Origin of the sequence: Bartonella sp. WD16.2 (assembly GCF_002022505.1) — a bacterium.
In the GTDB taxonomy this organism is placed as follows: Bacteria; Pseudomonadota; Alphaproteobacteria; order Rhizobiales; family Rhizobiaceae; genus Bartonella.
In genome coordinates this window covers 288,356-346,026 of record NZ_CP019781.1, presented here as the reverse complement: position 1 = coordinate 346,026, position 57,671 = coordinate 288,356, and the positions used below count along the sequence as shown (strand labels likewise).

The 57,671-nt window shown below is 36.1% G+C and carries 48 protein-coding genes and 1 pseudogene (1 of these 49 cut by a window edge); 16 read left to right on the top strand and 33 right to left on the bottom strand.

What is annotated here, in order from left to right; translation table 11 throughout:
- Positions 1-283 precede the first annotated feature (283 nt).
- Together BWD162_RS01200 and tldD are read left to right on the top strand one after the other, a co-directional pair.
- Positions 284-820 (top strand): invasion associated locus B family protein, encoded by a 537-nt coding sequence (locus tag BWD162_RS01200; protein WP_078706105.1) that lies wholly within the window; start codon positions 284-286, stop codon positions 818-820.
- Between the two features lie 130 nt (positions 821-950).
- Entirely contained in the window at positions 951-2,369 is a 1,419-nt protein-coding gene (gene tldD / locus BWD162_RS01195) for a metalloprotease TldD (RefSeq protein ID WP_078705093.1), read from the top strand.
- A 71-nt stretch (positions 2,370-2,440) separates the two neighbouring features.
- On the opposite strand, the gene BWD162_RS01190 is transcribed toward tldD, so the two are convergent.
- The 7 genes from BWD162_RS01190 to BWD162_RS01160 form a co-directional block, all read right to left on the bottom strand.
- A complete protein-coding gene (locus BWD162_RS01190; RefSeq protein ID WP_078705092.1) occupies positions 2,441-3,685 on the bottom strand; it encodes a class I SAM-dependent RNA methyltransferase in 1,245 nt (414 codons plus the stop codon).
- Between the two features lie 715 nt (positions 3,686-4,400).
- A complete protein-coding gene (gene dxs / locus BWD162_RS01185) occupies positions 4,401-6,323 on the bottom strand; it encodes a 1-deoxy-D-xylulose-5-phosphate synthase (protein ID WP_078705091.1) in 1,923 nt (640 codons plus the stop codon).
- A gap of 222 nt (positions 6,324-6,545) precedes the next feature.
- Positions 6,546-6,800: an exodeoxyribonuclease VII small subunit gene (locus BWD162_RS01180; protein WP_078706104.1), complete on the bottom strand. Its 255-nt coding sequence runs from the start codon at positions 6,798-6,800 to the stop codon at positions 6,546-6,548.
- Between the two features lie 7 nt (positions 6,801-6,807).
- The gene (gene ribB, locus BWD162_RS01175) at positions 6,808-7,920 is read right to left on the bottom strand and encodes a 3,4-dihydroxy-2-butanone-4-phosphate synthase (protein ID WP_078705090.1); all 1,113 of its coding nucleotides are present in this window, start codon (positions 7,918-7,920) and stop codon (positions 6,808-6,810) included.
- A gap of 10 nt (positions 7,921-7,930) precedes the next feature.
- The gene (aroC, locus tag BWD162_RS01170) at positions 7,931-9,025 is read right to left on the bottom strand and encodes a chorismate synthase (RefSeq protein ID WP_078705089.1); all 1,095 of its coding nucleotides are present in this window, start codon (positions 9,023-9,025) and stop codon (positions 7,931-7,933) included.
- A gap of 143 nt (positions 9,026-9,168) precedes the next feature.
- Positions 9,169-9,987 (bottom strand): enoyl-ACP reductase FabI, encoded by an 819-nt coding sequence (gene fabI, locus BWD162_RS01165; protein ID WP_078706103.1) that lies wholly within the window; start codon positions 9,985-9,987, stop codon positions 9,169-9,171.
- Positions 9,988-10,112: 125 nt separating this feature from the next.
- Complete coding sequence (locus tag BWD162_RS01160; RefSeq protein WP_078705088.1) at positions 10,113-11,015, bottom strand: DnaJ C-terminal domain-containing protein; 903 nt, start codon at positions 11,013-11,015, stop codon at positions 10,113-10,115.
- 325 nt (positions 11,016-11,340) lie between these two features.
- On the opposite strand from BWD162_RS01160, the gene pdxH reads away from it, so the two are divergent.
- The gene (pdxH, locus tag BWD162_RS01155) at positions 11,341-11,964 is read left to right on the top strand and encodes a pyridoxamine 5'-phosphate oxidase (RefSeq protein WP_078705087.1); all 624 of its coding nucleotides are present in this window, start codon (positions 11,341-11,343) and stop codon (positions 11,962-11,964) included.
- A 94-nt stretch (positions 11,965-12,058) separates the two neighbouring features.
- Here the strand turns inward: pdxH and ubiA are convergent, their stop codons facing one another.
- Complete coding sequence (gene ubiA / locus BWD162_RS01150) at positions 12,059-13,063, bottom strand: 4-hydroxybenzoate octaprenyltransferase (RefSeq protein WP_078705086.1); 1,005 nt, start codon at positions 13,061-13,063, stop codon at positions 12,059-12,061.
- A gap of 91 nt (positions 13,064-13,154) precedes the next feature.
- Between ubiA and purD the strand changes: the two genes are divergently transcribed.
- Positions 13,155-14,429 (top strand): phosphoribosylamine--glycine ligase, encoded by a 1,275-nt coding sequence (purD, locus tag BWD162_RS01145; RefSeq protein ID WP_078705085.1) that lies wholly within the window; start codon positions 13,155-13,157, stop codon positions 14,427-14,429.
- A gap of 398 nt (positions 14,430-14,827) precedes the next feature.
- Here purD and BWD162_RS01140 read toward each other — a convergent pair whose 3' ends face one another.
- From BWD162_RS01140 to BWD162_RS01105, 8 genes and pseudogenes are all read right to left on the bottom strand, one after another.
- Positions 14,828-15,358, bottom strand: coding sequence for a DUF6101 family protein (locus tag BWD162_RS01140; RefSeq protein ID WP_078705084.1), 531 nt, complete (start codon positions 15,356-15,358; stop codon positions 14,828-14,830).
- Positions 15,359-15,504: 146 nt separating this feature from the next.
- A pseudogene (locus BWD162_RS01135) lies at positions 15,505-16,912 on the bottom strand (FAD-binding oxidoreductase).
- Between the two features lie 2 nt (positions 16,913-16,914).
- A complete protein-coding gene (locus BWD162_RS01130) occupies positions 16,915-17,877 on the bottom strand; it encodes an L-threonylcarbamoyladenylate synthase (protein ID WP_078705083.1) in 963 nt (320 codons plus the stop codon).
- Complete coding sequence (locus BWD162_RS01125; RefSeq protein ID WP_078705082.1) at positions 17,874-18,545, bottom strand: ribonuclease HII; 672 nt, start codon at positions 18,543-18,545, stop codon at positions 17,874-17,876. Before BWD162_RS01125 ends, BWD162_RS01130 begins: the two co-directional genes overlap by 4 nt.
- 613 nt (positions 18,546-19,158) lie before the next feature.
- The gene (locus tag BWD162_RS01120; RefSeq protein WP_078705081.1) at positions 19,159-20,067 is read right to left on the bottom strand and encodes a 4-(cytidine 5'-diphospho)-2-C-methyl-D-erythritol kinase; all 909 of its coding nucleotides are present in this window, start codon (positions 20,065-20,067) and stop codon (positions 19,159-19,161) included.
- Positions 20,064-20,243: a hypothetical protein gene (locus tag BWD162_RS01115; protein ID WP_078705080.1), complete on the bottom strand. Its 180-nt coding sequence runs from the start codon at positions 20,241-20,243 to the stop codon at positions 20,064-20,066. Before BWD162_RS01115 ends, BWD162_RS01120 begins: the two co-directional genes overlap by 4 nt.
- 80 nt (positions 20,244-20,323) lie before the next feature.
- Positions 20,324-21,175, bottom strand: a complete 852-nt coding sequence (locus BWD162_RS01110) for a S49 family peptidase (protein WP_078705079.1) — start codon at positions 21,173-21,175, stop codon at positions 20,324-20,326.
- Positions 21,176-21,274: 99 nt separating this feature from the next.
- The gene (locus tag BWD162_RS01105; protein WP_078705078.1) at positions 21,275-22,063 is read right to left on the bottom strand and encodes a tRNA1(Val) (adenine(37)-N6)-methyltransferase; all 789 of its coding nucleotides are present in this window, start codon (positions 22,061-22,063) and stop codon (positions 21,275-21,277) included.
- 246 nt (positions 22,064-22,309) lie between these two features.
- Between BWD162_RS01105 and BWD162_RS01100 the strand changes: the two genes are divergently transcribed.
- From BWD162_RS01100 to glyS, 4 genes are all read left to right on the top strand, one after another.
- Positions 22,310-23,326 carry a polyprenyl synthetase family protein gene (locus BWD162_RS01100; RefSeq protein ID WP_078705077.1) on the top strand — a complete coding sequence of 339 codons (1,017 nt, stop codon included), beginning with the start codon at positions 22,310-22,312 and terminating at the stop codon, positions 23,324-23,326.
- 93 nt (positions 23,327-23,419) lie between these two features.
- A complete protein-coding gene (locus BWD162_RS01095) occupies positions 23,420-25,144 on the top strand; it encodes a tetratricopeptide repeat protein (RefSeq protein WP_078705076.1) in 1,725 nt (574 codons plus the stop codon).
- Positions 25,145-25,205: 61 nt separating this feature from the next.
- Positions 25,206-26,150: a glycine--tRNA ligase subunit alpha gene (locus BWD162_RS01090; RefSeq protein ID WP_078705075.1), complete on the top strand. Its 945-nt coding sequence runs from the start codon at positions 25,206-25,208 to the stop codon at positions 26,148-26,150.
- On the top strand, positions 26,150-28,372 hold the full coding sequence (gene glyS, locus BWD162_RS01085) for a glycine--tRNA ligase subunit beta (RefSeq protein WP_078705074.1): 2,223 nt from the start codon (positions 26,150-26,152) through the stop codon (positions 28,370-28,372). Before BWD162_RS01090 ends, glyS begins: the two co-directional genes overlap by 1 nt.
- 353 nt (positions 28,373-28,725) lie before the next feature.
- On the opposite strand, the gene BWD162_RS01080 is transcribed toward glyS, so the two are convergent.
- The 8 genes from BWD162_RS01080 to BWD162_RS01045 form a co-directional block, all read right to left on the bottom strand.
- Positions 28,726-29,220 (bottom strand): F0F1 ATP synthase subunit B, encoded by a 495-nt coding sequence (locus BWD162_RS01080; RefSeq protein WP_078705073.1) that lies wholly within the window; start codon positions 29,218-29,220, stop codon positions 28,726-28,728.
- 2 nt (positions 29,221-29,222) lie between these two features.
- Positions 29,223-29,798 (bottom strand): F0F1 ATP synthase subunit B, encoded by a 576-nt coding sequence (locus BWD162_RS01075; RefSeq protein ID WP_078705072.1) that lies wholly within the window; start codon positions 29,796-29,798, stop codon positions 29,223-29,225.
- 137 nt (positions 29,799-29,935) lie between these two features.
- Positions 29,936-30,166, bottom strand: coding sequence for a F0F1 ATP synthase subunit C (locus tag BWD162_RS01070; RefSeq protein ID WP_007477984.1), 231 nt, complete (start codon positions 30,164-30,166; stop codon positions 29,936-29,938).
- 53 nt (positions 30,167-30,219) lie between these two features.
- Positions 30,220-30,978 carry a F0F1 ATP synthase subunit A gene (locus BWD162_RS01065; protein WP_078705071.1) on the bottom strand — a complete coding sequence of 253 codons (759 nt, stop codon included), beginning with the start codon at positions 30,976-30,978 and terminating at the stop codon, positions 30,220-30,222.
- A 7-nt stretch (positions 30,979-30,985) separates the two neighbouring features.
- The gene (locus BWD162_RS01060) at positions 30,986-31,408 is read right to left on the bottom strand and encodes an AtpZ/AtpI family protein (protein WP_078705070.1); all 423 of its coding nucleotides are present in this window, start codon (positions 31,406-31,408) and stop codon (positions 30,986-30,988) included.
- A 1,011-nt stretch (positions 31,409-32,419) separates the two neighbouring features.
- The gene (der, locus tag BWD162_RS01055; RefSeq protein ID WP_078705069.1) at positions 32,420-33,829 is read right to left on the bottom strand and encodes a ribosome biogenesis GTPase Der; all 1,410 of its coding nucleotides are present in this window, start codon (positions 33,827-33,829) and stop codon (positions 32,420-32,422) included.
- Between the two features lie 4 nt (positions 33,830-33,833).
- Entirely contained in the window at positions 33,834-34,505 is a 672-nt protein-coding gene (locus BWD162_RS01050; protein ID WP_078705068.1) for a DUF2659 family protein, read from the bottom strand.
- Positions 34,506-35,514: 1,009 nt separating this feature from the next.
- Positions 35,515-37,287 (bottom strand): SLC13 family permease, encoded by a 1,773-nt coding sequence (locus BWD162_RS01045; protein ID WP_078705067.1) that lies wholly within the window; start codon positions 37,285-37,287, stop codon positions 35,515-35,517.
- Positions 37,288-37,641: 354 nt separating this feature from the next.
- On the opposite strand from BWD162_RS01045, the gene BWD162_RS01040 reads away from it, so the two are divergent.
- Together BWD162_RS01040 and nhaA are read left to right on the top strand one after the other, a co-directional pair.
- Positions 37,642-39,351, top strand: coding sequence for a hypothetical protein (locus BWD162_RS01040; RefSeq protein ID WP_078705066.1), 1,710 nt, complete (start codon positions 37,642-37,644; stop codon positions 39,349-39,351).
- A gap of 129 nt (positions 39,352-39,480) precedes the next feature.
- The gene (gene nhaA / locus BWD162_RS01035) at positions 39,481-40,842 is read left to right on the top strand and encodes a Na+/H+ antiporter NhaA (protein ID WP_078705065.1); all 1,362 of its coding nucleotides are present in this window, start codon (positions 39,481-39,483) and stop codon (positions 40,840-40,842) included.
- A gap of 385 nt (positions 40,843-41,227) precedes the next feature.
- Here nhaA and BWD162_RS01030 read toward each other — a convergent pair whose 3' ends face one another.
- A complete protein-coding gene (locus BWD162_RS01030; protein ID WP_078705064.1) occupies positions 41,228-42,481 on the bottom strand; it encodes an aspartate kinase in 1,254 nt (417 codons plus the stop codon).
- Positions 42,482-42,667: 186 nt separating this feature from the next.
- Between BWD162_RS01030 and ubiG the strand changes: the two genes are divergently transcribed.
- Positions 42,668-43,414: a bifunctional 2-polyprenyl-6-hydroxyphenol methylase/3-demethylubiquinol 3-O-methyltransferase UbiG gene (gene ubiG, locus BWD162_RS01025; RefSeq protein ID WP_078705063.1), complete on the top strand. Its 747-nt coding sequence runs from the start codon at positions 42,668-42,670 to the stop codon at positions 43,412-43,414.
- A gap of 21 nt (positions 43,415-43,435) precedes the next feature.
- Here ubiG and grxC read toward each other — a convergent pair whose 3' ends face one another.
- Together grxC and BWD162_RS01015 are read right to left on the bottom strand one after the other, a co-directional pair.
- Positions 43,436-43,690: a glutaredoxin 3 gene (grxC, locus tag BWD162_RS01020; RefSeq protein WP_010703447.1), complete on the bottom strand. Its 255-nt coding sequence runs from the start codon at positions 43,688-43,690 to the stop codon at positions 43,436-43,438.
- Between the two features lie 47 nt (positions 43,691-43,737).
- Complete coding sequence (locus BWD162_RS01015) at positions 43,738-44,484, bottom strand: ComF family protein (RefSeq protein ID WP_078705062.1); 747 nt, start codon at positions 44,482-44,484, stop codon at positions 43,738-43,740.
- A 224-nt stretch (positions 44,485-44,708) separates the two neighbouring features.
- On the opposite strand from BWD162_RS01015, the gene BWD162_RS01010 reads away from it, so the two are divergent.
- The gene (locus BWD162_RS01010; RefSeq protein WP_078705061.1) at positions 44,709-45,593 is read left to right on the top strand and encodes a methyltransferase domain-containing protein; all 885 of its coding nucleotides are present in this window, start codon (positions 44,709-44,711) and stop codon (positions 45,591-45,593) included.
- A 25-nt stretch (positions 45,594-45,618) separates the two neighbouring features.
- Here BWD162_RS01010 and BWD162_RS01005 read toward each other — a convergent pair whose 3' ends face one another.
- The 4 genes from BWD162_RS01005 to BWD162_RS00990 form a co-directional block, all read right to left on the bottom strand.
- Positions 45,619-46,974 (bottom strand): L-cystine transporter, encoded by a 1,356-nt coding sequence (locus BWD162_RS01005; protein ID WP_078705060.1) that lies wholly within the window; start codon positions 46,972-46,974, stop codon positions 45,619-45,621.
- Between the two features lie 461 nt (positions 46,975-47,435).
- Positions 47,436-47,849, bottom strand: coding sequence for an 8-oxo-dGTP diphosphatase MutT (gene mutT, locus BWD162_RS01000; protein ID WP_078705059.1), 414 nt, complete (start codon positions 47,847-47,849; stop codon positions 47,436-47,438).
- Between the two features lie 124 nt (positions 47,850-47,973).
- Positions 47,974-49,218 carry a bifunctional glutamate N-acetyltransferase/amino-acid acetyltransferase ArgJ gene (argJ, locus tag BWD162_RS00995; protein ID WP_078705058.1) on the bottom strand — a complete coding sequence of 415 codons (1,245 nt, stop codon included), beginning with the start codon at positions 49,216-49,218 and terminating at the stop codon, positions 47,974-47,976.
- Positions 49,219-49,313: 95 nt separating this feature from the next.
- Positions 49,314-50,264, bottom strand: coding sequence for a peptidylprolyl isomerase (locus tag BWD162_RS00990; protein ID WP_078705057.1), 951 nt, complete (start codon positions 50,262-50,264; stop codon positions 49,314-49,316).
- Between the two features lie 416 nt (positions 50,265-50,680).
- Between BWD162_RS00990 and secA the strand changes: the two genes are divergently transcribed.
- The 4 genes from secA (at position 50,681) to prmC (ending at position 55,950) form a co-directional block, all read left to right on the top strand.
- Complete coding sequence (gene secA / locus BWD162_RS00985; protein ID WP_078705056.1) at positions 50,681-53,398, top strand: preprotein translocase subunit SecA; 2,718 nt, start codon at positions 50,681-50,683, stop codon at positions 53,396-53,398.
- A 15-nt stretch (positions 53,399-53,413) separates the two neighbouring features.
- The gene (locus BWD162_RS00980; protein ID WP_078705055.1) at positions 53,414-53,830 is read left to right on the top strand and encodes a Fur family transcriptional regulator; all 417 of its coding nucleotides are present in this window, start codon (positions 53,414-53,416) and stop codon (positions 53,828-53,830) included.
- A gap of 177 nt (positions 53,831-54,007) precedes the next feature.
- Positions 54,008-55,087 (top strand): peptide chain release factor 1, encoded by a 1,080-nt coding sequence (gene prfA, locus BWD162_RS00975; RefSeq protein WP_078705054.1) that lies wholly within the window; start codon positions 54,008-54,010, stop codon positions 55,085-55,087.
- A complete protein-coding gene (prmC, locus tag BWD162_RS00970) occupies positions 55,084-55,950 on the top strand; it encodes a peptide chain release factor N(5)-glutamine methyltransferase (RefSeq protein ID WP_078705053.1) in 867 nt (288 codons plus the stop codon). The genes prfA and prmC overlap by 4 nt, the downstream gene beginning before the upstream one ends.
- Here prmC and nrdF read toward each other — a convergent pair.
- Both nrdF and nrdE read right to left on the bottom strand, forming a co-directional pair.
- Positions 55,947-56,921: a class 1b ribonucleoside-diphosphate reductase subunit beta gene (nrdF, locus tag BWD162_RS00965; RefSeq protein ID WP_078705052.1), complete on the bottom strand. Its 975-nt coding sequence runs from the start codon at positions 56,919-56,921 to the stop codon at positions 55,947-55,949. The genes prmC and nrdF overlap by 4 nt on opposite strands.
- A gap of 14 nt (positions 56,922-56,935) precedes the next feature.
- A protein-coding gene (gene nrdE / locus BWD162_RS00960; protein ID WP_078705051.1) for a class 1b ribonucleoside-diphosphate reductase subunit alpha crosses the window boundary here: on the bottom strand, positions 56,936-57,671 show its final stretch. It continues 1,415 nt past the right edge of the window; 736 of the gene's 2,151 nt are visible here — the last part of the coding sequence; the start codon falls outside the window, past its right edge; its stop codon occupies positions 56,936-56,938.

Below are 57,671 nucleotides of genomic sequence, written 5' to 3'. Positions count from 1 at the left end.
CAAAACAGATAGAAATACTTACAATAATTACAATCAATATTATCCCTTATATAAAAAGGAATTACAAAAATAAATAGACCTTACTAAATGCCTCAAAATAGCACTAGAATATTTTACTCCCGTAAAATATTATTCTTATTTTGTACCTCTGTTCCATTTATATGAAACATGCATAAATATGTTTAAAACAGAATTGGTTTTGTATTACACTTTTAAGACAAGGATTTACTTTTCATGAAAACCTATGCACAATAATATAATAACAATTTGGGTAGGACTTTCTATGATATTTTATCAATTTCTTAAAAAAAGCTTCTTTAGTGTTATTATTTATATATTTTGCGTTACTTTTACTAATTATGCTATTGCACAAGTATCCAGTGCACAAAATGTCCCTGCCCCACAAACCTATGGTGCATGGACAAAAGTTTGCTTACTACCACCAGGTACACCTAATATGCAATGTGAAATTATACAAGATGTGCGCACACAAGACCGTCGCGATATTACCTTTCGAGTCACATTTCATAAATTGCCTAAAAAACAAGAAACTTTAATGCGTGTTTTTGTTCCCATTCGTGTAGAATTACGTTCTGGTGTTGGTGTTAAAATCGATGATAAAAATATAGGGAAAATGGAATATCGGCGTTGTTTTGGTGATAATTGTGTTGCTGAAGCTCTCCTTAAAAAAGATGTGCTAAAACTCTTTTTAAATGGCAAAACAGCCACTTATTTTGTCTTTACAACCCCCGAGCAAGGAGTAGGTGGTCTCATTGACTTGCATGGCTTTAATGAAGCTTATGCAAACTTACCAGAATAACAAAAAATATTTCAAAATATTAAATGATCAGTGCATCCAATAACTCTTTGGGAAATCCTCTTAAATTTGGGAGTCTTTCTAAATAAAGAAAATGAACATTACCGATACCAATGAAAATAGGATAATCACTATGAAATCACTGATTGACCGTTTTGATATTGCTTCGTCCAAAGTACAGTCTTTTGTTCAAGAAGCTCTTCATAATGCTGATGATGGTGAACTTTATCTTGAATATACAGAAAGTGAGGTACTTTTATTTGATAATAACCAGCTTAAAAATGGGTCATTTCAGCAAGATATAGGATTTGGCTTACGCGTTGTTTCTGGAGAAGCTACAGGATACGCTCACTCCGGTGAATTATCAGCTGATGCACTCAAACGCGCCATTGAAGCCGCTAAAACTGTAACCTATAATAGTCATACAGGGTCTTATAGTACAGCCCCCTCACAACCAAAGCAAAGATTATACCAACCAAACAATCCTCTTGATGCTCCATCGTTTAAGGAAAAAAGTGCACTTTTACAAAAAATTGATGCATATTTACGTGAAAAAAATAACAAATTGCATCAAGTTACCGTCGCTCTTTCCGGTTCACTCCAACATGTTGAAATTTTACGTGGTGATGGATATTTCGTTCATGACATTCGTCCCCTCGTAAAACTTACTATATCTGTAGTAGTTTCTGATAATAATCGACGTGAAAATGGATTCTATGGATGCGGTGGAAGACAAACATTTAATCAATTTATTAGTGAAGAAAATTGGAAAATGGCTGCCGATGAAGCTTTACGTATGGCTTTAGTCAACTTAGAGGCAGAAGCAGCACCAGCAGGAACATTTGATGTTGTTTTAGCTAATGGATGGCCTGGTGTTATGCTACATGAAGCTGTTGGACACGGTTTGGAAGGTGATTTCAATCGCAAAAAAACATCTGCTTTTTCTGGGCTTTTAGGGCAACAAGTTGCCGCACAAGGTGTGACTATTGTTGATGATGGCACAATTCCTCAATGCCGTGGATCACTTACCATCGATGATGAAGGAACACCATCAAGACATAACGTTTTGATTGAAAACGGCAAACTTGTAGGCTTCATGCAAGACAGGTTAAATGCTCGACTCATGGGTGTTAATCCAACTGGAAATGGGCGACGTGAGTCTTACGCACATACACCAATACCACGGATGACAAATACAATTATGCTAGGGGGAGATAAAACACCTCAAGAAATTCTATCTTCATTAAAAAGTGGTATTTACGCAGTTTCATTTGGTGGAGGACAAGTTGATATTACTTCTGGAAAATTTGTATTTGAATGTACCGAAGCTTATCGAGTAGAGAATGGCAAAATTTTAGCTCCAATCAAAGGCGCGACCCTCATTGGTAATGGACCAGATGCCATGAAACGCATCACAATGATTGGAAATGACAGCAAACTGGATAATGGTGTAGGTATGTGTGGAAAAGCAGGACAAAATGTTCCTGTTGGCGTCGGACAACCTCATTTACGAATCAATAATATGACGATCGGTGGGACAACGCTTTCATAACATCAATCAACTAAGCTTAATAAAAAATTTTTGATACATTTAAAATAACTTTTTCATTTTAGCTAAATTTCTTAGCGCATTTTTGTTTTGTGTTTGTTTAAAATTGCAACAATTTCAACATGAGGCGACCATAAAAATTGATCAATCGGTATAACCTTTTCTATTGTATAACCGCCTGCAACAAGAATAGATAAATCACGAGCAAATGTAACAGGATTGCACGAAACAGCTACTACACGTGGTATTGTCGTTTTTGCTAACTCATACACTTGTTCTTTTGCACCAGCGCACGGCGGATCAAAAACAACACTATCAAAACGCTCAAGTTCTTTTGCAGAAAGTGGACGACGAAATAAATCACGCTTTTCACAAGTAACTGTTTTTAAACCAGAAGCAAAACGTGCTGCACGCTCTAAATTTGCCAACGCTGTTCCATCATTCTCTACTGCATGAACATTCATTGTCTTAGCCATACGTAAAGCAAAAGTTCCCACCCCTGAAAATAAATCAACAGCACTTTTTGCTTTTTTAAAATGAGTTAAAATAATATGAGTTATGATATTCTCTGCCTCAGAAGTTGCCTGAAGAAAACCTCCAGAAGGAAGTTCAACACAGACATCACCAAAGTAAATTAATGGTTTTTCTTGCTCAACCAAAATTTCACCTTCAATAGATAGGCGCGTAATTCCACATACAAGAGCTGCGTGTATCATGTTTTGACGAATAAGCTTATCGCGTACGACGCAACCACTTAAAGCTACATCAAAACCATTATCAACAGATGTTACTGTTACATGAAATCGCTTAGCATGATTGCTTAAAAGAGCACATATCGCTCTAATATCACTTAATTTCGATATAATCTGTGACCGAGTAACCGGACATTCTTCAATAGCCACAATATCATGTGAAAAATGACGATTAAAACCAACAATATGACCTTGCTTTGTCATAGACGCCGTTAAAATGATTCGCCGGCGGCTATAATGTTTACACTCTACTAAAGGAGAAACAGCTACATTAAACCGATGCTTTTTAAGTGTATCAACAACCAATTGTCGTTTCCAAGAATGATATGCATCAACATACCAATGCTGAAGCATACACCCTCCACATTCTTTAAAATGTTTACAAATAGCATCAATGCGTTCTAATGATTTTTTTATTAATGCAATGGGTGTACCGTATTTTCCATGGAGAGCAGCTTTAATAACCTCTCCCGGTAAAGTAAAAGGTATATAAACCGAGCCACGCGGTGTTTTTGCCACACCATGACCATTAGCTCCAATATGATCAATTATAACGTTGTTACTCACTCTTGTTTTTCTCCGAATAATCAATATTATAAACGCTTATCACCGTTTATAATTGAGTGAAGAAAGAAAACTTTTTTATTTATCCCTTTTAAGATTCAGTTTATCAAAAAAAGTACTTCTAAAGTTTCTTGCAACTGATGAATTTTTTAATACCCCTCCCCTATCATCAATTTCAAATTGAGATTTTACTAGCAAAATATCTTGGCTCTCTTCTTGAGAGAAGCTAAAATAAAGAAGCAATACAAAGTTAAGAGAAGTGAATTGACATTTGATATAGTGAAATTAATTCCACAACTATTACTGCCTTTAATCTCTACAGTTAAACCTTTTCATAATATTATCCATGCTAGTACTAGATTAAACGTGCATTAAACTTATTATGATCAACATTAAAAGAAATAATTATAGACTCATCCTCATATTTTAAGAAAACTTGCTTAAAATTACTACGGACGCACCAATATTATAGTCATCAGTTGATTCACTATAATCAGAAATACACTCTAAATTCATTCACCAATTGTAATTCCAGCACATACAACATAACTCTGCATAGAATAACAAACTATAAGTTTCGTATTATTAGAACTCATCTTCTTAATTTTAAAAGTATTTTTCCGTCAATCCTAACCGTTTGTCACATAATTGCATTATATGTTCGTAAACACATTGTAAAAGTAACTAAGGTATCAATCTTTTTATAACTACCTTATTGTCACACTTGAATTTGCGGCACTATCCGCATTTCACGCCCCAAAGCATTAAAAACAGTATTAATAATACCCGCCGCATTAAGCCCAATACTTGAAAGCACTTTATTTGGTGAACCATGATCTAAATATTCATCAGGAAATTGTAATGTGCGAACCTTTAAACCGTGTTCTAGTAGACCCTCCTGTGCTAAAAACTGTAGTACATGCGCCCCAAATCCCCCTATTGCCCCTTCTTCAATTGTGAGTAACACTTCGTGCTCACGTACCAAACGACGTATTAAATCCTTATCCAAAGGCTTTGCAAAGCGCGCATCTGCAACAGTTGTTGATAACCCCTCTGTTGCTAACTCATCAGCTGCCACCAACACTTCAGATAACCGCGTTCCAAAACAAACCAAAGCTATTTTGCTGCCTTCACATAAAATTCGCCCTTTACCAATCTCCAGAACCTCACCTCGTTGTGGTAAATCTATGCCACTACTTTCACCACGCGGATAACGAAAAGAAATAGGTCCTTGATCGTAAGCTGCTGCTGTGCGCACCATATGCATAAGCTCAACTTCATCAGAAGGAGCCATCACAATAAACTCAGGAAGAGTCGCTAAAAAAACAATATCAAAACTCCCAGCATGTGTTGCGCCATCCGCGCCAACAAAACCAGCACGGTCAATTGCAAAACGCACAGGTAACTTTTGAATCGATACATCATGAATAATCTGATCATAAGCACGCTGTAAGAAGGTAGAATAAATTGCAACAAAAGGTTTATACCCTTCACAGGCGATACCTGCAGCAAAAGTTACAGCGTGTTGCTCAGCAATACCGACATCAAACATTCTTTCGGAAAATTTTTCAGCAAAAGAATCTAGGCCAGTTCCTGTTGGCATTGCAGCCGTTATAGCAACAATCTTATCATCATGGCTGGCTTCCTCTATTAAAGCTTTAGAAAACACTTTAGTATAAGGAAGAAATTTACTTTGTGTTTTAACCTGTTTACCCGTAACAACATCAAAACGATTAACACCGTGATATTTATCAGACGACACCTCAGCAGGTGCATACCCTTTCCCTTTATGTGTTACAACATGCACTAAAACAGGACCACTGGGATATTCACGAATATTTTTTAGAATAGGCAACAAATGATTCATATTATGGCCATCTACAGGCCCGACATAATAAAAGCCAAGTTCCTCAAATAAACTTCCCCCAACTAAAAAACCACGCGCAAACTCTTCCGAAAGCCGTGCTTTATCTGAAAAAAACTTCGGTAATTTCTTGCTTAATATCTTTACTTGTTCACGCAAACTACGATAAGAAGGACGAGAAACTAATCTTGCAAGATAAGCACTCATAGCACCTGTAGGAGGCGCAATAGACATATCGTTATCATTAAGGATAACAATTAAACGTGCATCCAAAGCACCAGCATTATTCATTGCCTCATAAGCCATACCAGCAGACATAGCGCCATCACCAATCACACAAATGATGTTACGTCTTTCTTCTGCTTTCAACATGCTCGCCACTGCCATTCCAAGGCCAGCTGAAATAGAAGTAGAAGAATGACCTGCTCCAAATGAGTCATACACACTTTCTGAACGTTTTGTGAAACCTGATAAGCCACCATCTTGGCGCAGAGTGCGAATTTTATCCCTACGACCAGTCAAAATTTTATGGGGATAAGTTTGATGACCAACATCCCAGATAATCTTATCGTCAGGCGTATTAAAAACATAGTGCAGCGCAATAGTGAGCTCAACAACACCAAGTCCTGCGCCAAGATGACCACCTGTTACAGAAACTACATCAATTGTTTCAGCTCGTAATTCATTAGCTAACTGTACTAAATCAGACTCAGGAAATGCCCGTAAATCTTTTGGAAAACAAATACGATCAAGTAATGGCGTTAATGACCGAGACAAAAAAAACTCCTTACATTACCAATAATAATTATATAGGCACACATTTTTTATTATTTTGTGTAGAATGTGATGTATTATTCATTGAAACACTTTACTTATTTAAGATTATCTACAGATTTTCTTCTTTTTCATTCATTTCATAAGTAATAAGATTGATAAGTTATTCTAATTAAATCAAGATTCTTGTTTTTACAGTCAATAACAATAAACGATTATTAAATATCATTCAGAATCAAGTGGCTCTAAACCTTCTGGATGACCAGTATCTGAAAGCCGAATTTTTTCAACTTTAGCTTCAGCTACTTTCAACAGTTTATCACAATAATTCTTAAGAGCTTCACCACGCTCATAAATATCAATTGATTGTTCTAAAGGAACATCTCCACGTTCCAAGTTTTCAACAATCACTTCAAGTTGCTTCAGTGCTTCCTCAAAACTTAACGCAGCAATATCTCCCTTTTTCATTCCTTTTTTCATATAACCCTCACAAAATATCTGTTCTAGATATGCGAATTCCAAAACCTTCCAAACCGACATAATGACGCTCTTTAGAAGAGTAAACAATAACAGAACTAATCCCTAAATGTTTCAAAATTTGCGCTCCTAGACCAATTTGATGCCATTCTTCTGCACGTTCAATTGCTTGTGCATGGTTTTCTACATCTACCATTGCCATTTTCTGATCACAAACAGCTAATTGAGAACCAACACCAACAGATCCTTCACGCAAATAAACAAATACACCACGCTTTTCTTTTTCTACCATGCGCCGCATGATAACTTCAACATCTGGTGATTGACCAAAAACATCCTTTAGAATGTTTTCACGATGCAGGCGTACCGGAATATCTTCCCCATCACGAATATCGCCAAAAACAATTGCCACATGCTGAACTGTTTCCCAAGGAAGTTGATAACTTTTGACTATAGCTGGACCTACAAATGTTTCAATATGCATTTCTCCAACATATTTTATGAGCGTCTCTTTACGCTGACGATAAGCAATAAGATCAGCAACAGTTATGATGTGCAACTGATTATCTTGTGCAAACTTTGTAACTTCATCTCCATGTTTAACACTACCATCATCATTGACTAATTCACCAATAACACCAACCGGTGGCAAACCAGCTAATTTACACAAATCAACAGCTGCCTCAGTATGGCCTGAGCGCATGAGAACACCACCTTCATGTGCAATTAAAGGGAAAATATGTCCCGGACGGACAAAATCGTTAGCACTTGCATTGGGATTAGCTAAATTACGAACAGCCAATGTACGATCATACGCTGAAATACCCGTTGTTATTCCATGTTTAAAATCCACGGTAACAGTAAATTTGGTACGATGCGCCGAATCATTATCCGATACCATAAGAGCAAGATTAAATCGTTGTGCTTCTTCTTTTGGCATTGGTGTACAAATAATACCCGACGTATGGCGAATGATAAATGCCATTTTTTCTTCTGTACAATGAACAGCAGCAACAATTAAATCACCTTCATTTTCACGGTCATCATCATCTGTAACTACAACAATTTCACCGCGTTCAAAAGCCTGAATAGCAGCAACAACTTTTTTCTGATTATAAGCCATCGTTTACCTTTCAACTACAACTGATCTGACCGCGGTGTCGTAAATAATGATCAGCAATAGCACAAGCAACCATCGCTTCACCAACAGGAACAGCACGAATTCCAACACATGGATCATGACGCCCCTTTGTAACCACATCTACATTGTTACCATTAACATCAATTGAACGGCAAGGGACCACAATTGATGAAGTGGGCTTAACAGCAAAACGTGCAATAATCGGCTGCCCATTTGATATTCCACCCAAAATACCCCCAGCATGATTAGATAGAAAAAGTGGTTTACCGTCACTTCCCATTCGCATTTCATCTGTATTTTGTTCACCAGTCAAGCGAGCTGCGGCAAAACCATCGCCAATTTCAACACCCTTAACCGCATTAATTGACATTAAAAATGATGCAATATCTTGATCAAGTTTTGCGTAAATAGGTGCCCCTAGGCCCACTGGAACATTTTCTGCAACAATCTCAACAATAGCACCAGTTGATGAACCGCTTTCTTGTAACTGAGTCATATAATCAGCAAAAATACGTGCTGCTTCTGCATCAGGTGTAAAAAAAGGATTGTTATCGACCTCTGACCAATCCCAACTGTCACGATTAATACTATAAGGGCCAATCGCCGTCACAGCTCCTCGCACAATTAAACCAGGAACAATTTTACGGGCAAGAGCACCTGCGGCGACACGCGCTGCCGTCTCTCGTGCTGAAGCACGACCACCACCACGATAATCACGAATGCCATACTTAATATCATAGGTGTAATCTGCATGACCTGGGCGATATTGATAAATAATTTCACCATAATCTTTAGAACATTGATCTATGTTTCGGATAAATAGTGAAATTGGTGTACCTGTTGTTACCAATGTCGTGCCGTCATCTTGAGTCACAACTCCTGAAAGCACTTCTATTTGATCTAACTCTTGACGTTGCGTTGTATATTTTGATTGCCCGGGTCTACGTTTATTAAGATATGCCTGAATTTCTGTAAGAGTGAAAGCAATTCCTGGAGGACAACCGTCAATAACACAACCAAGAGCAGGGCCATGACTTTCACCCCATGTTGTTACACGAAACAAATGACCAAATGTATTATGCGACATGGAGAAAGATCCATTTCTTCTTCAAATACACGCAACTATAGTGTGGATTGAACCGCGCAATACGATTTCATCCAAAGATGTCATTGACTGTCTGAACTTTAAATCAAATTGTCGCTAACATATAAAACTTTATGAACCAAGTCTTATTCTTTAACAACAGAAATATCAGGTGCATCAACAGCCTTCATACCGATAACATGGTACCCAGAATCAACATGATGAATCTCACCTGTAACAGAACGCGATAAATCTGAAAGAAAGTAAAGGGCAGAGTCACCGACTTCCTCTATTGTCACTGTACGGCGCAAAGGAGCATTATATTCGTTCCATTTTAGAATATAACGAAAATCACCAATACCAGAAGCAGCTAATGTTTTAATTGGCCCTGCAGACACAGCATTAACACGAATGTTTTTTGGCCCTAAATCAACAGCTAAATACTTCACACTAGCCTCAAGAGCAGCTTTAGCAACCCCCATTACATTATAATTAGGAACAACCTTTTCTGCACCATAATAAGTCAGAGTTAAAATTGAACCGCCATCTGGCATCAATTTTTCTGCACGCTGTGTAAGAGCCGTTAACGAATAAACAGAAATATTCATCGTCATCATAAAGTTTGATTCACTAATATCAACGTAACGACCACTTAATTCATCTTTATCGGAAAAACCAATAGCGTGAACTAAAAAATCAAGTTTGCCCCACTTTTTTTCTATTGCGTTAAAAACTGCATCAATAGATGCACTATTGGAAACATCACAATGACCGCAAACAAAACTGTTCAACTCTTGAGCCAAAGGCTCAACACGTCTCTTCATTGCTTCACCTTGATAGGTAAAAGCAAGCTCGGCTCCTGCTGCATTGGCTGCCTTTGCTATTCCCCAAGCGATAGAGCGATTATTTGCCAATCCTAAAATTAAGCCACGCTTTCCATACAATAAACCATTACTCTTCGTCATTAGCATCGCCTCATTGCTATTTGGCATCAACATTATCTGTATGCCTATGACACAGGTTATCTTTTTCTTCAAGCAATTGGTTTAAAATCAAACTTAAGTTATGCTTTTGTATAAGAAAAAAGATGTTAATTATTTTGCATTTGCAAAAATTGTTCTAATGCAGCATCTCCACCTTCTGGCAACATGATACGAACATGCACATAAAGGTCATCTCTTTCTCCATTTTTTAAACGAAGCCCCTTTCCTTTCAACCGTAAAACACGATCAGAACTCGACCATGGAGGGATTTTCAAAACCACACGTCCCTCCAAAGTGTCAACTTCTTCTTTAGCTCCTAAAACAGCATGCTTAAGAGAAACCGGCAGATCAAGATGAAGTGCGCGCCCTTCAACTCGCAAACGAGGATGTTTCTGAATACGAATAGTTACTAAAGCATCCCCTGCTTGCCCATACGCCACCTCTTCTCCCTGACCTTTTAAACGAATGGTTTGCCCATCTTCAACATAGTCTGGTAATTTAATTTTTAATTTTTTTCCAGTAGGAAAAGTTACTTCTACTTTGCTTGCACCTATCATCTGCTCTAATGTAATTGAAAGACTGGTGCGAACATGAGCTCCTTGTTGAGGTTGATTATATTGTGTTGAATTTGAAAAATTCCTTCCTCTTCCAAATAAATCACGAAAAATATCGCTTGTATCAAAACTTGCAGTACCTGATGATCCAAAATCAAACCCTCTTGTACCACCTGCAAAAGGATTTTGTCTGCTTCTAAAATTTTCTCCAGCGCCATAAGCTTGGTAAAGTGGTTTTCCTTCTGCATCAATTTCACCACGATCAAATTGTGCTTTTTTATCTTTATCACCTATAATTTCATAAGCTTGATTAATTTCAGAAAACCTTTCTTTAGCTTTTGCATCACCCATATTATGATCTGGATGATACTGCTTTGCTAATCTTCTGAATGCAGATTTAATCTCTTGCGGTTTTGCGGTACGTGCCACACCCAAAACCGTATAGGGATCACGCATATTACCCTCTTTCTAGCCTTCTCGTTTTTCAAATATCAACCAGTAATATCGTTAAATATTTTTTATTACTTCATCAAGCTATTCAATAAAATCATTTTTCTTATCTAATATGTTTATAAAAAACAAAATACCAGATAAAATGAATATTTTTAATGCAATATAGCTTATAGCACCCTATGTTAAAGATAAATATAATTGAAACACTGTAATAAAAATATATAAAGTCATTAACTTTTTAGAACAAAAGAATAACAACACTTTGTTTTTGATGGCAAAAATAAATCAAAGAATTTATCACTCACACTAACTAACAGTGGAGTATATCATGAATAATACAACACAAATGAATGACGATTTTATACAAATACAAAATCCTTTTGCAATTTTCGAAAATTGGCTTGAAGAAGCAAAAATAAGCGAAATAAATGATCCCAATGCTATGGCACTAGCAACAGTTGATGAAACAGGTTTACCCAATGTTCGTATGGTTCTTCTGAAAGATTTTAGTCCTAAAGGTTTTGTCTTCTATACCAATTATGAAAGCTGTAAAGGACGAGAAATTTTAGGATCAATGAAAGCATCCTTAGGCTTTCATTGGAAATCACTTCGCCGTCAAATCAGAATTAGAGGTATTGTTGAAAAAGTCAGTACTGAAGAAGCAGATGCATATTTTCAGTCGCGACCACGAAAAAGCCGAATCGGTGCATGGGCATCTAAACAATCTCAGCCATTAGAAAATCGCCTTACTCTCAAAAAAGCAGTTGCTAAATATGCTGCACGTTATGCCGTAGGGAATATTCCTCGCCCACCCTATTGGTCTGGTTTTTGCATTAAACCTCTCTTTATCGAATTTTGGTGTGATCGGCCGTTTCGTTTACATGATCGCTTACTCTTCACACGCGACTCTATTGAACAAGATAACTGGCAAAAACAAAGACTCTATCCTTAACCACTCAATCTTTATGAAACCTTTGCTTTTATAATAAATGCTTTCTGCTCTACTATTGTAGAATATATGACCTTATTTCTAAACTCGATTGTTCTTAAACTGCAGAATGTAATATCATCCAAATACCTCCACACACTAAACCAGCAAAAATAAAAAAACCAACAAACGAATTGGATTTGAAAAGTTTTAAGCATTGTGAACTATCATCTATATCAATGACTTTGATTTGAATAAACATATGGATGGCAGCAATAAAAATCCCCACAAAACTGAGAGCGGATACTTGCGCTAAATAAAATGCCAAGCTGACTAGCATTATAAAACCACTATATAAAATCACCAGTGCATATTTAGTGCTTTTCCCAAAGAGACGAGCTGTAGAATGCACACCAACAATAGCATCATCTTGCTTATCTTGATGAGCATAAATTGTATCATATCCAATCGTCCATAAGATTGATCCTGCATAAAGTGCGATTGGTGCCCAACTCAGACTTCCATACACAACCGCCCATCCCATTAATGCACCCCAATTAAACGCAACGCCTAAAAAAAATTGTGGCCAATTTGTTATACGTTTCATAAAAGGATAAATTGCAACCGCTACTAAGGACGAAATACCTAAAAAAAAGCTAAATGCATTAAACTGCAATAAAACACCTAAACCTATGAAACACTGCACTAATATAAAAATTTTTGCTTGAAACCGACTTATCTGACCTGCAGGCAATGGACGAGAACGTGTTCGTTCTACCTGAGAATCTATTTTGTGATCAACAAGGTCGTTCCAAGTGCAGCCTGCACCTCGCATGGCTATGGAACCTAAAAAGAAAAGAAAAAGATACCAAATCCAACACATTATAATTGACAAAAGAGGTAATTGGGGCATCTCATAGGAAAGCATAGCCATTGTTGTTGACCAGAAACAAGGCCACATTAATAATTTCCACCCAATAGGTCTATCCCAACGTGCCAATTGAGCATAAAACCACAAAGAACAAGGAAGTAAATAGTAAACCCATTGTTTAGGGGGTGCATCTATAACTCGTCCTTGATTTTTACAGGATTGAATATGTAAAATATTTTTACTTTTTTTCATCAAATGATCTCACCTTTGGTCTTGCGATAGAACCATTTCATTCTTATGAAAGAAAAACTGATTTAATTATCTTTTATGGTAGGAGCAAATCATGAACGTTCTTCTTATTGGATCAGGTGGACGAGAACATGCTTTAGCATGGAAAATAGCAGAATCACCGCTACTTACAAAGTTATATTGCGCTCCTGGAAATCCTGGAACAATAGAATTAGGTGAAAATATTGATTTAAACATCAATGATCACCCTCTTGTTATTAATTTCTGTAAAGCACATTCTATTGACCTCGTCATCGTTGGGCCAGAAGGACCATTAGTTGAAGGTATAACTGATTCTCTTAATACTGCTGGCATCTGTGTATTCGGCCCCACTCAAAAAGCAGCTCAATTAGAAGGCTCAAAAAGTTTCACAAAAGATTTGTGTTACAGAAATAACATTCCTACAAGCATCTATCAATGCTTTAACAATGCCTCACAAGCTAAATCCTACATCCGTCAACAAGGTGCCCCTATCGTTATTAAGGCTGATGGCTTGGCTGCTGGTAAAGGTGTTGTTGTGGCTATGACAATGCAAGAAGCCGTTGATGCCGTTGATGCCTGCTTTGAAGATACATTTGGCGATGCAAAAAAGAAAATTGTTGTCGAAGCATTTCTTGAAGGTGAGGAAGCGAGCTTCTTTTGTCTTTGTGATGGTAAAACAGCCATCCCTTTTGGATCAGCACAAGATCATAAACGTGTTGGTGATGGCGATACCGGAGCCAACACTGGCGGCATGGGAGCCTATTCACCAGCTCCAATTATGACTGAGGAAATGGTTAACCGTACTCTCAAAGAAATTGTTGAACCCGCTTTGCGTGATATGGCTGCAATGGGCGTCCCTTTTAAAGGTATTCTCTTTACCGGATTGATGATAACCCAAAAAGGGCCTGAATTAATTGAATTTAATGTACGATTCGGTGATCCTGAATGTCAAGTTTTAATGATGCGCTTAAAAGATGATATTTTACCACTTCTCTTTGCAGCAGCTCAAGGAAACCTTAAAAATAAACACATTCAATGGTCTGAAAAAACCGCTTTAACAGTTGTTATGGCTGCTAAAGGTTATCCAAATGCTCCTCAAAAAGGCAGCATTATCCGCAATGTCGACAAGGTAAACGCTCTTCCTGATGTAAAAGTTTTCCAGGCAAGCACAGCTTTATGTAATGGAGAATTAATCGCCAATGGTGGACGTATTTTAAATATAACAGCAATAGGAGAAACTGTTACACATGCACAAAAACGCGCCTATGAAGCGGTTGATTGTATTGATTGGCCACAAGGCTTTGTTCGCCGGGATATTGGGTGGCGTGCTATTGTACAAAAAAAATAGACCTTTTGAGCTCTTTTTTGAAGTGAGTTATTTCACACAGTAGAAAAATAAATTGATTTGTTTATATTATTCTTTATTCATAAAAACTTCAGATAAAAAGAGTAGATGCTCCAAATCTAAAAACTACAAATCTTGTGATCATCTTACCATCTTATTTGTTGGCAACCAATTTGCTAATCACTTTTCACGAAGTGATACGCTTTGTACACCATCAGAACAGAATAATATAATGCCCTAAAAACACAAATAGCTGTAGAAGGCGTATAACAATCGGAAAAAAGATTTTTTCCTAATCATACAGTTAAAGTTACTTTTTTACCACAATCAATGAAAAGTATAGAATGCCTTTGAAATAAACATGTCTACCCATGCAACATGAAAAATTAATCTATATCAATTTACTGTGAGACAATCCGATTGGTGATCATTAAACGTAAACCTAATGAATCACCACAACGGAGTAAAAAGCCCTTTTTACTAGAAGATGGTGATGTCATATAAAAAAATTGATGTAAAATAGAATAATCTTTGATAGTAATAATATTCTTATTTTCACAGATCATAAACATCGGTAGATTATAAATTTTTCCCCATAATCGCCAGTCTAAAAGAACATTATTCAAATCTCTAGAAACTAAAAGTGGAATACAAGCTTCTTCATTTGTATGAAACAATTCTAATGCGACAGCTTTTTTTCCTGTAAGAGTTTCTACTATACGCGCTGCAATTCCTTCGAAGTGATAAGCTGGAATCAAACGTGACAGATTGGAAGAATTATCAACTTTCAGAGAAACACTTCGTTCATTCAACGAACAAATCATGTGATTTCCCGTTTTTGGTACAAAATATGTTGCTGTTTGTGGCAAACGGCATGGATCTAATCGAAACTCAGACCTTACTTTTGCCCGATTAAAACATTGATTAGCCATATAGTTTTTCCCAATTTATTTCAATAACACATACTTTATGTAATACCTTTTTCTCATTGAATTATTAAACTTTAGGTAAAAAATTTTGTTTTCTTCTCGATTATCAAAATCTCAATAAGAATAGAAAAATATTTACCATCTTCAATTTATAACATTTTGCCAGGATTCATAATTTCTAAAGGGTCAAATATTTTTTAATCGCTTGCATAATTTCTAATGAAACGGATGATTTAAAAGTACGCAGTTCTCTCCGCTTAAGCTGCCCAATTCCGTGTTCGGCAGAAAAAGTACCTTGATAATGCATCACTAAACAATGGATCCGGTCATTCATTTGTGAATATAATTGCAAAAACGATACAGTATCAGCCCCTATGGGTTGTGTAATATTATAATGGAGGTTCCCATCACCCATATGACCAAAACACACCACCCGAGCACCTGGAGCAATCTCTTCAACAATAAGAGCAGCTTCAGCAATAAAATCAGGAATGGAGGCAATAGGTACCGCAATATCATGCTTAATAGACCCTCCTTCTAACTTTTGAGCTGGTGACATATTGTCACGCAATTGCCAAAAAAAATCTTGCTGCTTTAACGATTGTGCAACAACTGCATCCTCTATAATATTATCCTTTAAAGCTGTTTCTAAAATAACATTTAACACCGATAATGCTTCATTAGCACTACGTGAGGATGAAATATTAATCAAAACATACCATTCATGCTCACGCTCAAAAAGTGAATTAGCACGCATCATATAGTTTAAAGCCATTTGCAAGCTGAGTTTTCCCATAAGCTCAAAACCAGTTAAAAATTCCCCCCCATAACACTGAGCAAAGGATAAAAACTTAAGAGCATGAGCTGGACTGCGTAAACCCACAAAAGCAACCGCTTTTCCTTTAGGCTTTGGAAAAAGCTTTAAAACTGCTGCAGTAATAACCCCTAAAGTCCCCTCTGAACCAATAAAAAGGTCTTTCAAATTATAACCGCTATTGTCCTTCTTAACAAAACGCAGATCATCTAAAATACGCCCATCAGGCAAAACAACTTCCAAACCAAGACAAAGCTCACGCATATTACCATAAGCTAAAACAGCTGTCCCCCCAGCATTAGATGAAAGATTCCCCCCTATTTGACAGGAACCTTCTGAACCTAAAGAAAGAGGGAAAAAACGATCTACTTCATCTGCCTTTTTTGTAAGCTATGTAAAATAACACCGGCCTCCACAACAGCAAAATTACCCTCAGGATTAACTAATCGAATTTTGTTTAAACGTTCCATAGATAAAACAACACTACGCCCACTATCATCTGGCTGTTGAGCACCCACAAGACCAGTATTTCCTCCTTGAGGTACGATTGGTGTGCGTGTTTTGCTAGCCAAACGCATAATAGACGACACCTCATCTGTTGAAGATGGCCGTAAAAGCAATGGCGTTTTTCCGTGAAAAAGTCCACGATTTTCAAGCAAATATGGTGCAATCAAAGATTGATCTGTGATAGCATTCGTAGAACCAACAATTTTTCTAAAACACTCAATTAAATTCTGCTCCACCTTCATTTTCCTCTCGGTGCTGCAGCACGCATTAAACGATCATTAATAGCTACACCTAACCCGTAAAATGGGATAGACTCCACTGCAATACATTTCACCTTTAATGAATCCAACTGTTTCATATAGTCAAACAAATGAAATGCAGCTTCTTCCAATTGACCACTTTCGCTTAAATTTAAAATAGAGATCGCATTTTCAGCACCCACAATGCGATTAGGACCAAATGCTAAAAGTGCTTCGTCACTTTCCACCTTTTGTGCATTTAAACGTACCAAAGCATTAGGAGCATAATGTGATCTTAACGTACCAGGTGCTTCAATTGCAGTGCGTTGATCTAATTGTTTTAAAGACTGCCCTGCCACTTCTTCAATTTTTTCAGCAATTAGTCCCCCAGGACGCAACAGATAGATATTTTTATTACAAACCTTAATAATCGTTGATTCAAGTCCTACCCTAGAATCTCCGTCATCAATAATTAAAGGCACCGATGCCCCTAAAGATGCAAATACAGACGCAGCTGAAGTAGGACTAAGACCTCCCGATTGATTTGCACTAGGAGCTGCTAAAGGCCGACCAAAATGTTGAACAACTTCTGCAAAACCGCCAACAGGAAAACGAACAGCCAATGTATCAAGACCAGAGGTCGTTAAAGGATGAATATTATGATTAACCTTTAATGGTAAAACTAATGTCAAAGGCCCCGGCCAAAATGCTTCCATAAATCGACGTGAAAGCAAATCAATTTCCACATAATGTTCTGCCATAACAATGCTACTCACATGAACAATAAGAGGATTAAATTGCGGCCGCCTCTTTGTGGCAAAAATAGAAGCAACTGCTTTTCCATTAGTTGCATCACCAGCCAATCCATAAACAGTTTCTGTTGGTAAAGCCACTAATTGACCCTGCTTAAGAACCTCAACTGCTTCTTTTATTGAAGCACTATTTAAAGGTAGGATTGTCATGAAATGTCATCCTTATAATTTTCTTTCAGTGGTGCAAAACTATAACGATGCAATCCTAAAATGGGCCCACATTTAGCGATAGCCGTACGATGTGCTACTGTTGCATAACCCACATGTTTTTCTAAACCATAACCTTCATAAACCCGCCCAGCACATTCCATCATTCGATCACGTGTTACTTTGGCAACAATGGATGCTGCCGCAATTGAAACTGAACGCTGATCACCTTTGATCAAAGCAGTTGCTGGACATGGCAAAAGAGGTGGAATATCACGCCCATCAACTAACACATAATGAGCTGGAATGGAAAGTCCTACAACACAACGCCGCATTGCTTCTAAAGTCGCTTTTCTGATATCAGATTGATCAATCGCACGGGCGCAAATACTCGCAATTGAAATTGCCAACGCATTTTGCAAAATTTTACCATAAAGTTGATTACGCTGTTGAGTAGAAAATTTCTTTGAATCATTCAATCCTTCAGGAATGTGGTTTTTATCTAAAATAACTGCTGCTGTTACCACAGGTCCAGCTAAAGGTCCTCGCCCAACTTCATCAACACCCGCTATATAAAAGAAGCCTTGTTTGTGTAAGTCTAATTCGTGCGAAAAATCCGGTTGAAGTGGTACATTAAATACATTTGATAAATTGCGAACACGACAAAACATATATTCATATTTGCATTACCACCTATTTTCCGCAAGCCCCATAGAAAAATAGTTGACTCCAATATTTTTTATCTCTCAAACAACATGATAACAAAATCAAGTCTAGGGGAAATATTAGTTTTCCAATAAAATTATTATTTACACATTCTTACATGTTTTAATCAAACTTAGAAAATAAAAACGAAAATTCCATTGATTATCTCCCACTCTTGTACATAATGAAGTTATTACAATAGCAATCATCTCAATAAAAAACTTTGTGAAAAATATAATCAAAATTCCTTTATTTGTTTGTTTAAAAGAGGTATGAAAATTTCTCGCGTAAATACTTCCACCTTCTAAACAAAAAACTATTGTGATGATAATCTCAATTAAAGAGTAGTTCCACGTCTTTTACCTACACAACATATTATTGCTAACATCGCTTTTAAAAAATGCGTATCACTCGACTAGGAAAATTATCTTAAGCTACCCTTTTCAAATACCGTAAAGGAATTATTGTTCTTTTCCAAAATGTATTTGGATATGAATAAAAAATTTAATATTAAAGAGTAGCAACATAAATTAGTTAATTATAACTATAAACAACAACCCTTAATGTTCACATTGCTTATCAAAGCTTTCCTACAGTCATAATTGATTTAACAAACCAATTTGGATGTGCTGATTTAATAAAGAAAGCCGCTTTTTGAGCTGCTTGTTGATCTTTAAAAATGCCAAAGCAAGTTGCACCTGAACCAGACATGCGAGAAAAAAGAGCTCCACTTTCATCTAATGCATATAAAACCTCAGCCAATCGAGGTGCAATTTTTAATGCAGGAGCAAAAAGATCATTACGCGTTTCTTTTAAAGCTTCAACCAACGAAAAAACCGTCTTTAAAGCCGCTGGATCAATCTTTAAAGGAGAATGATCGCACTTTTCTAAAACCTGAAAAATAGTGGATGTTTCAATTTGTTGACCATGATTTACCAATACCATTGCAATAGAACAGGCTTCTTTTAGTCGCGTTATATCACCGCCAATTCCTTGAATAAAAAGCGGTTGCTGATATTCTAACGCAAAAAGACACATTGGTACATCAGCACCAAGTGCTAGACTAATTGCCGCTAATTCTTCACAAGAACAATCAAGATTCCATTGCCGGCGCAATATACTGAAAATCCCAGCAGCATCTCCCGATCCACCACCAATACCCGAAGCAACAGGCAACGTCTTAATAAGCTGAAAAAAGGCAGGTTTAGCATTTTTAGGGAACATCTTGCGCATCAAATTACGAGCGCGAATAACTAGATTATCTGAATCAGAAACAAGCCCATTAGCAAAAGGACCTCTTACAACAAAGTGATCTTTTGCAAAAGGTGTGTAGCTTAAACAATCACCACTGAGACTAAAATAGACCAAACTTTCTAACAAATGATAACCATCAGCGCGCTGCCCCACAACATGCAAAGCCAGATTCAACTTAATAGGTGTTGAAAGATGAAAACCCTCTTTAAGAGAAGCCTGCACATCTGATATCATTTAACGTAATATTCACCTGTATGAGGATCTTTCACAAGAGTTCCTTTTACATCTGTACGTGATTTAACTCTTGTATGGCAAGCACGTTGCAATACCCAGTGTAACTGGCGCTTAAATAAATAATAAATATAAAGAATCATCACACCAATGAAACTGAATAAAATAAGTCGGATCATTTTAAATCCCTTTTCTTCTCACAATAGTCTCTAAGCAAACTTGCTAATCAAATTAAGCATAGACTGAAATGGTGTCCCAACTACAAACCGTACCGTTGCCAAAGTGCCCGTTCTTCTGCTGCCATCCATGCACTATCAACTGCTGTATAAACCATATCAGCAGTAATCCCCGAAGGCATTTTAGGTCCCAAAAAACTTTTGGAAGGAGAAATTAACCGAAGCTTTGTATCATGACCGAACCGATCTTTAATAACAGAGCGTACATCACCCAATTGATCAACCAAGCCAAGCTCAACACCTTTTTTTCCACTCCAAAACATTCCTGTAAAAATATCTGAATCATCTGATAATTTCGATGCACGCCGTTCTTTGACCAAATCAATAAAAGTTTGGTGAACTTCAAGTTGCAAAGATTTCAAATGTTCAACGCCTATCTTCTTTTCTGGTTGAAACGGATCTAATACAACCTTATTTTTTCCTGCTGTATAAACACGCCGTTCCACACCAATTTTCTTCAAAAGCTCAGGAAAACCAAAAGAAGCTGAGACAACCCCAATAGAACCCACAACAGAAGAAGGATCAGCAAAAATTTCATCTCCAGCACAAGCAATCATATAACCACCTGATGCTGCTACATCTTCAATAAATACGAGAACCTGTTTATTTTTCTCATTTGCCAAATCCCGAATACGCTGAAAAATGAGACGCGATTGTACAGGTGAACCACCGGGAGAATTGATAATTAAAACAACAGCTGGTGCTTTTTTATCGGCAAAAGCTTTGTCTAAAAGGGGAGCACACCTACCCAATGAAAGCGTACGAGCCATAAATGAATTTGAATCCATAATTGCCCCATGAAGGCGTACTACAGGAATTTCAAGTTTATTGGAAAGAAAACGACGTGGAATAAGATTTTTAACACTATCAATCAAAACAAAATCTCCCTATAAGAAATCGAGAAAATATAACTCAAAAATAAATAAAAAGCTTAATCCGAATTTAAGAAATAAGCTAAACAACACAAGATATCATTAAAAAAGCTCCCATAAGCTTATACACCCATTATTGATTGCATCAACCTGTGGTGAAAAAGCATGACCTTCACCTTCATGCACAATTAATGCCGGCAATACAGATAAAGCTGCTCGACTCCCCCGTTTTGCATAAAATAGAATACGAGTTGCAGCCGTTTTAGCTCGAGAGTGAACAGGAATCATACATATATTACCAAAGCGGCCTTCCAAAGCATGCAATATATCATTAAGCGATTGAGGACGCGCGATCAACCCTAGATATCCACCTGGTTTAACAATTGCAGCTGCACTGCGTAACCAATTGTCAAACATTGCTTCAGGCATAACATGTGCCTCAAACTTTTGTTCATCAGGTGTTTTACGATCCACAGGATTATTAAAAGGTGGATTCATAATCGCAAAATCAAAAAAATTATCCATCAGACCTGCCTTTAAGCGTGCATTACCTTTTAAAGCAACATCTGCTTTTAATAAGCACACTCGGCCAGCTAGTTTCTTATTTTGTTTCAACGCAAGCGTTTTTTGAGCATAAGATATCATAAAAGCTGATCGCTCAACTAATGTAATATGAGTTTCAAAACAACGTGAAGCAACTGCTAATCCCGCTGCACCTGCGCCTGCACCTAAATCAACAACCTTTCCTTTAAAATTACCAGGAACTAGACCAGCTAACAACATAGCGTCCATACCAGAACGATGCCCCTGTAAACGTGGTTGAACTAAGTAAAACTTCCCACGATGAAATTCATCAATTGTTTCATCACTATGATTTGTCGTGCTATCCATCTGTAAGCCTAATATCTGTCCTTATATTGTCCTTCTTCTAATTGTGATTAGGCCACCTTAATTTCAAAATTATTGCCTTACCATAATAATTATATTCCCTAAGCGTAGAAAAAACACTCTATAAATATTTAAAAAACTTCTGTTTCAGGGCAGTATCAAAGCTTGAGTCAAAAGTAATCCCGCTTTATGCTACAAATAGAAAAAAAGCTTATCTATATCTATTGAAAATACTCCAGGAGTAAACAATTGGGTGCTATCATAAAACAAGACCATAAAAAAAATAACCAAGTTTCTTCCCAAACTCTCATCAATCTTACCAAAGATAATATGGAATGTGTAAATCAATTAATTATCTCTATGGTTCAAGCTGACGTCGAAATGATCCCTGAAATTTGTAATTATCTTATTTCATCAGGAGGAAAACGGTTGCGTCCAATGATTACACTAGCTGCAGCTGATATGTTTGGATATCAAGGTGATGGGCATATAAAACTTGCAACAGCAATTGAGTTCATGCATACAGCAACTTTATTACACGATGATGTAGTTGATGAAAGTAATCTCCGCCGTGGAAAATCTACCGCACGAATGATTTGGGGAAACAAAGCAAGTGTACTTGTTGGTGATTTTCTTTTAGGACAAGCTTTTAAAATGATCGTAGATGTTGGTTCTATGGAAGCACTCACTATTTTAGCAAACACTGCAGCAATTATCGCAGAAGGAGAAGTCATGCAGCTTGCCGCTGCTCAAAATATAGAAACCAATATTTCAGATTATCTTAAAATCATTAATGCAAAAACAGCTGCACTTTTTTCAGCTGCCGCTGAAGTTGGACCAATTATTGCTGGTTATGGACACGAAGAACGTTTAGCATTACGCGAATATGGCACATCATTAGGATTAGCTTTTCAATTGGTTGATGATGCACTTGATTATAGTGGCAATGCTAAACATCTAGGAAAAAATGTAGGCGATGATTTCCGAGAAGGCAAAATTACTATGCCTGTTATCCTCTCATATACACGCGGTAGTGCAATAGAAAAAGCATTTTGGAAACAAGCCCTTGAAAACAATAATAACAACGACGAATCCTTAGCGCACGCACAACATTTAATGGAAAAACATGATAGTCTAACCGATACAATAGAGCAGGCACGCATCTATGGAGCACGTGCAATTGACGCTCTTTCTCCAATGAAAGAAAGCCCTCAAAAAAATGCATTTATTGAAATTGTTGATTTTTGTATTGCACGTGTAAACTAATCATTTGTAAGAATAACAATATTTTCTACAAAGAAACCTAATATGTTTATAAATCGTATAATAAATTTATGATTTTTAAGAAGGATGAGCTCTATGCACCGTGCAATAAGGCCCTGCTTTTTTACTTTCGCTATAGCGGGAATCACGCTGATGTCCTCACCCGTTTATAGCAAAATCGATTCAGCTACTGATATAAGCTCATTTACAGGTGCTTATCTAGCGGGCCGAGTTGCAAATCATGAAAATGAAACTAATCTTGCTATCAATTATTTTAAACAAGCACTCACCTATAACCCCAATAACATTGATGTACAAAAAGAAATTTTTGAAGCGATGCTTTCAGTGGGTGCATTTAAAGAGGCTGTCAAACAAGCAAAAAAATTGAAAGCGCAAAATATTAACCACCCTTTTATTGCCCTGACATTGTCAATAGATAACCTCATCAAAAAAAATTATAAAGACATTAAACCTCTTCCAAAATTAAAAACATCTCCCTCAATCAATAGCCCAGCGTTTGACGTGATAAGCGCTTGGGCTACATTTGGATCAGGTAATCACTCTCAAGCAATAGCCGACCTTAAAAAGCTTTTAGGGCCTATTTGGTACAATCTTTTTATACATTACCATCTCGCTCTTATGAGTGATCTGGCAAAACGCCCCAAAAATGCAAAAAAATATTTTATGCAAGCATTAAATAATCAACAAGGTGCTATGATCTCTCCTGATACCTATGAACGTATTATTATAGCCTATGCTTCATTCCAATTACGCCAAAAAATGCGTACCCAAGCTATTCAAACCATTCAGAATGGCGAAAAAATGTTGTCAGGCCGAGAGATACTTAAAAATATCCGACAAAAAGTTGAAAAAGGTGCTAATTTAGAAAATCCCGTTAAAACACCTCAACAGGGAGCGGGTGAGATATTGTATGACTTTGGAACAACACTCAATCGAAGAAAATCAGAATATGTTGCACGTATCTTCGAACAACTATCTTTAGCCTTATATCCTCAAAATGACGCTACATTGTTCCAACTAGCAAACGTCTCCACTAAACTAAATGATCCTCATCAAGCAATTAAACTTTATCGTGCCTTATCACCCTACTCTCCTTATTATAGAGAGGGACAATTGCAGCTCGCATTAACACTTGCTAATAATAATCAACACACTGAAGCCATTAAGTTATTAACGTCATTAAAGAAAAAAAATCCCAATGATCGCACTATTTATATAGCACTGTCGGCTATTTATATGCAAAAAAATAATTTTGCTGAAGCTGTTAAAATTATGGATCATGCTATTATACAGACGGTAGATTTCCAAAAAGATGATTGGAAACTTTTTTATCAACGTGGCATTGCATTTGAACGTTTAAAACATTGGACAAAAGCCGAAACTGATTTACGAAAAGCACTTGAATTATTCCCTGATCAACCGCAAGTTCTTAATTATCTAGGTTATACACTTATTGACCGTAATCAAAAACTTGAAGAATCGTTATATATGCTTCAAAAAGCCTCAGCATTACAGCCAAAAAATGGTTATATTCTTGATTCTCTAGGATGGGCCCATTATAAACTAAAGCAATATAATCAAGCTGTTGAAATATTGGAAACTGCCGTCAAATTGCAACCTCAAGACCCAATATTGAATGATCATTTAGGCGATGTTTATTGGAAAGTCGGACGCAAACGTGAAGCAGTATTTCAATGGAATCACGCCATTGATGGACAGCCAGAAAATTTAGAGAAAATCAAAGAAAAGCTGAAATTTGGCTTGCAAGATACAACAACGCTTGACCATGCGAAGCAATAGACAGTAATAAAGATTAAATTTCTTTGATTTATCTACTAATCACATATTAAGAGTATCAAACGTGAACTTCCCCGAGTATCTTAATCCCACACGTTCTTTTCAAGGGCTTATTTTAACTTTGCAAAATTACTGGGCTCAATATGGATGTGCAATTCTGCAACCCTATGATATGGAAGTAGGTGCTGGAACTTTTCATCCAGCTACAACGCTGCGTTCATTAGGACCACGTCCTTGGAAAGTGGCTTATGTTCAACCTTCTCGGCGTCCAACAGATGGTCGATATGGCAAAAATCCAAATCGTTTACAGCACTATTATCAATTTCAAGTTCTTCTCAAACCATCTCCTCCAGATTTACAAGAGCTTTACATTAAATCTCTACAAGCTATTGGCCTTGATACAAAACTGCATGATATTCGTTTTGTCGAAGATGATTGGGAAAGTCCAACACTTGGAGCTTGGGGACTTGGATGGGAATGTTGGTGCGACGGAATGGAGATCTCTCAATTCACTTACTTTCAACAGATTTGTGGCATTGAGTGCATGCCAGTTTCAGGAGAAATTACTTATGGACTTGAACGCTTAGCAATGTACATCCAAGGAGTCGAAAATGTTTATGATCTTAATTTTAATGGTTTAGATGGTGCAAATAAAATAAGCTATAGGGATATTTTCTTACAAGCAGAACAGGAATATTCACATTATAATTTTGAATTTGCTGATACCAAATTGCTGCATAAACATTTTATTGATGCAGAACGTGAGTGTATCGCACTTCTTGAAGCTGGAAAACCAAACAAAGAAAATAGCTGTCATCAATGTGTTTTACCAGCTTATGATCAATGCATTAAAGCTAGTCATATTTTTAATCTCTTACAAGCACGTGGTGTTATTTCTGTAACCGAAAGACAAAATTATATTCTTCGCATTCGCGATCTAGCGCGCCGCTGTGGTGAAGCATTTCTATCAACTGAAGCTGGCCAAACTTATGCGAAAGGTGAAGTCTAATGTCTAATCTTCTTCTTGAGCTCTTTAGTGAAGAAATCCCTGCTCGCATGCAACGTAAAGCTGCTTTTGATCTTAAAAAATGTGTTACTGACCAACTTATTCATGCAGGATTAACTTATAAAGCTGCTTGTGAATATTGGACACCCCGTCGGTTAACGTTAGATATACGTGGTCTTTCTACAAGCTCACAAGATACCCATGAGGAACGCAGAGGCCCCAGTATAAAATCACCACAGCATATGATTGATGGTTTTTTGCGTGCCACTGGTCTCAATAATATTTCTGAAGCACATATTGTACATGATAGTAAAAAAGGTGATTTTTATGTCGCTAAAATCACCAAAAAAGGTCGAGCTGCAGAAGAAATTATTGCTGATATTTTGCCTGATATTATTCGTAACTTCCCATGGCCAAAATCTATGCGTTGGGGCCAAGATTCAGCCAAAACTGGAGCTCTGAAATGGATCCGATCTTTACAAAATATTCTTTGTGTTTTCGGACCAGAAATTGGCGAAACACACATCGTTCCATTTACAGTTGGCTCTCTTAAAAGTAATAATTTAACCTATGGTCATCGTTTCTTAAGTGATGGAAAGCCTATCCAAATACGCCGTTTTGATGACTATATCACTCTGCTTGAAGCTCATAAAGTTATTCTGGATACAGAAAGACGAAAAAATATTATTTTAGCAGATGCTCAAAATCTTTGTTTTGCTAATGGTTTAGAGCTTGTTGAAGATAGTGCTCTTTTAGAAGAAGTCGCAGGACTTGTTGAATGGCCTGTCGTCCTTATGGGCGAATTCGATAAGACCTTTCTTGATATTCCTCCAGAAATTATCCGTTTGACTATCCGAGCTAATCAAAAGTGCTTTGTAACTCGCAAACAGGGTGAAAAAATTAAACTATCTAATCATTTTATCCTCATCTCCAATGTTCTTGCAAATGATGGTTGTAAAGAAATTACCAAGGGCAATAGCAAAGTTGTACGCGCTCGTCTTTCCGATGCATTTTATTTTTGGCAAACAGATCAGCATGATTTACCGGATATCACACACTTGAAAGATTCTGCCGCAAAATTTGATCTTGATTTAAATAAACCTCTTGATCAGCGAATAGCACAACTAGATTATTTGAATGTGACCTTCCATGCCAAGTTAGGGACACAAGGTGCAAGGGTAGAAAGGATCGCTGCTTTAGCACAAAAAATTGCACCTTTAGTGCAAGCAAATCCTCTATTGGCAAAACGTGCAGCAATACTTGCAAAAGCTGATCTGCAAACAGGAATTGTCGCTGAATTTCCTGAATTACAAGGGCTGATAGGGCGAAAATACGCACTTCTCCAAGGAGAAGATCCCCATGTGGCTGAAGCAATCGAAGATCACTACAAACCTCTAGGACCAACAGATCGCATCCCGCGTGAACCTATCGCTATAGCTGTTGCATTAGCTGACAAAATTGACACACTTGTTGGTTTTTGGCTTATTAATGAAAAACCAACCAGTTCAAAAGATCCTTACGCATTAAGGCGAGCAGCACTAGGAATCATAAAGCTTGTGCTTTCACATGACTGGAAAATTAACCTTATGCCACTCTTCTATCAAGCTGTAGATCTTTTTTTACAACAAAAAATAAAATATATTTCCCCCAAAATAGAAGCTACACAACAACAAAATACTCTTTCAGAGACAAAAAAAGATATTTTATCAGATCTCTTGTCATTTTTACATGAACGCTTAAAAATTTATCTCAAAGATGAAGGAGCTCGTTATGATGCTATTGAGGCAGTTTTAACCAAAGATGCTGATGATTTTTTGTTAGTTGCACGTTGTATTGAATCACTCATTGTTTTTATCAACACAAATGATGGAAACGATTTTTTAGTTTCTGTAAAACGTGTCGTAAATATTCTTGAAAATCAATCCTCTAAAGATATTACAACAATAAACACACTTAACCCTGAACTTTTCATCGAAACAGAAGAAAAGCAATTATATCAAGCAATCATTGACGCAGAAAAAAAAGTTCATGATCATATAAATGCAACTAATTTATCACTTGCACTTAATGCCCTTGTACTACTTAAAAAACCTATTGATACATTTTTTGAAAAAGTATTAGTAAACGATAAAAATTCCGCTATTCGCGCTAATCGTCTTGCTCTTCTTGAACGTATCCGCTTAATTACACAAAATGTCATAGATTCCTCGAAGCTTACAATCTAAAATCTAACGTTTTTTCAATTTTAAAAATGATAAAAATAATTTTTGTTATTTGTTGAAAATGCTTTTTATATCGAATAGCTCAAAAAAGTAATAAATTATCTTTCAATGGTGCTTTAAATAATTTCAAAATAGTATTGAATATAAACTTTCTAATAAATTGGTAAAAAAGTTTAGAAAACATAAATCGAGATAGGTAAAATCAGGAATTTCTGATCAACCTCGAAAAATAAAAATCACATTCAACAGATAATTTTCTGATTAATAAAAGCATAAACTTTTGGAAGTTTATGCAAACCAATTTCTCCCAAAGCTTTGCTCTTAAAAGACCAGCGCTTTCAACTCTTCAAATAATATTAATTAAGGTACTCTTTCATTTTGGAAAGAGACTCTTTAGTGAGAGATTTTTCAATAAGATCTTTAGATTCCTTAAAATCTAATTCCTTATTAATAAGCGTACGTGAGCAAGAAATTGCTAAATCAATAGCAGATAGAGAAACAACTCGAATTGCATCTGCTTCTGCTTGAGCAATTTTTTGCTCTACCATTTTTTTACGATTTTTAACATATTCTTCTGTTTTTGCGCGAGCTTCAGCAACAATAACTGAAACTTCATTCTTAGCAGCAGCAATAATTTCTTGAGCATTTTTTTCTGCTTCTACACATTTGCGCTGACATTCAGCCAATATCTCCTGCGCTTCCTCACGAAGACGAAGAGCTTCATCAAGTTCGTCCGTGATACGCTTTGTTCGCATATCAAGACTACTTACTAACATAGTTGGAATTTTAAAATAAACTAAAAGCGCTAAAAAAAGAACCAATCCAATAAAAGCCCAAAATGTATCAGTCATCTTTATGATTCCTTATAACCCGTAGCTTTAATAGTCAAATTGACAACTTCTTCACTTACATCAATACCAAGCAATTTCTTAACAATTTCACGAGTTACTTCCTCTGCAATTAAACCAACATTTTGCATAGCTTTATCTCGAATTTCTACTATCTGATCTCCAGTAGTTGCTAGCTTTTTCTCTAATTTTTTTTCAATTTCTTTTCGTTCACGATCAGTCTTTTCTTTAATTTTATCTCTTGCATCTTGAACTATAATGCGCGCCTGCAAACGAGCCTCTGCTAGCTTTTTCTCATAAACTTTAATTACAGTATCCGCTTCCTGCTTCATACGCATAGCCTGATCTAAATCAGATGCAATTCGATCACGACGCGTTTCAATGACATTTCCGATACGGGGCACAATCACCCGAGCAATGAAGAAATAAAAAAAACCAAAAGAAATTGCCAACCAAAAAAGATGAGAACTAAAATGCACAAAATCAAAAGGCGGAAACACGCGATTTGCGTGCTCTACCGCATTCTCAATATGTTCTATGGGTATTTCAGCAGCTTGTACATAAGCACTGGAAATAAGCATCCTATTTTATCCTTCAAACAACCATCTTTTAGGCCCTTTATTTAGAACCCATGATAACTGAGTCACTTCCCTTCTAAAAAGCCGTAAAGACTATGTCTGCTCTCTGCACAAAAACAGACACACCTCTTTAAATATGATTAAACTGCAAAAAGAAGCAAAAGAGCAATAAGCAACGAAAAAATACCCAAAGCTTCCGTTACAGCAAAACCAAAGACTAAACGACCAAACTGACTATCTGCTGCTGATGGATTACGTAAAGCACCAGAAAGGTAACTACCAAAAATATTTCCCAGCCCCAACGCTGTTCCAGCCATACCAAAGCAGGCAAGACCAGCGCCAATATATTTTGCTGCAAGTGCTAATTCCATATTATTCTCCTTTGAAGTAAAATTGCATTATTTGACTGAAAGTTCATCATTTATTAGTGTCCTGGATGGATGGCATCACTAAGATACATACAAGTTAAAACCGTAAAAACATAAGCTTGTAGAAATGCTACTAAAAATTCAAGAGCAGTAATTGCTACAGTCATAATGAGAGGTAAAATAGAACCACCAATGCCTACAATCCCTACTCCAACCATTGAGACAATAAAACCAGAAAATACTTTAAGCGTAATATGACCCGCAAGCATATTAGCAAAAAGGCGAAGTGAAAGACTAATAGGACGAGACAAAAAAGAAATAAGCTCAATCATTGTGACTAAAGGCAAAATCATAACCGGCACACCACTAGGAACAAAAAGTTTTAAAAAACAAACCCCATGTTTATAAAAACCATAACCAATCACCGTCAAGATAACCAACATCGCCAATGAAAAAGTAATCATAATCTGAGAAGTAATAGTATAAAAATAAGGGAAAAGACCAATAAAATTAGCAACCAAAATGAAAATAAATAACGAAAACACCAAAGGGAAAAAACGCATTCCCTGCACGCCAGCTGATTCACGCAAAGTTGATGCTACAAATTCATACGCCATTTCAGAAATAGACTGCATACGCGTTGGAACCAATCTACGACTTGACGATGAAAGAAAAAGAAATACTGAAGATAAAACAACCGTAACGACTATAAAAAATGATACATTCGTAAACGATAAATCCATATTCCCTATAAAAATATTAATCAGCCGTGAAACTTCAAACTGATGAATAGGATCTGGAGCGTGCGCTGTCACTTTAACCTCATTTATTAAATTTATCGACCCTTTTATTTTGATGCGATACGCTATTTTTTCCTAATTGGCTAGGAGCAATATGCCCTAAAGACCGAAGAATATTTATTATACCAGAAGCAAATCCAAGAAAAAGAAAAAATATCAATCCCCATGGCAACAAACCTGTTAGTTTATCAAATCCCAACCCTAAAACAATACCTACAATAACACTTGCTAGAAATTCACTCGACAATTTAACGGCATGCCCTACCTTGTTTTGTGACTCTCTGTTCTCACTTTTAAAATCCTGTTTCTTTAATGCTTTCTTATTGATTAAAGCCAATCCCAAATTTTGACTACGCCATTCTAAATCCTCTAAATGAAAAGAATCTTTTTGCTTTTTCTCTTCAGCCTCCTTTTGTGGCACAACGGGTTTATCGCCCTTTGCCATAATTGGCTCCTTAATTAAAAGCAAAATCAAAATACATCTAAAGCTGCTTGCAACATATTGTTACTGAATTCATTCGTCAAGCTATCCAAAAGCGTCTATCACAAGGATTTTTATCAATAAATATATCATACGACCAACTCCTGGTTAACATTATGCACTCTATAATAAGTATACTAGTTTTATCAATTTTAACTATCAAATAATAAAAACTATCTTAGAACTAATAATTATTGCATTTGTAGTGCCATTTTTAAAAGCTACATTTTGTCTTTATTGTGCAGTTTTAGAAATCAATTGAACAATTGCACATTGGAATCTTTTTTAATTCGTATATATTTTAGACACCATACGTCAATACAAACTAATTAGCTCATATTTATAATATATAATAAAATTCTAAACACCCCTATACAACCGTTTTTTGCTCTTTAGTATTTTTTATGTACACTTCAAATAAATAGCTTCAATGTGACATTTGTTTTTTTATTTAAAAAGTTATTACAAGCCATAGCATTTCCGCCTACAAAATACTTATTTTCAGCGTAAAAAAAACGATTAATCTTTCCTGTCTTAGCTCTCCTTATTACACTGCTCAAAAATAAAGAAACAGCATTTCTAGAAGAGCATAACCAAGAATTAATGCATCAAATACAATCATAATTGATCAAAATACAAAAAGCTCAAACATTAATATCCTTGGAAAATATTAATCTTTCAAAGAATATAATTGTTATTATAACGATTAAACCTGACCTTAGAAAACACTGAGAAAAACTATTGTAATAGCTACAAAATTTTTGATTTTTAACCATTTAACGAAAATATATTTCATATCTCTGATTACAATAAACACAATACTATTGTTTATTTATTGTACACATTCATTTTTGTTTCAAAAACTTAACAAATCAAAGTGAAACTTCTTTAAAAGCGAATTATTAAATGCCTATTTTAAACCTTTAAAAAATCTAAAATGACTCAGAATATGAAAGAAATCGTTACTTTTTTCCATCATACAAAAGGATTATCAGATGTTCGCAGTAACAAACGGATGGGTACCCCTGGCATATCAAATGTATCACGCAACCCATTAGAAAGATAACGCAAATATGATTGAGACATTGCATCTGATCGTGAACAAGAAATCATAAACCCTGGGGGACGCGTCTTAATTTGTGTTATATATTTAATCTTAAGTCGACGCCCAGAAATTGCTGGAGGTGGATGGTGTGCAACTATAGTTTCAAGCCAGCGATTAAGTTTTCCTGTGGGAATACGACGATTCCACACACGATAAATCATCATGACATTTTCCATAAGTTTATCAATCCCTTTGCTATACTGGCCTGATAAAGGGACAACTCTCAAACCACGAACCTGAGGAAGAAGACGGGCACATTTTTCATGTAAATCAGCTAATACTTCTTGGCAATTTTCAATAAGATCCCACTTATTGAAAGCTATAATTGGAACTCGCCCCTCACGAATCACGAGATCAGCAATTTGTAAATCTTGCTTTTCAAAAGGCATAGTTGCATCAAAAACAATCACCACCACCTCCGAGAAACGGATTGCGCGTAAAGTGTCTGCAACAGAAAGTTTTTCTAACTTTTCTTGAACTTTTAATTTTCGACGCAACCCCGCAGTATCAAAGAGTTTAAAACAACGACCACGCCATTCCCAATCTACAGAAATAGAATCACGCGTAATACCAGCTTCAGGCCCTGTTAGTAAACGATCTTGCCCCAACATATTATTGATCAGTGTTGATTTCCCTGTATTGGGACGACCAGCAATCGCTATCCGAATAGGTTTGCTTTCATCGTAAATAAAGTCTCTTTCTTCCAAAACATTAAAATTATTATCCAAAGACACGGACTGTGCAAGAGAACATTCTTCTTCTCTTCTTTGCTCAAAAGCTTTATCTTTACCAACAGCATCTACAATTGCATCACGAAGATCTGAAAAGCCCAAACCATGTTCAGCAGATATTGCGCAAGGCTCACCTAAACCTAAAGACCATGCTTCATATCCCCCTTCTATTGCTATTTTTGACTCAGATTTATTGACAATAAGCACAATCGGTTTTCCTGACTTACGAACCAATGAAGCAAAACTGCAATCACTTGGTGTTATCCCACTCTTTGCATCAAGTACAAATAGGATAAGATCCGCTTCTTTAATAGCAGCCTTTGTCTGAAAAAACATACGACCTTCAAGTGTTTGATCACTTGCATCTTCTAAACCGGCTGTATCAATCACATTAAAACGTAAATCTTGAAGTTTTGCCTCATGAATACGCCGATCACGTGTCACACCTGGCTTATTATCAACCAAAGCTAAATTTTGCCCAACCAAACGATTAAATAATGTTGACTTCCCAACATTGGGCCGACCAACTATAGCAATGGTGAGGCTCATTAATTTACCCCTTATTTGCCTTTCTTTCAAACTGAATAAGCTCAAGCATAATTTTTGCTCGATCAGTTATTTTCAGTCCTAGAATGTTTTCTTCAGAAATTTTTTGAAAATAATAAATTGCATCATCTATCTTATTAGCTTTATAAGCAGCTAAACCTAAAACTTCTCTTGCAGACATGCGCATAGGATCGATATCATTTGCCATATCTTTGGCACGTTTTTTAACATCATCGAATGTGCCTATATCAACTAAAATATAAGCCGCTCGAATTTTTGCAACTCTTTGTAATATCTCTGGTGCATTCTTATCAGCCGCAACCGCATCAAAAACCTCTACTGACTTAACAGCATTGCCTTGCTGCATCAGCAAAGAAGCTTCACGTAAACGAGCAAGAAAAGGATACCCTCCAAAATCAGACGTTTTGACACTCTCCAATTGATTCATTGCTTCATCAAACTGAAGTGAATCCGACAAATTAAGACTTGTTATAAATGCATCACCAATCTTGCTAGCTTTATTCATTTGCCCATAATGATAAATTTGATAAATAGCTATTGCTAGTACAAAAATAATAGCTGAAACAATAATCAAGAAACTATAACGCCCCCAAAAAGCACGAACTTTTTCCTGATGAAGCTCTTCATTAACTTCACGAATAAAACTATCGTACGACATACACCCTACCCTGGAAAGAATTGAATTCCTACACTATTACGTATACATGAACAAAGATGGAGCTTTATCCATTAAAAATCTTAAATTTTGTCAGTTGATTGATTTAAAATTAACATATATCCTTATCAACTGTTTTTATAACTATGTTGAACTAAAATCTTTGCGATTATCTTTTGCTTGACATGAAATTTTTACGCACCTCACTCCTATTGAAAAGCGTAAAGTTACTTTCAATCATTTTAACCCCTGCTACACATTAACGTAAACTTATTGCTAACTCACAACAAAAGAGAAATATCTGGTCTATAATATCACCTACTAGATAACTACAAACATACTAATAACCAAATACCCCCAGATAATCATCTAACAATTGTTTTCGTAACTTGTAAATCCCATCTACTTGTATTTTATAAAATAACAAAAACAAGAAAAACAAATATTAAACTTGTTAAAACAATGCAAAAACAATATACTTATTTAAACAACATCACCTTAATATTTAACACGCATAGATTACATTCCAATCTTTCAGGTAGCTTGTTTAGCTGTATTAATACCTTATACTCTATGTGTACATTATAACTTTTAAAACCTTAAAATAACAACTATTACACTACATCTTTCATAGCTTCTATTAGAAAACTATTATTAAAAATTAACGTATAAAAATAGTTTTTTCATACATCAAGTGTCAATTACAATGGCCTCAAATCAGAGAAACAACTCTATAAAATGATGTAATCGTTAAATTTTCAACTAACAAACATCATCCTCATCTCTGCCAATATTACATAAAATGTTCATTAAAATCCTTATCAATATATATACCCAGCTTTTCATAACTAAGAATGTCTGAAGAAAAATAGACAAACATTGCTACAATACCAAGGAAATGCTTGCGCTTTATCATAGATCTCCCCATCCTAACAATATCTCTGCGTAAACATAACTTTTCCTCTTAATCTTCATTTCAGCAAAAAATCTATTTAAAGATTTTCCTAGCGTTCTATTGTAATGGCCAAACCCACATTAACATCGGAACCGCAACGATTGCTATCAACACTGCCAACGGAGCACCAAAACGTGCATAATCACTAAAACGATAACCACCAGGCCCCATTACTAACATAGTACATTGATGCCCAATAGGTGTAAGAAAATCACACCCAGCACCTATCGCAACAGCCATTAGAAAAGCCTCAGGTTTATAATGAAGAGAATGAGCAAAACTTGACGCGATTGGTGCTATAACCATCACTGTTGCTGCATTATTTAAAAATGGTGTTATCAGCATTGCTGTAATCAAGATAAGTGCTAATGCACCAAATGGTGGTAAAAATACAGCCATTTGGCTAAGCCAACCACCAATCAAATCCGTACACCCTGTTTTCTCCAATATTTCACTTACTGGAATAAGAGTTGCTAATAACACCAATATTTGCCCATCTAAAGCATGGTACAAATCCCGCATTGGAAGAATTCGAAAAACAACCATCGCAATAGCTGCAGAAAAAAAAGAAAATGCAACCGGAATAATTTGAAAAGCTGTCGTAATAATTGCTGCAAATAAAATAGCTAAAGACATAAGGCCATGCCGTAAATTACCAAACATGATATTGCGTTTTGCCAAAGGAAGACATTTCAATTCCCGTAACAAACTTGGAATAACCATATCTTGTCCCTGCAAAACAATTACATCCCCGAGACGGAAAACAACATCACCAAGTCTACCACGTATCCTTTCACATTGACGACTTAAAGCAAGTAAATTTACATCATAGCGATCAAACAACGAAAGTCTTTTAGCACTGATACCAATAAGAGGAGAATTATCTGTAATAACAGCCTCAACAACATCAAGCTGGCTACCTTTATCACTTATAGAAAGAGTACGGCCAGTAGCAAATTCTAAGCGAGCTGAATTAATTACAGTGTCTAGCCCTGTATGTGAACCTTCCAGCAGAACAGTATCATCCTTGGCAAAAACAAAATCTGGTAACGGCGAAATAGACACTTTATTTCTAATAACCTGAATAACCATAACTTCGCCGCCTGATGGTTTAATGAGATCAATAATAGTTTTTCCGACAATGGGAGAATTAACAGGAATACGCACTTCTGAAACATAATTACAAATATCAACAGCATCATCAAATGATGTGCTTGAATGCGTACGGATAGGTAAACGCCAAGAAAAAAACACCAAATAGCAGACTCCAACAGCAGAAATTGTTGCACCAACTGGTATAAAATCAAACATAGTGAAAGGAATTCCCTCTAAACGTTCTCGCATAGCTGAAACAACAATGTTGGGAGAAGTGCCTATTTGTGTCATGAGACCACCCAATAAAGAACCAAATGCCATTGGCATCAAAAACACAGATGGTGAAACACGAGAACGGCGAGCAAATTGGAAAGCAATCGGAAGCATAATGGCTAAAGCCCCAATGTTTTTAACAAACATTGATAAAAGAACTACAGAAATAACTAAAAAAGCTAATTGAAGTTTTACTGACTTTACATCAGGCCACATTCGTTGAATAATATATTCCACAATGCCAGAGCGTGACATAACTGTGCTGATGATAAACGCACTGCCTACGATAATAACAATATCACTACTAAAACCACTAAATGCTTCCTTCGGATTAACAAGACCGAGAGTGCAAGCAATTAACAATGTGCAAACAGCAACGATATCATAACGAAACCGACCCCACATAAAAACAGCCATCATGAGACCAATAATAGAAAAAGCCATTATTTGATCTTCTGTCATAACACTAACGACTCCCTGTTAGCTTATAATCACCAACATCATATATTCCCTTTAATCGTTCCTTTAATCAATGACATAAAAAAACGACATATTACTACTCCTTAAAAATGATTAAACATGATAAATAAGGTTATAATTAGTGCATAGTTCCTTATTCATGGTTATAGTTTTATGCAAAATATTAAAAAAACTGGTGACAGTTGATAAAAGCTTGTTGAAAAAAAATTTTTGATGATCTTACATCATAAGAAAATAGACAGATATTTAGTACACATTATATCTGAGCTTTTATTGTTACTTAAAGAAATTTATTTATACTCTCAGCATATAGTGACAAAACTGAAAGAAAAAATAATGATCAATTTTAATAGTTGGTATCGCAATAACTTAAAATATTGGTTGACGTATATTATTGGATTTGTTGCTATTTTAGCTATCATAGTTATCGGTGGTTTTTATATGGCAAAACCCCACCTTGATAGCTTTGTAAAAAAAGAAATAGCCCGTCGCTCTATCAACGCAGAAACATCCGAAGTCGGTATTCTAGGTACAATCAATTTAACTAACGTCACTGTACCAACTCCAGCTGATACATCACTTAAAATTGGTGCTATTTCAGGACGTCCCCCCATCGCTTTCATTCCTGGTGCTTTCACACTTTATAATATTGATTTAACGTATAAGAACTTTCGTCTACAAGTTCCCAAAATCTCTATTAATAATGTATCCTTGAAAAACAAAAATGCTACAATCACGCCTTCCTTTTTGCAATCATTTATGCGTATTAATATTTCATCAATTAATGCACCAGATATATTACTTTTCATAGAAGATGAGAACAAACCAACTGAAAGAATTAATATAAAAAATTTTCAGCTTTCTAATCTTAAAAATGGCCGTATTCATTCTGTTGGTATCAAAGATATAACTACTAATATAAGTCTTGCAAAGATAGCTGCAGATAGTACCAAACAGATATATTTAACCGCTAAGAGTAACCCAATAAAAGCCCATAATATTGATGTGGGTTATGCTTATTCTATTATTTCTGATAAAAACAACGTTAAGAATCAAAACAAAACCATTATTGGTCCTATTACATTGGGCAATGTTGTAGTTGATATTTTCGAAGGAGAAGAAAAAAGCGCTTCTTTCTCTTTTGGAAAATTTGAAACATCTGGCCTAAAAATACAACCTTTCGATCAGTCTCTAAAAAAACTTGTTCAAGATTACCTCAACGCAAAAAAGACAAACAATAAAACAGCACAAAATGCCATTCTCGTAAACGGCCTTTCAGCTATTACCTCAGTTGATGCTAAAATTGATAAAGTGGTTGTTGATATCCCACAGATAAAAACAACCCTTGAATCATTTCAATTAAAATCAGATCAATGGCAACAGGCTATACCAGAAAATCTTTTGCTCTCTCTTAATGGCCTTTCAATCTTACCTAAAAAAATGGAGAAAAAAGACTTAGATTTCCTTAAAAATACAGGCTTTGAATACCTTGATGTTTCAGGAAAACTTGATATTTCTTACAATGAAAAAGAGCGTATCCTTTCACTTAAAGTAATGTCTTTCAATATCCAAAACATTGGCTCTGGGAAAATCTCAGCTAAAATTACTGATGTTGATAAAGCATTCTTTTCTGGTCAAAAAGATGCACTTATTGCTGCTTCTCAAAATCTTGGCATCGCTGAAATTAACGTGTGTTATACAGATGCTGGTCTTATTGATAAAATCTTTTCTTATCTTGCACAAAGCCTGAACGATAATAAACATAATCTCAAACAAGAACTTTATGATAATTTTTATTTAATCGTGACTCAAAGTTCCAAAATATTGTTAAAAAATCATGATGAAGCTGAAAATATTTCGAAAGCCCTTGGTAATTTTGCTAGAAATCCACAAACATTAAAAATAAAAATAGCAGCAAAAGATAACAAAGGGCTTACAGCATCTGATCTTGAAGCCGCTTTGCAAAACAATCTCTCAGCTGTTTTTAATAAAATGAGTCTCACTGTTAAAAATGAAGTATCTCATAAAAAACATAATTGGTTTTAAAAGTGGTAGCTCTTTTTTAAAATTGGAGAATTATCATCCCCTTTTTTCCTTCATATAACACTATAAGCAATACACAGAATAGCTTATAAACAAAGCGTATATGAGTAAATTGATAGTTGGAGTTATTTTATGCCTGATTTATTCTCAAATCGCTTACCAAATCGAGCTTCTCTTGTCACAAATCGGGCACTTTCCGCAATTGAGCGTTTTCTCCATATCGAAACTGTAAGTGGTATTGCTCTTTTATTGGCAGCTACAACTGCACTCATACTTGCTAATTCTAAATATTCTTCTTCCTATGAAGCATTTTGGCATACACCTCTTGGTTTTAATTTTGGCCATTTTAACCTATCATGGGATTTACATTTTTGGATTAATGATGCTCTTATGACTGTGTTTTTTCTCGTAGCAGGAATGGAAATTCGGCGTGAAATTCACGAAGGTGCTCTTGCTAATTTAAAACAAGCAATTTTACCAATTGTAGCAGCAATAGGTGGAGTTTGCCTTCCTGCAATTATTTATCTCAACATTAACTTAAATGGGGGAGACACTTATGGTTGGGCTGTGCCTACAGCCACTGATATTGCTTTTGCACTAGGTATTCTCGCTCTTCTTGGGAAAGCAATTCCTTCTAATCTTCATATCATTCTTTTATCATTAGCAATTATTGATGATATTATTGCTGTTCTTATTATTGCTTTTTTCTACTCAACTAATTTAGATCCCAGTGGTTTAGCCATCGCAGCAGCAGGTATTGTTTTAGTTTTATTTTTTCAATGGATTGGATTTGCATCGGCATGGCTTTATATTTTGCCTGGTGCAATCATTTGGTGGGGATTAATGATAACAGGCGCTCATCCATCACTTGCCGGTGTAATTCTAGGCATGATGACCCCAGTTTTACCTACCCGTAATCTTGTAGCTCCGCTTACAATGCTAAGCAACGCAGTTGAAGCACTTCAAGAAAAAAACACAAATACAGATCTTCACCATATCTCAACTACATTAAAAAAAGTGCGTAAAGGACAACGCGATATAATCGCACCTGTAACACGGATTCAAAAAGCATTACATCCATGGGTAGCGTATGGCGTGATGCCAATTTTTGCTTTTGCAAATGCTGGCGTTAACTTTGCAAACTTTGACCTATCCTCCGACAAATCATCCTTGATTGTTCTCGGCATTATCATTGGTCTATGTATTGGTAAACCGCTTGGTATTATCGTAGCTAGCTATCTAGCAGTAAAATCAGGTCTATGCCGCCTTCCTCCTAATGTAGCGTGGAAAGGCATATTATTAATTGGATTTTTAGCAGGTATTGGTTTTACAATGTCAATCTTTGTTTCAATGCTTGCTTTTAAAGACGTTGCTCAACTTGATTCTGCAAAAATTGGTGTACTTTGTGGATCTGGGCTTTCTGCCCTTATTGGTCTTGGATATGGACTCTTTTATATCAAAAATAATAAAAAGCGTGTTATAAATTGTGATTAATCAAGCCATAGATCTTACTTTAAGTTAAACTTTTGAAAACAGTTTAAGCTTTAATTATATTCAATGAGTGACTGTACATAATTATTGTTTTGATTTCAGTCACTCATCATAAGCAACAAAAAGTGCAATTTTATACCTACAAGAAATTTTAAAAGCACGTACGATTTGTTGTATTTATATCAATACGGCTTGATTAAGCGTTATAAACCTCATAACACTCAATAATAGAGATCTCTTCTATATTTTTTTAGAACAAAATAAAGAAAAACTTTATTCTCATAACAGCTGATGTAAAAAATAAGAAGAAATCTTCGTAAGGCCCTTAGCTGCTTGTACATACAAATCTATTATAATTCCTTGGAAAAATATTTAAAATTAACAATACTTATCCAATCTCAAGACCATAAACAGCATGCAAGGTTCTTACTGCAAGTTCAGTATAAGCACTATCAATTAAAACAGAAATCTTAATCTCTGAAGTAGTAATTGCTTGGATATTGATGCCCTTTTCAGCTAAAGCCTTGAATGCCGTAGCTGCAACCCCTGCATGACTGCGCATACCAACACCAATAACAGAAATCTTTGCAAGATCACTTTCAGACTGAATAACATCAAATCCAATCTCTGCGCGATTTTTCTCAAGAAGTGCAACAGCTTTATCTACATCAGCTGATGGTACAGTAAAAGTCATATCAGTCTTCGAACCGTCTTCAGAAATATTCTGTACAATCATATCAACATTGATACGCTCTTCAGCCAAAGGACCAAAAATTGCTGCAGAAATACCCGGACGATCTGCCAGTCTACGTAATGAAATTTGTGCTTCATCTTTAGCAAAAGCAATACCAGTAACATTTTGTTGTTCCACAATCTCATCCTCATCACAAATAAGTGTTCCAGGGGGATTAACTAAACTGCACATGTCCACAGCATCGGGATCCTCAAAACTTGAGCGTACAAAAGTACGAACTTTATGGATCATAGCTAATTCAACAGACCTAACTTGCAAAACCTTTGCCCCAAGAGAAGCCATTTCAAGCATTTCTTCAAAAGCTACTTTTGGTAAACGACGTGCCTTAGGTTCAACTCGCGGATCAGTTGTATAAACGCCATCTACATCTGTATAAATATCACAACGATCAGCCTGTAAAGCCGCCGCCACTGCAACAGCACTTGTATCTGATCCACCGCGTCCCAAGGTGGAAATTCGATTATTTGGAGCTAATCCCTGAAAACCAGCAATAATCGCTACCTGCCCTTCTTGAAAACGCCGTATCAAAAAAGATCCATCAATATCTACAATCCGTGCGCCACCATGTACATTATCAGTATAAATAGGGATTTGCCACCCAAGCCATGAACGAGCATTCACTCCCATCGCTTGGAGTGTAATAGCCAACAAACCTGCCGTTACTTGTTCGCCAGAAGAAACAATCACATCATATTCACGAGCATCATGCATTGGTGAAGCTTCACGTGTCCATTGAATGAGCTCATTTGTTTTACCAGCCATTGCAGATACCACCACTGCAATTTCATTACCCGCATCTACTTCTCTTTTGACATGTCGAGCAACATTATGAATATATTCAATGTTTGCTACAGATGTGCCACCAAATTTCATGACAATACGTGCCATTTATAACACTCTTATATTTCTTATTTCAAATGAGACAGTTAGAATAAGGTCCTGTCGCCGTATCAAATTCCTTTTCGACATAACCAATATCTATAATTTTCGCAAGCCCAGCGTGATTATGTTAATTTACTCTTGACTTTAGAAGAATCTACCTGACTTGATAATATAAAATAACAGGAGAGTGATATGATAAATAAAGCTCATACTACGATTGATCAGAGTGAAATTGATCATTTTTCACAAATTGCTTCCGAATGGTGGAATCCCCAAGGTAAATTTCGCCCCCTCCACCAATTCAATCCAACACGCCTTGCTTATATTAAAGAAAAAATCTGTTTAGAATTTGATCGTAACCCTATGTCTCTTGAACCTTTTGAAGGTTTGAGAATTCTTGATATTGGCTGTGGAGGGGGGCTGTTATGTGAACCAATGGCACGCTTTGGAGCCACTATTATAGGAGCCGATGCTTCGCAAACCAATATCGAGGTAGCAAAAACCCACGCAATCCAAAGTGGTCTTTCAATCGATTATCGCGTCACTACTGCAGAAATGCTTGCAAATAAAGAAGAACAATTTGATGTGATCCTCAATATGGAAATTGTTGAACACGTTGCCGATGTTAATCTCTTCATATCGGCCACTGCCAAAATGCTAAAACCACAAGGACTTATGTTTGTTGCAACACTTAACCGTACATGGAAAGCTTGGGGGCTAGCCATTGTCGGTGCTGAATATATTCTACGTTGGCTCCCAAAAGGAACTCATGACTATAAAAAATTTCTAAAACCTCAAGAGCTTAAAAAGTTATTATCTCAAAATACTCTAACCGTTATTGATGAGATTGGCATTACTTATAATCCATTACATGATAGCTGGAATCGCTCAAAAGACATGGACGTTAACTACATGCTTCTTGCAAAACGGTTTGAATAAGCACACCATAACAGATAATTGTTAGGCACTTTTGAGTAAACAGTCAAGTTTGCCCTCAGCATCTAAAGCATAAAGATCATCACAACCTCCAACATGATAATCACCTATAAAAATTTGAGGAAATGTATTACGCCCATTCGCTCGTTGTACCATTTGTTGACGAAGGGAAGTTGATGCATCAATATCTGTATATTTGACGCCTTTTTTATCAAATAAAGCACGCGCTTTTGTGCAATAGGGACAACCGGGACGTGTATAAAGTGTTATCTCTTTCATAATATTTCTCCAATGTTTTTTTGATATAATCAATCTTTAATCACTTCTCAAGAATGAGACAAAACAGGAACGTCTTTCAATACACGCGAAAATGTCAGTACATCAACTTGTTGTGCACCTGCATGTTTTAATGTTGCAGCTGCTGCAGTAATTGTTACACCTGTTGTTAAAACATCATCAATCAGCAAAATGGAACGCCCTTTTAAATGCTTTTTAATTTTATGGGGTACCTTAAAAGCACTTTGCACATTGAGTTTTCGTTCCTTAGCAGATAAACTAACCTGTGGACGGGTATGCCGACAACGAACAAGCCAACCAGGCTTAAAAGGTTTTTTCCGTGCTACTGCAATATAACGAGCAAGTTCAGCAGATTGATTATAACGTCGCCAGAAAAAACGACGAGAATGCAATGGAATAGGAATAATAACATCACAATCATCAAGAAGCTCACGTCCTGCAAGTATCATCCAATCGGACATAAAACGTGCTAATTCTAGACGATCACTATATTTTAATTGGATTGTCAAAAGTCGCGCTAACCCCTTATGAACAACCACTGAACGAACACGTGAAAAAGGAGGAGAAGCTTGAATTGCTTCACCACTAAGAAAACCTTCTCCCATATCGTAAGCAAAAGGAATCCCCATAACAGGACAATAAGGTTTCGTAATAAATTGAAAATCTTTCCAACAATCAGAACATACCGTACTATAAGCAGAAACAATTTTTTTACATCCAGGGCAAGTCGGTGGATATAAAATTGTTATTAAATACTCAATGAATTTACCTAACATATCCCCCCATAAAAAAATCCCAAAAGCATGACCTTATTAGTTTATTTTTATAGCATAAGACAATTTTTTTACGTTTTAAAACCTATAAAATTTCATTTTTTCAAAAATACTCAGTTGTTATCAAGTTATTTCATCGTTCCTTTTTCATCACAAGCTTGATATAGCATTGCATAATAATAAACCTATTTAAAACTATATCTCCAAAACAGGAATTGCTAAGCGATATGTCTTATCCTTTTATTTTTGACCATATCCGCATTGAACAATTTCGTAAACGCGCTTTTAAAAAAGCAAAAGGTGGATGTGATTTTTTATTGTCCTATGTTGCTGAAGATCTCTATAAACGTCTAAGAACCGTTGACCGTCAATTCACATTAGCTCTAGACTTACATAGCCATACAGACCTTGCTGTACAAGCTTTAAAAAAATCTGGTAAAATTAGTTCTATAGAACGCGTTGAAACTGACATTCTTTACCAAAGTCATGATCAAAAATTTCATTTGCGTCACAGAGAATTTCTTGATTTTCCACCACACTATTGTGATCTTATTGTTTCGCTCCTCTCACTACAATTGACCAATGATACCCCTGGTGTTTTGAAACAAATAAAAAATATTCTTAAACCAGACGGCTTATTCCTTGCTGTTATGACCGGAGCTGGAACATTAAGAGAATTGCGAGAAAGTTTGCTACAAGCTGAACTTGAAATTTATGGAGGAGTTAGCCCAAGAATTTATCCTTTTGCTGATATTCGTGATGTAGGAGCTATTTTGCAACGCGTTGGTTTTGCTATGCCCGTAGTGGATGTCGAAAATATCATCATACGCTACAATACAATGTTTGATCTCATGCATGAACTTAAAGCTATGGGGATGCAAAATGCGTTAATTAACCGCTCACAACACCCTGTATCTAAACGCTTTTTTCTTCGCGCTGCTGAAATCTACTCACAACAATTTAGTGACCCAGATGGTCGCATTCGTGCACATTTTTCTTTTATATGGTTATCCGGCTGGGCCCCTGACCAAAATCAACAAAAACCCTTACGCCCTGGTTCAGCACAAATATCTCTTGTTGATGTTTTAGAAAAACAATCAAAACAACAATGAAAAAACCGCAAATTTTATAGGAAAATCATTTTTCAAAAATGCTCTTATCCGTTGTGCGTAATATTTGACTTGTCATAGCTCCAGCTAACATTGAACCATTAACGTTAAGAGCTGTACGCCCCATATCAATTAAAGGTTCAACAGAAATAAGTACGGCTACCAAAGCAATAGGGAGCCCCATAATTGGTAAAACAATTAATGCAGCAAAAATAGCACCACCACCAATACCCGCAACTCCAATAGAACTCAAAGTTACTACCCCAACAAGAGTAGCAATCCAGATAGGATCGAGCGGATTAATACCAACAGATGGCGCTATCATGGTTGCAAGCATAGCTGGGTAAAGACCTGCACAACCATTTTGGCCAATCGTTGCACCAAAAGAAGCCGCAAAACTTGCAATTGATTGCGGTACACCAATCCATTGTGTTTGCGCCTCAATATTTAGAGGGATAGTAGCAGTACTTGAACGGCTACTGAAAGCAAATGTCAAAACAGGCACAACTTTTTTGAAAAAACGAAATGGGTTAATGCCTGATATACCAAGCAACACACCATGAATTCCAAACATAAGAATAATACCAATATAAGAAGCAACAATAAAAACTAGTAATTTTAAAATATCAGCAACATTTGAGGTTGCCCCCACCTTAGTCATAAGAGCAAAAATACCATACGGTGTTAACGCAATCACAATACGTACTAACCACATAATCCAAGACTGTATAACTTGAATAAACGAAAGAGCTTTTTCCCCTTTATCTGAATCCTCTTTTTTTAAAAGAAGAACGGCAGATCCTAAAAATGCCGAAAAAATAACAACTCTAATAATCGATGTACGTTCAGACCCCATTAATTCAGCAAATGGATTTTGGGGAATAAATGATAAAATTAGTTTTGGTATACTTATTTCTTCAACTTGAAAAGTATTTTCACCAAGAACAGCCGATATATCCTCCCCTCCATGTACCAAACCACTCGCCGTTAACCCAAAAAAATTAATCACTAAAATACCAACCAATGCTGAAATACACGTTGTAAAAAGTAACATTGAAATTGTTACTATACTAATTTTGCTAACAGCATAAGAAGAATGCAAATGAGCTACCGCTGAAACGATAGAAATAAACACTAATGGCATAACAATCATTTGCAACAATAATAAATAACCATCTCCAACAATGTTAAACCACTCAACAGACTTTAACAACGTTGACTCACCTTCCCCATAAATAAGCTGCAAAGCACTTCCAAAAATCAGGCCAACAATAAGACCCAACATAACACGTAGCGCAAAACCCCATTTGATTTTTTTACTTTGAGAAAGCAATAATAAAAAAATAATAAATAGAAATAAATTAATAAAAAAATTAAATGTCATTGCTTATGCCTACTATTTTTTGTGCTTTACATTAAAAAATAATATATAATTTAAAATTCACTTGTAATATTTAAAAAATATAGAGCTTACTACATTTTCACAAAATCATTATTTTTATTAGTTATAGATCAGAAACGAATTTGCACCTATTCACAGTTATATAAAAATAGAAAATAAATAAGCTGATTTTTACATATCTGCAAAATTCTATTTAAAGAATATAATACTTCTTCCATAAATAATAAGCTACATGCAATCACTACCGCATCTCAATGAAAAACGATATATAAAAGCCATAAACAGTAATGCTTGAGCAATTGATCTTAAAGAGAAACAAGAAAATCCTTGAGGATAACCACAAAACACCTTTTCGAAGGTAGATCTATCTAAAGTCTCCTTTTATCAAAATATTTAATGAACAAAACATCCATTTTTTAATATTTTCTCCACTCATAAACATATTACAGAAGAAAATTTTTCAACACCTGCACTAATGGCTTATCAGCATCGGGCATAGAATATTTATCAAGATCACTAATAAAAATCCATTTCAAATTTTGCCCTTCTCGTCCTTGAGGGATGCCCCTATAATGGCGACATATATAAAATGGCATTAATAAATGAAATGTTTCATAACTATGACTTGCAAATGTTAAAGGTAAAAAATCATTTTTTTGAACATGAATATCAAGTTCCTCCTTTAATTCACGAATCAATGATTCCTCTGGTGTTTCCCCCTCTTCAACCTTTCCACCAGGAAATTCCCACAAACCACTCATTGATTTTCCTGGAGGCCTTTTTGCAAGTAAAACTCGATTATCTTGATCCAACAATGCACATGCAACTACAAGAAGAAGTGAGTGTTTTATCTGCATTACTTGTCTCCAACAGTAATAACTTTAAGCTCTTCTATTATCTCCCCTTAAAGAATTGAAAAAGTCTGAGTATCTAATAATTAAAAGAGAATGTATACTTAATATCTGATTTATATTATATTAATTAACTTCTATAGTCGCCATTAATTGCAACATATTCTTTTGTTAAATCGCAAGACCAAACTGTTGCTTTACCACTTCCAAGACCGATATCAACACGAATCGTAATGTATTGGCTTTTCATATAAGTGCTAATCATCTCTTCACTATAATCAGGATCACGCTCTCCATTGACAGCCACACGATGTTCACCAAACCAAATCGTTAAGAGATCGCGATTTGCTTCAACACCAGCTTTCCCAACCGCCATAACCACCCGCCCCCAATTAGCATCTTCACCCGCAATAGCCGTTTTTACAAGTGGTGAATTCGCAATTGATAGAGCAATGCTTTTAGCGGCACTATCCGTTGTAGCACCCGTTACACTAACCTCAATTAAATGACGAGCCCCCTCACCATCACACACAACTTGTAATGCAAGTTCATGCAAAAGCTCACCCAATTGCTTTGTAAACACCTTATAACGTGGATCTGACACACTCGTCAGACAGAGGGAATTGCCTTTTGCTTTTCCTGTCGCAAATACCATCAATGTATCAGATGTTGAAGTGTCACTATCAACAGTAATTGAATTGAAAGATCCCTGAACTGCTTCTGATAACATAGATTGAAGTACATCCGAAGCAATTGCCGCATCAGTCACTACAAAAGAAAGCATTGTTGCCATATCTGGAGCAATCATACCAGAACCTTTGGCAATTCCATTAATGGTAACAATTGTCCCTCCAAAGTCAAATCTGCGTGTTGCAAGCTTTGGAAACGTATCAGTTGTCATAATAGCTTTTGCAGCTTCTAACCAATTTCTTTCCTCTGCTTCAGCAGCCATATTCGGCAAAAGATTTAATAAACAAGATGTATCCATTAATTCGCCAATAACACCAGTAGAAGCCAAAAAAATTTCATTTTCTCTAGCCTTTAAGACACTTGCTGCAGTGTGTACTATCGCATCCGTTGTTTGCTTACCTTTACATCCTGTGAAAGCATTTGCATTCCCAGAATTAACAACAACACCCCTTGCAACTCCATGAGGAAGCGATGCACGACAATGATCCACAGAAGAAGACGGACATTTAGAACGTGTAAAAACACCTGCCACATTTGCTGGTTCATCAAATACGATTAAAAGAAGATCTGTACGATTTTTATATTTAATCCCAGCTTCCGCCGTGGCTATCCGTACACCAGATAATGGCGGAAGCTCTTGTATTGTTTTGGGAGATAAAGGCGATATCTGTACAAGCCATTCCATACTTTCCCCTCAAAATCAATGAAATTTCATGCAATTAAATAACTGTCGAAATTTTTGAAAAAGAAAAACATCAAACAACCCAGATTGAAAAGATATTATTCCTCTTCTTCATTGGAAGTTTCACCTGGAAGGACTGTATTATTTTCATTAAGTGATTGCATGAGTTTTGCAATATGAGAATCAGGGTATTTCACATCTACCTTATTGCGCAAATCAGTGATTAATGTATGATAACGATTTTTCATAATCTGTGTACGCAATACCTCTTTAACATCATCAAATGCAGGAGGTTGCTTGAGTCGACGATCTTCCACTTTGATAACATGCCAACCAAATGGGCTTTCAACAGGCTGTTTAGTATATTCACCAACTTTCAAACTAAACGCAGCATCTTCAAAGGGTTTAACCATTTGACCATAACTAAAATAACCGAGATCACCGCCAACAGAAGCTGAACCATCTGTTGAATCTTTTTTTGCAATCTCTTCAAAATTTTCACCCTTCTTTAAACGCTTAATAACAACTTCTGCTTTTTCTTTCGTTTTAACCAAAATATGGCGTGCTTTAATTTCATCTTCTTTAGGCAAAGCAGTAACCTCCTTATCATAAAGAGCTCGCAAATCAGCATCTTTAATTTTATCAATAACCATCTGTTTAAAATAAAGCTGCTGAAGAACATTATCACGCATAATTGCCATACGTTTATCATAAACTTCTGTCTTATTGATACCTTTTTCAATTGCTGCTTTAGCAAGCGCTTGCATATCTAAATAGGCTTTTAAAACTGTTATACGACGTTGTTCATCAGAAAGACGTGCTAAATTAGGATTTATTTCAAGTGCTAGCTCATCCAATTCACCTGCTGTAATACTTTTCCCATTAATAATGGCCATAACATGAGAAGGTGCAATTGGTTTTGCTGAGGTTTTCTCTAAAGTATTTAAATCATTTGGTACAGACTTTACGTAATCTTGAGCCATTACACTCAAACTCGTGCTTACCAATAAAGTTGATGTCACAAAGAGTGTTGTTAATTTGAATTTCATAAATATACTCCTCTAAGAATGAATGCACTTCCAGGCTTCAATTTTTTTTATCATAGCACTTTAATCTCTAACATGATAAATAAATTAGTAATTTTGTTTAAAAAACACAGAATTTATCCTTTTATCTTATCTTACTTGAATAATATATACCATGATCACAATGAAAAATATCATATTATACCCTAAATCACTCTATACTCTATCAACTAAATAGTATTCCTAAAGTTGACACGATGAATTTAGCCTTTTATCTCTACTGTAAAATTTAAATATAAAGAAATTACCTACTAGAAATATGATATACTGCCTACATTTTGATGGTATCAAGTACCTCTAAGAGATACAAAATAGGAACAATATATTTGAATATTGAAGCGACCAAATGCAATGATAATAAATAAAAGAAAGGACCAGAAATGGTCAATTTAGGTGTTTTTGTACGCAAAATTTTTAGTTCGGCCCATGAGCGTCGCATCAAAATTCTTCGCCAAAAAGTTGCACAAATTAATGCGTTGGAAGAACAATTCCAAAAATTAAGTGATACACAGCTTTGCCAAAAAACTAGTGAATTTCGTAAAAGATTAACCGAAGGTGCAACTATTGATTCACTCTTAGTGGAAGCCTTTGCAACTGTCCGTGAAGCAGCAAAGCGCGTTTATAGCATGCGTCCTTTTGATGTACAACTCATTGGCGGAATGGTCCTTCATGATCGAGGCATCGCCGAAATGCGTACTGGTGAAGGTAAAACATTAATGGCAACTTTGCCAGTTTATCTCAATGCGCTAGGAGGAAAAGGCGTTCATGTTGTTACCGTGAACGATTATCTTGCTAGCCGTGATGCTGAAGCAATGAGCAAAATTTACGGCTTTTTGGGGCTGAGCACAGGTGTTATTCTACATGATCTAGATAGCGATGCTCGTCGAGCAGCCTATGCGTGTGACATTACCTATGCGACAAATAATGAATTGGGTTTTGATTATTTACGCGATAATATGACTTTTAACCCTAACCAAATGGTCCAACGTGGACATCATTATGCAATTATCGATGAAGTTGATTCAATCCTCATAGATGAAGCACGTACCCCTCTTATTATTTCCGGTCCTTTAGAAGACCGCACCGACTTCTATAATCTTATTGACACATTTATTTCTTCTCTGACTCCAGAAGACTACGAAATAGATGAAAAACAAAAAACAACAATCTTTACTGAAGTTGGTACTGAAAAAATTGAAAAAATGCTCGAACAAGCTGGACTTCTTAAAAGTGGAAGTCTCTATGACATAGAAAATGTTGCTACTGTCCACCATATCAACAATGCTTTAAAAGCCCATAAATTATTTATCCAGGACAAAGATTATATTGTTCGCAATGGCGAAATCATCATCATTGATGAATTTACAGGTCGTATGATGCCAGGGCGGCGTTATTCTGAAGGTTTGCATCAAGCGTTAGAAGCCAAAGAACATGTGGCCATTCAACCAGAAAATCAGACATTAGCATCTATTACTTTTCAAAATTATTTCCGTATGTATAAAAAATTGTCTGGTATGACAGGAACTGCTGTAACAGAAGCTGAAGAATTTAATAATATCTATGGTCTTGAAGTTGTTGAAATTCCTACAAATCTTCCGGTGCAACGTTTTGATGAAGATGATGAAATCTATCGAACAACTGAAGAGAAATATCGTGCCATTGTGCGTGATATTCGTCAAGCACACGAAAAAGGACAACCTGTTCTTGTGGGTACTACTTCTATTGAAAAATCAGAACAACTAGCAGAGCGCTTACGCAAAGAAGGTATTACTAATTTTAAAGTTTTAAATGCCCGCTATCATGAACAAGAAGCATATATTATCGCACAAGCTGGTGTTCCTGGAGCATTAACCATCGCAACAAATATGGCAGGCCGTGGTACTGATATACAGCTTGGTGGCAATGTTGAGATGCGAATTCGACAAGAACTGCATGATATCCCTGAAGGGGCAGAAAGAACTGCTAAAATTGAAGAAATTATAAAAGGCGTCAAGCAACTTAAAGAAAAAGCATTATCTGCCGGTGGTCTTTATGTCCTTGCTACTGAACGCCATGAAAGTCGCCGTATTGACAATCAGCTTCGTGGTCGTTCTGGACGTCAGGGTGATCCGGGTCGTTCAAAATTCTTTCTTTCACTTCAAGACGATCTTATGCGTATCTTTGGATCCGATCGTATGGATAGCGTACTGCAAAAACTTGGATTGAGAGAAGATGAAGCTATTATCCACCCATGGATTAATAAAGCACTTGAAAAAGCTCAAAAAAAAGTTGAAGCACGAAACTTCGAAATCCGTAAAAATCTGTTAAAATATGACGATGTGATGAATGATCAACGCAAAGTTATTTTTGAGCAGCGCATGGAAATTATGAATGCAGAAAATTTGACCGAAACAATTAGTGAAATGCGACATGAAGTGGTTGATAATTTGGTAGAAACCTATATTCCATCTGGAACATATTCTGAAAAATGGGATACGAAAGCTCTGCAAAAAGAACTACATCAGCTTTTTAATCTTGAACTACCAGTAGAAGAGTGGGCAAAAGAAGATGGAGTTGCTGAAAAGCAAATTTTTGAACGTGTATTAGAAGCAGTTACCAAACTTGAAAATGAGCGTACTAAACAATATCGTCCAGAAATTATAGCTTACTTTCATAAAGCTATATTGCTTGAAACAATTGACACATTATGGCGTGAACATCTCGTCAATTTAGACCATTTACGTTCTATTATTGGTTTTCGTGGATATGCACAACGAGATCCTCTTAATGAATATAAAACAGAGGCATTTGAACTCTTTCAAACCATGCTTAGAAACCTACGTAGAAATGCTATTTCTAAACTCATGCGTTTCGAAGTTATTCAACAGCCTACAGAACCAGCAACACCTGTGCAAACCGGTACTAATCATTCTACTTCTGATAATCAAAATGAAAAAAATGATACTTTCTTGTGGGCTCAAACACAAGAAAGTAGGTTTGTTGATCCAACTGAACGTAACCCCAATGATCCAACCACATGGGGAAAAATTGGACGCAATGAGCTTTGTCCTTGTAGTTCAGGAAAAAAATACAAACATTGCCATGGTTCCTTCATATAGAAGTAGACAGTTAAAATGGATAAAAAACAAAATTATGAACAAGTATTGCGAGCTGCAGGTTTAAGAATAACGCGCCAAAGGCGTATTATTCTCGATATTTTAACCGATATAGATGACCACCCTAATGCATTTGAAATTTTTCAGTATGCAAACAAAATAGATTCTAGTATTTCATTATCGACTGTTTATCGCACAATGAAAACATTAGAAGAAAATGGAACAATTCATCGTCATGCTTTCAGCGGCGGACCATCACGTTTTGAACAAACAAATGGCCAACATCATGACCATCTTATTGATGTAGAAACAGGACGTATTATCGAATTTCAGTCTGATATTATTGAAAAACTGCAAGAAGAAATCGCCCTTTCTCTCGGCTATGATATAATTCACCACCGTCTTGAACTTTATGGGAAAAAACGTAATTCCTAAATTGGTGCTTTTATATCCCTTATTTAGAAATTGCCCATGCAAAATAAGTTTTATACAAATTCGTTTTAGAATTTTACAGTTTTCATAGTTAAAAACGTTTTTTTGCTTGATCAAGCTTCTACCATATGATGATTATATGAACCATTAATATTATAACAAATTAGGCTAATATTGCCCATGGTTTCCTTGCCGCAAAATCGTATAAAGCAGATTGAAAAGCGCTTTGAAATAATTGAAAGCCAAATGGCTGGAAGCCCAAATGCTGAAACTTATATAAAATTAGCTTCTGAATATGCAGAATTACAGTTAATCGTTACTCCTATACGCACATTAAATGCTCTCTACAAAGAAATAGCAGAGCTTAAAAACATCATTAGTGATAAGCAAACAGATGTGGAAATGCGTAATCTTGCTCAAGAAGAACTGTTATTATTATGTCAAAAAATTGAGCAACTTGAGCGAGAACTCCAAATTCTTCTTCTACCCAAAGATATTGCTGATGAAAAAAGCGCTATTATTGAAATTCGAGCAGGAACAGGTGGATCGGAAGCAGCACTTTTTGCTGGTGACCTTTTTCGCATGTATGAACGTTATGCCAATACTCATAACTGGAAAGTTGAAATCATTTCATTGAGTGATGGAGATGTTGGAGGGTATAAAGAAATTGTTGCTACCGTTTCTGGCAAAGGTGTATTTTCCAAACTTAAGTTTGAATCAGGTGTTCACCGAGTACAACGAATCCCTGAAACAGAAGCTGGTGGACGTATCCATACATCAGCTGCCACCGTTGCGGTACTCCCAGAAGCAGAAGAAATTGACATTGCAATTCACCCAGAAGATATTCGCATTGATACAATGCGCGCTTCCGGTGCAGGTGGACAACACGTCAATACAACGGATTCTGCTGTACGTATCACCCATATTCCAACAGGAATTATGGTTGTACAAGCAGAAAAATCACAACACCAAAATCGAACACGCGCACTCCAAATTTTACGTGCACGTTTATTTGATATTGAAAGACAAAAAGCAGAAAATGAGCGTTCAGCATCTCGTAAAACTCAAATTGGCTCTGGTGATCGATCGGAACGTATTCGTACCTATAATTTCCCACAAGGACGTGTGACTGACCATCGTATTAATCTTACTTTGTATAAGCTTGATCGTGTCATGGAGGGAGATCTTGATGAACTTATTCATGCACTTATTTCCAATCATCAAACAGGACTCCTTACTGAAATGGATGATAACAAGTGAGTGATCATTCTCTCAATAGTACTATCCGAAGAACCCAGGAAAAATTGCGATATCAAGGAATTTCTGAAGCCAATCTTGATGCAAAGCTACTTGTTGAGTGGATAACAGGTACAAACCCTACTGATCGAATTTTGCGACCCAATATGCGCCTGTCTTCTAAACAGATCGCACAATTAGAAAAAGCCATACAGCGCCGTATTGCTGGAGAGCCCACCCATCGCATTATTGGAAAACGAGATTTTTATGGTATATCACTTGCTTTATCTCAAGATACATTAGAGCCACGCCCTGATACAGAAACACTGGTCGATCTCGTTTTGCCAATTCTTAAAAAACAGGTAGAAAAAATAGGGAAAGCAACTTTTCTTGATATGGGAACAGGAAGTGGTGCCATTGCTATTGCTATTCTCAAACAAATTACTCAAACTTATGCGATAGCGGTTGACATTTCTGAAGATGCCTTAAAAACAGCTACAAAAAATGCGAAGCACGCAAACATTGCGCAACACTTTACACCTTTGCTTAGTGATTGGTTTACTTCTGTCACAGGCCAATTTGATCTTATTATTTCCAATCCACCCTATATTCCAGAAAAAGATATCAAAAACCTTGCAAAAGAAGTACGTCTGCATGATCCGCTACGTGCTTTAGTTGGTGGAAAAGATGGCCTTGATTTTTATCGAAAACTCGCACATGAATCAGCAAATTATCTAAAAGAAAAAGCTTATGTCGCTGTTGAAATCGGATATTCTCAGCAAAAAGAAGTCTGCGATTTGTTTAAAAAAAATGGTTTTGAATATTTAAAAATGCGCAAAGATTTAAATGGCATACCTCGCGCACTTCTTTTTTCACTTAATGTTTAAAATTCCCAGTCGTCATCTGTGGTTGCAACGGCTTTACCAATAACATAAGAAGAACCTGAACCTGAAAAGAAGTCATGATTTTCATCGGAATTTGGCGATAAAGCTGCCAAAATAGCAGGGTTAACTCGACAAACTTCAGGTGGAAAAAGAGGCTCAAAACCCAAATTCATTAATGCCTTATTCGCGTTATAATGAATAAAAACTTTAACATCCTCTGTCAATCCAATAGCGTCATAAAGATCTTCAGTGTATTTACATTCAATACTGTAAAGATCAAACAGCATATTAAAAGCAAAGTCTTTTATTTCTTGCTTTTTAGCTTCATCAAGTTTAGCAAACCCTAATTGAAACTTATAACCAACATAATAACCATGAACCGCTTCATCACGGATAATAAGCCGGATTAAATCAGCTGTATTAGTCAGCTTAGCACGACTTGACCAATACATAGGTAAATAAAAACCAGAATAAAATAAAAAGCTTTCAAGCAAGGTCGAAGCAATTTTTTTCTTTAATGGATCACTTGCTTCATAACGTTCAAGTACTAACGTTGCCTTTTTCTGTAAATGAACATTTTCTTCTGACCATCTGAAAGCATCATCGACTTCTGCTGTTGAACATAAAGTTGAAAAAATAGAAGAATAAGAACGTGCATGAACTGCTTCCATAAATGCAATATTTGTCAAAACAGCTTCCTCATGTTCTGTTATTGCATCAGCCATAAGTGAAATGGCTCCTACAGTATTTTGAACTGTATCAAGCAAAGTCAGCCCCGTGAAAACACGAATTGTCAGCTTGCGCTCTTCCTCTGTTAGACTTGCCCATGAAGGAATATCATTGGAAAGTGGTACTTTTTCAGGTAACCAAAAATTTCCAGTCAAACGATTCCAAACTTCAAGATCTTTTTCATCATGCAACTTATTCCAATTTACAGCGGAAATAACAGGATTTTTAGTTGAAATTCGTGTCATATAATATGTTCCTTCTACAAGCTGCACGAAACACAGCCATCAACTTCTGTTCCACTCAGTGCCTTTTGTCGCAGACGGATATAATAAACACTTTTTATGCCTTTTTTCCAAGCATAAATTTGTGCGCAGTTAACATCACGCGTAGTAGCTGTATCAGGAAAAAATAAGGTTAACGAAAGACCTTGATCTACATGCTGCGTCGCAGCAGCGTAAGTATCAATAATTTTTTCAGGCCCAATCTCATAAGCATCCTGATAGAAATCTAAATTTGTATTATCCATATAAGGAGCAGGATAATAAACGCGTCCAATCTTGCCTTCTTTACGAATTTCAATCTTTGAAGCAATTGGATGAATCGAAGAAGTCGCATGATTAATATAGGAAATAGACCCTGTAGGCGGAATAGCTTGAAGATTGCGATTATAAAGCCCATGTTCAATAATTGATTTCTTGAGCCCCTTCCAGTCTTCTTGATTTGGTATAACGATATTATTACGCTCAAAAAGTTCTTGTACAAGTGGAAATTGTGGTTTCCATTCTGTTTCAATATATTTCGTAAAAAAACTGCCATCTGCATAAGCTGATTTTTCAAATCCCACAAATACTTTTTGACGTTCGCGCGCAATCAAATTGGAAGCACGCAGTACGTGATATGTCACTGTATAAAAATAAATATTAGTGAAATCAATTGCTTCCGGCGATCCATAATAAATCCGCTCACGAGCTAAAAAACCATGCAAATTCATTTGT

Excerpts from the sequence above, each read along its gene's own strand:
- BWD162_RS01200 (WP_078706105.1), top strand. The coding sequence starts at position 284 with ATGATATTTTATCAATTTCTTAAAAAAAGCTTCTTTAGTGTTATTATT.
- tldD (WP_078705093.1), top strand. The coding sequence starts at position 951 with ATGAAATCACTGATTGACCGTTTTGATATTGCTTCGTCCAAAGTACAG.
- BWD162_RS01180 (WP_078706104.1), bottom strand. The coding sequence starts at position 6,800 with ATGAAAAAAGGAATGAAAAAGGGAGATATTGCTGCGTTAAGTTTTGAG.
- ribB (WP_078705090.1), bottom strand. The coding sequence starts at position 7,920 with ATGGCTTATAATCAGAAAAAAGTTGTTGCTGCTATTCAGGCTTTTGAA.
- aroC (WP_078705089.1), bottom strand. The coding sequence starts at position 9,025 with ATGTCGCATAATACATTTGGTCATTTGTTTCGTGTAACAACATGGGGT.
- fabI (WP_078706103.1), bottom strand. The coding sequence starts at position 9,987 with ATGACGAAGAGTAATGGTTTATTGTATGGAAAGCGTGGCTTAATTTTA.
- BWD162_RS01160 (WP_078705088.1), bottom strand. The coding sequence starts at position 11,015 with ATGCGTGATCCCTATACGGTTTTGGGTGTGGCACGTACCGCAAAACCG.
- pdxH (WP_078705087.1), top strand. The coding sequence starts at position 11,341 with ATGAATAATACAACACAAATGAATGACGATTTTATACAAATACAAAAT.
- ubiA (WP_078705086.1), bottom strand. The coding sequence starts at position 13,063 with ATGAAAAAAAGTAAAAATATTTTACATATTCAATCCTGTAAAAATCAA.
- purD (WP_078705085.1), top strand. The coding sequence starts at position 13,155 with ATGAACGTTCTTCTTATTGGATCAGGTGGACGAGAACATGCTTTAGCA.
- BWD162_RS01140 (WP_078705084.1), bottom strand. The coding sequence starts at position 15,358 with ATGGCTAATCAATGTTTTAATCGGGCAAAAGTAAGGTCTGAGTTTCGA.
- BWD162_RS01130 (WP_078705083.1), bottom strand. The coding sequence starts at position 17,877 with ATGACAATCCTACCTTTAAATAGTGCTTCAATAAAAGAAGCAGTTGAG.
- BWD162_RS01125 (WP_078705082.1), bottom strand. The coding sequence starts at position 18,545 with ATGTTTTGTCGTGTTCGCAATTTATCAAATGTATTTAATGTACCACTT.
- BWD162_RS01120 (WP_078705081.1), bottom strand. The coding sequence starts at position 20,067 with ATGATATCAGATGTGCAGGCTTCTCTTAAAGAGGGTTTTCATCTTTCA.
- BWD162_RS01115 (WP_078705080.1), bottom strand. The coding sequence starts at position 20,243 with ATGATCCGACTTATTTTATTCAGTTTCATTGGTGTGATGATTCTTTAT.
- BWD162_RS01105 (WP_078705078.1), bottom strand. The coding sequence starts at position 22,063 with ATGGATAGCACGACAAATCATAGTGATGAAACAATTGATGAATTTCAT.
- BWD162_RS01095 (WP_078705076.1), top strand. The coding sequence starts at position 23,420 with ATGCACCGTGCAATAAGGCCCTGCTTTTTTACTTTCGCTATAGCGGGA.
- glyS (WP_078705074.1), top strand. The coding sequence starts at position 26,150 with ATGTCTAATCTTCTTCTTGAGCTCTTTAGTGAAGAAATCCCTGCTCGC.
- BWD162_RS01080 (WP_078705073.1), bottom strand. The coding sequence starts at position 29,220 with ATGACTGATACATTTTGGGCTTTTATTGGATTGGTTCTTTTTTTAGCG.
- BWD162_RS01075 (WP_078705072.1), bottom strand. The coding sequence starts at position 29,798 with ATGCTTATTTCCAGTGCTTATGTACAAGCTGCTGAAATACCCATAGAA.
- BWD162_RS01070 (WP_007477984.1), bottom strand. The coding sequence starts at position 30,166 with ATGGAATTAGCACTTGCAGCAAAATATATTGGCGCTGGTCTTGCCTGC.
- BWD162_RS01060 (WP_078705070.1), bottom strand. The coding sequence starts at position 31,408 with ATGGCAAAGGGCGATAAACCCGTTGTGCCACAAAAGGAGGCTGAAGAG.
- der (WP_078705069.1), bottom strand. The coding sequence starts at position 33,829 with ATGAGCCTCACCATTGCTATAGTTGGTCGGCCCAATGTTGGGAAGTCA.
- BWD162_RS01050 (WP_078705068.1), bottom strand. The coding sequence starts at position 34,505 with ATGTCGTACGATAGTTTTATTCGTGAAGTTAATGAAGAGCTTCATCAG.
- BWD162_RS01045 (WP_078705067.1), bottom strand. The coding sequence starts at position 37,287 with ATGACAGAAGATCAAATAATGGCTTTTTCTATTATTGGTCTCATGATG.
- BWD162_RS01040 (WP_078705066.1), top strand. The coding sequence starts at position 37,642 with ATGATCAATTTTAATAGTTGGTATCGCAATAACTTAAAATATTGGTTG.
- nhaA (WP_078705065.1), top strand. The coding sequence starts at position 39,481 with ATGCCTGATTTATTCTCAAATCGCTTACCAAATCGAGCTTCTCTTGTC.
- BWD162_RS01030 (WP_078705064.1), bottom strand. The coding sequence starts at position 42,481 with ATGGCACGTATTGTCATGAAATTTGGTGGCACATCTGTAGCAAACATT.
- ubiG (WP_078705063.1), top strand. The coding sequence starts at position 42,668 with ATGATAAATAAAGCTCATACTACGATTGATCAGAGTGAAATTGATCAT.
- grxC (WP_010703447.1), bottom strand. The coding sequence starts at position 43,690 with ATGAAAGAGATAACACTTTATACACGTCCCGGTTGTCCCTATTGCACA.
- BWD162_RS01015 (WP_078705062.1), bottom strand. The coding sequence starts at position 44,484 with ATGTTAGGTAAATTCATTGAGTATTTAATAACAATTTTATATCCACCG.
- BWD162_RS01010 (WP_078705061.1), top strand. The coding sequence starts at position 44,709 with ATGTCTTATCCTTTTATTTTTGACCATATCCGCATTGAACAATTTCGT.
- BWD162_RS01005 (WP_078705060.1), bottom strand. The coding sequence starts at position 46,974 with ATGACATTTAATTTTTTTATTAATTTATTTCTATTTATTATTTTTTTA.
- mutT (WP_078705059.1), bottom strand. The coding sequence starts at position 47,849 with ATGCAGATAAAACACTCACTTCTTCTTGTAGTTGCATGTGCATTGTTG.
- argJ (WP_078705058.1), bottom strand. The coding sequence starts at position 49,218 with ATGGAATGGCTTGTACAGATATCGCCTTTATCTCCCAAAACAATACAA.
- BWD162_RS00990 (WP_078705057.1), bottom strand. The coding sequence starts at position 50,264 with ATGAAATTCAAATTAACAACACTCTTTGTGACATCAACTTTATTGGTA.
- secA (WP_078705056.1), top strand. The coding sequence starts at position 50,681 with ATGGTCAATTTAGGTGTTTTTGTACGCAAAATTTTTAGTTCGGCCCAT.
- BWD162_RS00980 (WP_078705055.1), top strand. The coding sequence starts at position 53,414 with ATGGATAAAAAACAAAATTATGAACAAGTATTGCGAGCTGCAGGTTTA.
- prfA (WP_078705054.1), top strand. The coding sequence starts at position 54,008 with ATGGTTTCCTTGCCGCAAAATCGTATAAAGCAGATTGAAAAGCGCTTT.
- nrdF (WP_078705052.1), bottom strand. The coding sequence starts at position 56,921 with ATGACACGAATTTCAACTAAAAATCCTGTTATTTCCGCTGTAAATTGG.